Origin of the sequence: Acinetobacter baylyi DSM 14961 = CIP 107474 (genome assembly GCF_000368685.1) — a bacterium.
GTDB lineage: Bacteria > Pseudomonadota > Gammaproteobacteria > Pseudomonadales > Moraxellaceae > Acinetobacter > Acinetobacter baylyi.
Genome location: NZ_KB849628.1, coordinates 433,127 through 490,797, shown reverse-complemented (window position 1 = coordinate 490,797; position 57,671 = coordinate 433,127). Strand labels below are relative to the sequence as shown.

Genomic DNA, 57,671 nt, shown 5'->3' with positions numbered 1-57,671 from the left:
AAGCCGCTCACCATTCGTGGTTTAGGCCGTTCAAATGGTAAGGGCACTGCAGGTGCAGACCGCTCGATTATTTATCGCCGTGATCCTTCATGTATCCAGATGAAGTGTGACGATGTGTCTTTCCTTGCGGCACAGCCAGATGGGCTGGATGTGAAAGTACCTGGTCACTACAAGTATCAGGGTGTTTGGTTGAAGCGTGTCGATTCGCTTCGTTATCTGGATCATGTATAAGGCTTGAATCATCATGAAATATTCTTATCTCTATAGCGGCTCTAATGCCGCTTTTGTTTTTTCTGGCCTTGCCACTTTTTCCAACGGTGTTGCGGCACTGGTGGATGAAGATGTGCACAAGCAACTTCAAAAGAACAAGTTTGCCAAGCATCTGCTTGAAACCGGTGAGCTTGAAGTCGAGGAGATCGCCGATGATGAGCCTAAAGCAGCGCCTAAATCTGGCCGTGGTGGTAAAGGTGGTAAACAAAACGATGCTGCAACGGATGCAGCCAAAGCAGCCGGTGAAACAGCTCTGGCCGCCGTAAAGTCTGAATTGACTGGTTTAGGTATCACCTTTAGCTACGATGAAAGCCTGGAGCAATTACAGGCAAAACTATCTCAGGCAAAAGAATAGGTGATGTATGGACCCGCAAGCATTTAAACAAAAATTTAAATACGACACAGCACTGCTAAATTTGCCAGATGCAGAGATTGCAGATGCACTCGAAGAAGCAGATCTGGTGGTGAGTTCGGTTGAATTTGGTGAGCTGAAAGAGCGTGCTGCGGGTCTATATGCAGCACATATCCTAAAAGTTGCACTCAAAGCCAAGTCAGGTAACGGCTTTTCAGATGCTTCAATTATGACGATTGCAGGTCAGAGCGTGAGTTATTCGCGCTCTAACACTGAAACGTTTTATAACCAGAGCATTTATGGCCAGCGTTATCTGGCGCTAAAAAATTCAATTCCCACTGCAGATGGTACCAACCCTAATTCATTGAGTGTTGGTGCATTTGTGGTTTAGGAGAAACGTATGCTTTTTAAATATCAGGCACCGGCTGGCTACAAAGCCACCTCCATTGAAATCGGTGGGCAGACTTTCGAGATATCTAACGGTTTAATCACGACCGATACAGACATTATTCATATGCTTAAGCCACTGGGTTTCGAGCGTTTCATCGAGCAGTCAGAAACAAAGAAGTCCACGACCAAAGCAACAGCCGAATAGGTGAGCCATGAGCGATACCCGAGTTGATGTAAACGTCAATTTTAACGATATGAATGATCGTATCCGGTTTGAAATCAGACGCACGATTAATGCCTTGACGTTAAAGTTACAGCGCACTGTTCAGGAAGATATGCTGACTGGTCAGCGGCTCAACGTTCAATCAGGTCGGTTACGTGGCTCAATCTCATCCAGAGTTGAAGAGGGTAAGGACTGGATCGAGGGCACTGTTGGCGCGGGCGGTGCCTTGGTTCCGTATGCATTTGTGCATGAGTTTGGATTAACCGGTTCCGTGGAGATCAAGGCTCATCTGAGAATGATCAAGCAGGCCTTTGGCAAATCAATTACACCGACACAGGTCAATGTGAAGGCTCATTCACGTAAGGTCAATCTAAGAGAACGGCGCTACATGCGCGATTCGCTGGATCTGATTGCCAAAATTGTTCCAAGAAATATCGATGCAGCAATTGAGCGAGGTCTAAATGGACAGTGAAGCAATATATGCCGCTTTATTTGAGCATCTTAAGTCCAAGATGAATGGGGTGGTTACGATCAGCCGCCGTTTACGGCATTTTAACAACGTACCTGCAGAACAACGTCCAGCGCTCTTTATTACTCAGGGCAATCAGCAAGAAATGGCTGTGCACGGACTGAATGCAAAAGTTGAACTGGCTGCCGAGGTTTATCTTTACATCAGTGAATCTGATAGCACCGTACCGCCTTCAACTCAGCTCAATCTTTACATTGATAAATTGCGCTTAGCAATCAAGTCAGAGTTCCCTGAGATATGTGAATACCAGACGCTTGGTGGTCTGGTTGAGCATTGCTGGATCGATGGAACGATTGAAGTTTACGAGGCAGTTGAAAATATGCTGGATGACCAAGGCATTGCCATTATCCCAATCCGGATATTAACCACCCAATAGTTTCTAAAATACTTTATGGCCGCCTTTCATGGCGGTTTTCTCATTTTTAAGAGGTCGTTATGGCTCAATATTTATTTGGTGCAGGCAAAGTCTTTGCTACACCAATTCAGGATGTCTATGGGCAGCCGATCAGTAATGCCACCCCGGTTGAAGTCGGTGTAATGCAGTCTGTATCGGTTGATATCAGTTACGATTTAAAAGAGCTTTATGGCCGTGGCCAGTTTGCGGTTGATGCTGCACGCGGTAAAGGCTCTATCAAGTGCAAAGCCACCTTTGGCCGTATCAATGGTGCGTTACTTAACTCAATCTTCTTTGGTGGGATTATTGCCGAAGGTGGTCTGGATGTCGTTACGCAAACGATTAATGGTGAAGTCATTCCTTCTGGTGGATCTGTAACGCCTACTGTTCCTAACAGCGGCACATTTAAAAAAGATCTGGGCGTCACCGACGGTAAGGCAATCCCGCTCAAGCGTGTGGCCAGCGCACCGGTAGCAGGTCAGTACAGCGTCAATGAAATAACTGGCGTATATACGTTTGCCACTGCCGATGCCAACAAAACGGTATTTATCAGCTTTAAGTACTCAACTAGTGTGGCGGGTGCCAAGTCTGGAACTGTGACAAATCTGGATATGGGGTATACGCCAGAGTTTGCTGTCGATCTGATGCGCGATTACAAGGGCAAGTTCTTTGGGATGGAGTTCTTCCGCTGCGTGAGCAACAAGCTGGCATTTAGCTCGAAGCAGGATGACTACGATCTACCTGAATTTGAATTTCAGCCAATGGCCGATGACCTAAACCGAGTATTTAAATGGACCACTTCGGAGTAACACACATGCAATTTAAACAAGTAGAAAACCCGCGTGGTACAACCATTATCATTGACAGCCAGGCTTTTGTTTTCGCGCCGTTGTCGCTTGGTGCAGTCGAAAAACTCTTACCGGCATTACAGGGCTTTCAGCCAAATGATGTCGGTACAGTGATTGATGTGGCACATAAGTCTCTTAAGCGCAATTATTCTGACATTACTCGTGACGATGTAGCCGATATGATCTATATGGACCAGCTAGAAGAGGTGATGGGCGCAGTCATGTCTGTATCGGGCCTTACCGGTAAAGCTGATGCTGGTGAGTCATCGGGGGAATAAACTGGGAGGAGCTGTATACGCATTTAGTGCTTACACTCGGTAAAGACTATGACTATGTTCTTAACGAATTGGATTTTCCAAGAGTAAGCGCCTTGAATGCCTATCAAAAACAGTATCCTCCCGCCGAAGTCGGTATCCAGCGTCTATGCCGGATTCTTGAAGCATTTATGGGGATTGAAGATAGCCCGAGTTTTGATGATATTGAATCCGATGATGACAATATGATGGATGATCTTATGAATTTTCCTCAGGGTGGTTAAGGCTGCCCTGATTGATAAAAAATTGTAAGTTGGGTAAAGTCCAGCAGCAACTTAAAATAAATCGGATACAACTATGAAAAAATCATTGGGGACTTCATTTTTAGCATGTTTATTGACTGCTTGTGGAGGTGGGGGCGGAGGATCAGATCAAACAGGTGGTCAAGTAGCAACATCTGAAACAGGTATAAATAATTCAAGTTTTGATAGTTATACACAATTCAACTGGGCATCTGTGCAATTTGATACCGGTTTTGTTGAAGTAATCAAAAACATAAGAAATTCAGATATTTTGTATACAAATTATGCAAAATTGGAGCCTGATAATGTCGAATTGTATAAAAGACCAATATTGAGCAAAGATGGTTTATACGAATATGATCAGACCAACTATCCTCTGGGATATAGAACATATAAAGTGAACTACGTTTCTAAGGATGGAAACACATTTAATAAAACTCCTTATACTATAAAGGGACTTAACCAGTTCAAGATTCAGGAAAGTGGTAAGTGGATATCACTCGATAATGTTTTGATCAGCGAGAGAACTGCTGTCTACTGGAATTTATTAGCTACGCAATATCCAGATAGCGTCTGGTTTAAATCAGGAAAGCTCGGCCAGCAATTTAAAGACTTTTTATCATTAAGCAGAGCAACAAAATTTCCTTCAGGCTCAAAATGTTTTAAATCAGAAAAGATAACGTATTCTCAGCCTTTTTATGTGATTACGAACCAAGATGCCAAGGTATATGTTAATAATCAGTTAGTAAGTACATTTGACCAGTATTTAAGTGTAGCTGGTTCAAATAATATTTCAGGTAACTGGGGTGGCACACCATGGTCTTATCCTAAACAATACGATGATTCCAGATATTCAGCAGCTACCATATATACCAATATAAACAATAAACTCGCGGAAGGTTACTGGAGTAAAAATCCAGATATAACCATCGAAAAAAGGTTGAAAGTTTATGAGGATTTGCTTAGCGAATCGAATGTAGGTCAGGAAGATAAAGTATCTTTTAATGCTGCCATTCAAGAAATTAACACTGAGTGTACCTACTATAATGATATTGCAGCAAATTCAATTCAAAAGTTGATTAATCAAAGTACTCAGGATTAAGGCAAATTATTGATCTAAATAAACCCGCTCATGAGCGGGTTTTTTTAATAAAAAATTCACTCCGTCTTTGAAATAAATCGACCTTTCAATAGTCGATTTTTTTATGCCTAAGGAAAAGTTTAATGGCTAACCAAAATGAAGTTGAAGTAAAGATCACAGCCTCAACAGATTCACTTTCCGAAGGTATGAATCAGGCAACTAATAACGTTCAATCTGCTGCTAATGACATCAATCGCATTGCAGATAGCATTAAAACGGCATTTGATGGGGTACGTGATTCTCTTAAAAATATCGATGTTAGTCTAAATATCGACATGAGTGCCGTTCAACAGCGATTGAGCAGTGCTGCAAATACAATTAAAACCCAAATTAATAATATTGTAGATGATGCATCAATCAAGTTAAAAATCGACACGACGTCTTTGAGTTCTGAAATAGAGCATGCAGAGAATCTAATCAGATCTCGCTTGTCATCTTTACCTATTCAAAATGTAAAACTTGATATCGATATTCATGAGATTCAACGACGATTGAATTTGATTACAGGTCAGCAAGTTAAAATTAAGCTAGGTCTTGATACGTCAACACTGCAAGCTCAATTGCATCAAGCCAAGAACACCATTACAACAATGTTGCAATCCACGCTATCAAGTGCAATCAGAATTACAGTCAATTTACCATTGCTGGCAGCGCAGTTAAGTCAGGCAAAAGCCATGATCAATCGTGCCTTGAGTCAATTAAATGGTTCAAATATTAATCTGAATACAGTTATCAATATTGATGCAACCAGCACAATGTTGCGCAGCTCTTTGGACCGCTTAAAAACAAGTGTTGATCATTTGCGTAATCGACTGGGTTCAGGCGGTGGAGGTGGAGGAGGCAGTGGATCTGGTGGTGGCTCTGGCAGTGGAGTAGGCACAAGTTTTCTCGGCAATTTTCTTGCCAATATTGGTAGTGAACTGGTTTTACAGATCAGCTCCTTAACTGGAGAATTAATCAGAAACGCGCGTGAACTTGAAAATATGTCACGCCTAGCCAATTCAACAACACTTGAATTTCAAGAGTGGGCTTTTGCATCGAAATCTGTAGGTATCAGTCAAGAAAAGCTTGGCGATATCATGAAAGATGTCAACGACAAGTTCGGTGACTTCATGCAGACCGGTGGCGGAGAAATGAAAGATTTCTTCGAAAAGATTGCACCTAAGGTTGGTGTGACTGCAAAAGAATTTCAGGGCTTATCTGGTCCTCAGATTCTCGGTAAATATTATGAGACGCTGAAAAAAGCTAACGTATCGCAAGCTGAGATGACATTCTATATGGAATCTATTGCGAATGATGCAATGCTTCTTTCGCCACTACTTGAAAACAACGCCCAAAAGCTGAAGGAGTATTCAAAGCAGGCGCATGATCTGGGTGTGATTCTGGATGATAAAGCCATTCAAGCCACCAAGGATTTTGATTCGTCATTAGGGCTAATCAGCGCCACAATTAGAGGCTTGGTCGGTCGAATGATTGCCGAGCTCGCACCTGGTCTTAAGACCATGGCAGATAACTTTCTATCCTCTGCAGTAAAGTCTAAAGATGGTGTTGATGGATCATTTTCAGCAATTATCACGATTTTTGAGAGTTTTTTTGGAATTGCGAAAGATATTTTTTCCACGATTGGTGATATCTGGAGTGATTTAACTTCTGATATCGGTGACGGCAGTCTGAAACAGATTGGTTTTATGGATTTGGTATCAGGGGTACTTAAAGGTTTCGGTGCCACTGCAGTCGGCTTACAGGTTGGAATTAAAATAGCATTTGAAGGAATTCGTGCTGTGATATCGACTGTATGCCAGGCAATTGCAGTTGCAATCAATGCTGCTTTAAATACCTTCGGTGGTTTTAGAGATACCATTCAGTATGGTCTTGATATTTTAAGTATTAAGTTTCAGACATTTGGGAGTGTAGTTAAAAGTATCTTGAGCTTTGATTTCTCTGGTGCATCAGCCAATTGGAATAATGGTCTTGCAAAAATTGGATCGATCACAGACCAGTACACCAATAAAATGAAGAATCGTGCCAATGATGTTAAAACAACATGGAATGATGCTGCATCAAAAGCTGGAACATCCTGGAAGACTGCTTGGGAAAATATATCAGGTGCGTCTGAAAAGGGTGGGAAAAAGTTTCAGTTACTTTTTCTTAAAGATCCAAATGCAACAGATGAAAGCCCAAAACCTAGCCCTTTACCAACCTTCAATCCAAATCGTGGCATAGGCACTGGTAAAAAAGACGAAAAGGAGAAAAAACCGAAGAAAGGTAAATCAGATGCAGAACGTGAAGCCGAGCGGGAAGCCAAGGCAATTGCGGACATTCGTTATAAATACGCCACTGAAGAGGAAAAAATTCAGCTAGATCTAAAGAAGGCTTTGGAGGATATCGAGAAAGCCAAAATTTCTGATGCTGAAAAGGCTCAGTTAAAGGTTAAGGCTGAGAAAGTGGCCAGCGATAAAATCAAGGCTTTGCGTGCAGAACAGTTCGAAAAAATTAAAGAGATCCGTGAACAGGAAATTGCAAACGCAATTGAACAGGCTCAACGTATTTTTGATATCGAAAAAGCCAGTATTCAAGCGCAGTTCGATGCAAATAAAATCTCGAACGCTCAAAAAGTTCAAATGGAGAAGCAGCTTGAAGATCAGCTTCGGGCAATCAAGCGTAATGGTCTGGAAGAGCGTTTAAAACTTGAGGAGCAATACTCATCAATCTCTGGTAAAAGTGGTAATCAGAGCCGGATCACTAATGATATTGCCAATCTGGATACTGATCAGAAGGTTGCCAATACGCAATCGTTTAATCTTATGTCTGAAGCCCAGATGAAAGACTTCGAGAAAAAGTTTGGTGGACTTACTGACCGTATTTCAAGCCTATGGGATAAAGGCATACAGTCGATGATGAATGGCACCCTCACTTGGCAAAATGCAACCAATGCAGTCATGACTGATATGGCGGGCTATTTCATTCAGAAGATGGTGACTGAGCCTTTGCGTCAATATATGGTTGGTTTAGCTCGCCGTTTAGCTGTACGACTAGGTTTTATTAAAACCGAGACTGCAGCAGAAGTAACAGGCCAAGCAGCTCAAACAGGTGCAGTTGTCGCGGGGGAAACTACAAAAACCATGGCAACCAGTACAGGTGCTTTAGCTCGTTTGGCTATTAAAGCTAGTGAGACTATTAAAACAATCATGATGTATGCATGGGAGGCAATGGCTGGTGCCTTTAAAGCCATGGTCTCAATTCCTTATATCGGTCCAATACTTGCTGTAGGTGCGGGCGCTGCTGCATTAGCATTGGTGGGAGGAATAGCAGGAAAAGTAAAATCTGCCCGTGGTGGTTATGATATTCCTGCAGGTATGAATCCAGTGACTCAATTACACGAAGAAGAAATGGTATTGCCTAAACAGCATGCCAATACGATTCGCGCGTTGGGTAAATCTATGGCCAACGGTGGAGTAGGTGGCGATGCAGCAGCAAGTGGAGATGGTGGCATCACTCAAATCAATATTCAAGCTTGGGATTCTAAAGATGTAAAAAGGTTCCTAAAAAAACATGGTAGTGAATTGGCTGGCAGTCTTAAGGGTTATAACCGCAATTTTGGTAAATAAGGAGGAACCATGTCAGATGTATTGTTTCCTGAATTGCCAGGATTAGAGTGGGATCTTAGAAAAACTCCTGTATTTAATACTAAGATTATGCAATCAATAAACGGCCGAGAACTTCGTGCTAGTTTTCAAGCTATACCAAAATATGAAATCAGCATGTCCTTTGCTTTCTTAAGAGAGAGTAAAGGACGACAAGAGTTACAACGTCTGGAAAGTTTCTTTCTTGAGCGTCGTGGTTCATTTGATTCTTTTCTTTTTAAGATGCCTGAAGATCACAATTTTGAATGTACGTTTGTAGGTGATGGAGCTACAACAACATTCCAGCTTTATAAACAAGCCTATAATTTAAAGATCCCTATTTTGCATACAGAATCACTTGGCAAAGTGTTGATGTGGAATGCAAATGACCAAACACTGATGTGGAGCACCGATGATCAAAGATTGATGTGGTCAAACGACTTTTATCAAATCACGAATGATGGTCGTGTTGTTTTTAATAGGCTTTTAGCAATGGGTGAATCAATTACTATTTCAGGTACATTCTATTATCGATGTCGTTTTAAAGATGATGCTCAGGAGTATACGCACTTTATGGCTAAGCTTTGGAAAGCATCTAAAGTTGAAATGATTGGTTCGCTAGGAAATAAGATATGAGACAAGTATCAGACAAAATGGCTGCATTGCTTGAATCTAATCAGTTTGTCATTGCAGAACTTTATACAATAACCACGATACAGGGTAATGAATATCGCTATACCAATTATGATTATTCATTAATCGTTGATGGAAAAGCATATTTGTTCAACGGGCCTATTATTGAGCGAGACAGCTTAAGCTATAAAATTGGCATCGAGCTAGATAGCTTAAGCGTAACAGTGAGTATCAATGATGATGTGATGCTCGATTCTTTGCCGTTTCTTCAAGCTGTTCACAACGGTCAGTTGGATGGCGCAAGATTTAAACTCGAAAGAGTCTTTATGGATCCTGAACATCCGTTTGATACCAGTGCTGGTACGATTAAGTTGTTTGATGGATTGATTGTTGAGCCTGATTTTACTCGTACAGCGTTGCAGTTTTCAGTCAAGCCTGATCTTGATGTTTTGAGCGTACAAATGCCGCGCGACTTGTATCAACCTTCATGTAAAAACACTTTGTTTGATATACGCTGTAGTTTGAATCGTGAAGAACATGCTGTATTTGCAACTGTTGAAGATGATTCAACTTTGAGCCGTATTGTATGCACCATTGCCAAACCTCAAGGCTATTTTACACAAGGGGTGGTGGAATTTACTGCTGGCTTAAATGCAAGCCTCAAACGTACGATTCGACTTCATGAAAATGGATCATTGCTTTTGACCTTGCCATTGACACAAATGCCTGAAATAGGTGAAGCCATCAAGGTTTATCCTGGTTGTGATAAGACCATGGATACCTGCAGTATCCGCTTTAATAATCTTGAACGGTTTCGTGGGGAGCCTTTCGTGCCAGTGCCTGAAACCGCCGTTTAATTAATTATATTTTTGAATCCAAGCCTCGCATTTGCGAGGTTTTTTGTTTTGAGGATAAGATAAATGACTTTACCAGATGCAAGTCAGTTCAATTCACCAACTGTGACTGAAAATCAATACAAAGAAGCACAAGCTCAGTTAATTGACCATATCAAGACGCTTGCTGCAAAAACAGAAGTGGTTGAAGCCGTAGCGCCTAAAGCTGATCAGGTGTATGTCGAAAATGCACTTTCATCTTTTCAAAATGGTGCCATCAAAACTTATCCGACTTTAGCAACAGCAAATGCAGATATTGCCAATATTGCTTTAAATACCAAAGTTTCAGTTTTGAGTGAAACTGATGGTGGTGATTATTACAAGGCTACTGCAGATGCGACGAGCTTGACTAAGAGTCCTTATGACTCAGTAAAGCAATCAAAAGACTACACAGATCAGTTATTTAAAAAATACTTTAATGTCGTTACCAATGATCCAGAATTTTTATTAGTTGTTACTGATAATGCTGGCAATCGATTATTAGCAATTGATCGATCGGGCTATACGCATTTAAATTTAACACAAGAATATACTGATACTGTTAAACCATCCGACACCACTTATCATAGTTTAGTTTCTCTCTTGAGCTTGTTGGGTAACGTTACTACAGATCCTGAAAACCTATTTATCGTATCCGATGCTTCTAAAAATACGCTACTCAAAATCGGTCGTGATGGCATGATCAGTGGTAATTTTAATATAGGCTATAGTGATTTATTAAATACACCGCAAGCACCTTTACAGCTCGGTTTAGAAGATTCAAGCGGCATTTCAAATCCGTATCTGTTAAAAATTTCTGATTTATCAGGGAATATTTTATTTGCGATTTTTAAAGATGGGACTGTTGATATTCCATATTTATCAAGTTCAAATCTCCAAGTAGACACTATCAACTCGGTATTGAGTGTATTAGAGCAGAATGCCTCAGCTAAATTGACAACAAAGACTAAAGTAAACGTTACGCGTCAGGGATATATGCGTCTCAAAGTCGAAGCTTTGAATTTTCCAACAGATATCACTGGGCAAATAGGAACCAAAGGAACCGTATTATTTTGCAACCCCACTGAGACTGAGCAATATCTCAAATGTAACGTAGAGATGTTTGTGCAAGGGGCAAGCTCTGCAAATGACTTTAAAAAGGGTTATACATTTGATTTATATAATTCAAATGGCGAGGAATTAGGTGTCAAGTTTGGGGACATGATCTCTTCAAGTAGTTTTCATCTGAAAGCGTTTTATCGAGATCCGACACATACGCGAGATCAAGCGGGTTACCGATTTTGGAAAAGCTTAGCTGAAACACTGGATTATCCGTACTGCAAAATAAATAATTCTGTTTATGCGCAATCAACGACTCGTAGCGATAAAGCAGAATTTACTTTTGATGCGAAATATTATCCCCATGGCTTTCCCGTTGAAATTTATTTGAATGATACTTTTCACGGTCTATATACACTTCGTTTGAAAAAAACACGTGAAAACTATACTTTAAATAATGCCGATTTAAACCACATTTTTTTAGATAACGCTGAATATAGAGCGAGATTAAATACATCATTTAATTATGCGCAATGGGAAATCAAATCTCCGAAGATGAAAGGTTATAGTGACCAGGGTCCTATTCCAGCGACATTTCCCACGGTTCAAGCAGCGATAGATAATCTTTTTAATTTCACCAAAGGTTTATCCGCAAATTATGCCAATCATGCAACTGTTTTAAATCTGCCTCACTGGGTGCTTTTCTATATCCTCGCTGAACTCACAGGACACTGGGATATCGATGGTAATAACTACAATATCTTTACCTGGGATGGTGTGCATTGGTCAATCTTACCGTATGACATGGATCTGACGTTGAACTGGTATAGGAATTCTGGAGCCACGCAAACTGGTTTTTTAATTAATGTAGATATTTGGCAGACGTTTAGAACAGTTTACTCAAATGAAATCAAAGCCATGTGGACTAAATTCAGAAATGAGAAAAGTTTAACCACAGAAAAAGTGGTTAATACCTATAGAAATGTCGCAAAGGATATACCGCGAGAGGTTTATGTCGCAGATAAAGCGAAATGGGGCCTAGCTACAGATTTCACTGGGAATGATTACCCGAACATCGAGCAGATTTATCGATATATCACTGCACGTATAGCGTATCTAGATTCGCAATGGTTAGCATAGGAGTAAATTAAATGAGCCAAACCTTTATCATCACGACACCCGACAGTGTCGATACAACAAAACGAGTATTCCCGCAAGCTGGTGTCTCTAATCTGAAAGTTATCAAAAACGGTGATTATCGCAAAACTGGGTTCTGGATGCATGGAACTACTGTTATTGCTAGTCATCCTTTGAAAATAGTGGGGGGTAAATTCACAGGGTTATTAAGTGCTGGCGTAATCCAGAATACTGTACCGAATGTCATTCCAGTTATCGATTCAACAACAGTGACGTTACCAAATTCAACATGGATCTATCTAGAAGTCACAGTTGATGATAATAAGCCATTCGCATTTATTACGATGGAATACTTTGTAGGAGATATTTGTGTTGCAGGCGGTACCGAAGACACCGAAGCATTAATCGATTATTCAAGTCGGCCATATTTTGTGGGCAGTCTAAACGGGATGTTCTCAAATAATCGCAAGATTAGATATGATTTGACGAAATGGAATGTTAATCCCGTCACAAATATGCAAGCTACGTTCTTTAATAATATTAAGTTCAATCAAGAAATCGGTAGCTGGGATGTATCGAACACAAACGTGTTTAGACAATGTTTTTCAGGTGCAACTTCATTTAATAAACCACTATTGAATTGGAATGTTTCAAAATCTATTAGTTTTTATGGAATGTTTGCGGGTTCCACATCGTTTAATCAAGATATTGGGTCTTGGAATGTTGCAACAGCTACAGATTTTACTGCGATGTTTATGAATGCGACATCTTTCAATAAACCGCTGTCGAACTGGAATATGTCCAAGGCTTTTTTGACGACAAATATGTTTAGAGGCGCCACATCGTTCAATCAAGATATTGGGTCTTGGAATGTTTCTAACGTTTCGAATATGACAAATATGTTCGATAGTGCATTGGTATTTAATCAAGACTTAAACAATTGGAATGTTAGTAATGTGAATGATTTCACAGGCATGTTCAAAAATGCTAAATCATTTAATAAACCCGTTTCAAACTGGAATATGTCTAAAGCGACATCGATTAACGGAATATTCTACGGTGCAACACTATTTGATCAAGATGTGAATACCTGGAATCTATCAAGCTGTACATCGTTCGGGTCTGTGTTCAGAGAGACCTCATTCAATAAATCATTGTCGAATTGGGATGTTTCTAAGGGAACTGAGTTCGGTGGGGTGTTCTGGTTAAACTCCAAGTTTAACCAACCATTATCGATGTGGAATGTATCATCTGCTACTAATATGCCTTATATGTTTCAGCAGGCGACAGCGTTCAATCAAGACATTAGCAACTGGAACATATCTAAAGTCACGGATATGAGCAATATGTTCAATGGCGCGACTTCATATAATCAAGACTTATCTGTTTGGTGCGCGAAGTTTAATATCAACGTAAATTTAGCAAACTTCTTAGATAACAGTGGGATCTCAGCAGCGAACTACAGTGCATTTTTAAACGCATTATGGACTGATGTTGGTACAACTCGTCAAAGCGCATGGGCTGCACGTGCAACTGCAAAAATTTTAGGTGCAGCGAATTTAAAATACAATTCAACTGCGACAACGGCTCGTGCAAGTTTGATCGCGAATGGCTGGACAATTACTGATGGAGGGTTAGCGGCATGAGCGATTACACAATAGAAAACGGTCAATATCTTAAAGTCACTGACAAAGACACTGGTGATTTAATTGGTATTTTTGAAGTGTCAGACGGTAATGTGCTATCAACCATTCATACAGTCGAAACTGTAAGTGAAGAAGAATATTTAATCTATGTGACTTCAAAAGAAACTGAGCTTGATCAAATCGAATAGACATACATTTGTTTAATCATAAGCCGCAGTTTGGGCTTTTTTATTGCCAAAACAAGGTGATTCAATGCAAAAAAATCAACTTGCTGTTCAAGAAGCTCTGACATGGCTCGGTACACCATACCACCATCAAGGTCGTGTCAAAGGTGTCGGCACAGACTGCGGTATGATCATTCTCGAAGTGTTTCATAAGCTTGGAATGATGCCTTATGTCGATCCACGGCCTTATCCGCCTGATTGGCACCTTCACCAGATGGAGCAACGATATCTCTATTGGGTAGAGCAATTCTTCTACAAAGTTGATGAGCCGCAACCAGGCGATATCGTGCTCTATCATTTTGGAAAATGTATCAGTCATGCGGGCATTATCACCGAGTGGCCCATGATGGTGCATGCTTATTTAAAGCAAGGTGTCATTCTCTCGGATGGCACAAAAGGAAGTTTAGCCCAGCGAATCGTCGGGTTTTATCGTATTAAGGGGCTGTAAAAATGAGTGGATTATTTAAAAGTCCGACAATCAGCACTTCAGATACACGTATCAATTCGATGCGTGTTCAAACCTCGGCGTATGGCGTGCCGCAATACTTGGTATATGGAAAAAACCGTATCTCTGCAAATATGTTTTGGTATGCAGATTTCAAAGCAAATGCACATACAACGACAACCAAGTCAGGTGGTAAAGGCGGCAAAGTCAAAACCCAGAATACAACTTATACCTACTCTGCATCGCTCATGCTTGGTTTGTGTGCCAATAAAGTCAGAAAGATCGGTTTAATCTGGAAAGATAAAGAACAGATTATCGATAAAATTGAAAGCGGTATAACTTTCTCACCGATTGATCAACTCGGGTTTGAATTCTTTGACGGTGACAATAATCCCAAATGGGGATATTTACAGACCTATCATCCAGATCAAGCATTAAACTATCCATTTACCGCTTTTGTGGCTGCTTCAAATTATGATATGGGTGATAGCGCAAGCCTTGCCAATCATAGCTTTGAAGTTGTTTCAGATATCACGTTATCAGAAACGGTGCATGATGCGAATCCTGCGGATGTCATTCAGGACCTAATTACTAATCCATTATATGGTGCTGCACCTGACATAGAAATTGATAATCTAGCCGAGTTCAGAACTTACTGTGCAGCTGCCAATCTTTTAATTAGCCCTGCAATCACAGAGCAGCGTCCCGCACATGAAATCATTAATGAGATTGTGGAAGCGGTGAATTGTGCAATCGTTCCGAGCGTTGAAGGCCTTAAAATCAAAACCTATGGTGATGCTGCAATTACGGGTAATGGCGTGACTTTTATGCCAGATCTAACGCCCGTCGCGCATCTAACTGATGATGATTTTATGGATGATAATGAACCTGTTCGCGTACAACGAAGTCGTGATACTGATGCTTTTAATCATGTTCAGCTCGAGTATGTGAATCGTCATAATCAATACAATACAGAAACGGTTGAAGCAAAGGATCAAGCGAATATTGAGATGTTTGGCTTACGTACTGAAGACAGCGTAAAGCTCAATTTCTTTTGCGTACCAAAAATAGCGCGTCATGCTGCTCAGCTACGTTTACAACGCTTATTGTATGTTCGTAATACCTATCAATTTCGGCTTGGTTGGAATCATTGTCGCTTAGAGCCGATGGATATAGTGACTTTGACTGATCATTCATTGGGATTGAATCAGTTTCCTGTTCGTATCACTGCAATCGAGGAAGATGCGGACGGCTATCTGGATGTGTCTGCAGAAGAGTTGGCCGTAGGTACACGCTCAGCAATCGAATATGACTTACAGTCTGCCGATGGCTATCAAGGGGGGAGTGAAGAACCAGGCGATGTGTTTGCACCAGTTGTATTTGAGCCACCACTCGATTTGACCAATGGTGATAATCAGCTTTGGATTGCCGTAGCAGGCGGTTCGGATTGGGGTGGTTGTAATGTATGGGCTAGTTTTGATAATGCGACTTATGAAAGCATTGGCACAATCTATGGATCAGCACGATACGGCAATTTGGTAGATGGGATTAATGCTAATTCAACAGCACTCAAAGTACAGTTGAATACATCTAATAATCAGATGTTCTCAGGCACAGTGCTGGATGCACAGGCAGATGCAACACTTTTCAGGATCGGCGATGAATATGCCAACTATGTTGATGCAACATTGCTTGGCTCTGATTTGTATGAGTTATCTAATGTAATCCGTGGACGCTTTCAGGATCCGATAGCACATGCTGCAGGTGAAAACTTTGTGCGACTCGACAAAGCAATTTTTCGGTATACATTGAATAAAAACTTAATTGGTAAACCGATCTACTTAAAATTCACCAGCTTTAATGGACTACAAGCCAAAGAGCAGGGACTGGATGAAGTAGCAGCGTATACATACACGCTTAATGGTGGACTACCGGCGAGTGTATTAGGTTTATCACTTCAATCTCCATTTATTGGCACATCATTTAAGATACAGTGGCAGCAGGTACAGGGTGCTGCAAAATACATTGTTCAAGTCTGGTCCAACGGTGTGAAGCTTCGTGAAGTTGAAACCATGAACGTAGATTATTCATATTCAATTGAAGAGGCTAACATTGATGGCATTCAACGCGCTTATACCATTCGAGTGGCTTCTTATGCCAACGATAAGATGAGTAGCTTCACTGAATTAAATATTAGTAATCCCGTACCAGCACAACTTAGCAATGTCCATGCTTCTGCAGGAGCAAATTCAATCACAGTAAATTGGGATCCTTCGGATGCACCTGATCTGAAAGATTACGCAATCTGGCTGAGTAAGACTGCTGGCTTTAATCCTGAGACTATTCAGCCAAAATGGTCTGGAGCTGAAACAGCAACGACGATTACAGGACTGGATACAACGACCAACTACTATATTCGTGTGGCTGCACGTGACAAATGGAAACAGGCAACGTGGAACTATTCAAATCAGATTAACGTTACAACAAGCGATTAGCAGTACTTCAACAACGAAGCCGCCAATACTGGCGGTTTTTTATTGCCTTGAAAAAGGAGATAAACATGGGAACAAATTATATGAATGATCCGATTTCACTTAAAAGCCTACCATGGCTTTTAAAAATTCTTGCTGCAATCGTTGGGGCCATTTTTGCATTAACCCTTTCTGGCGATATTGATACACAAGGAAGAATCAAGATTACACCAGGTGTGATTATGAAGTTCGCCTTTAGCGTTTCAATCAGTCTGTACGGTGGATCTGCTTTCATCGAATACTACGAGCTGGGCATGTACTCCCATATGGCCCAAGGCTTTGTCATGCTGATCTTTGCGGTATTCGGCATGCTCTGTATCGGTATTGTTTATCAAGCCGTGCAGTTAATGAAGGGTAAATCACTTGCTGAAATTGTTCTCGAAGTCAGGGAAACATTCAGGTCGATCTTCAAATAATCACAAAATTATCTCGTGCTCACTTTCTGTGGGCTTTTTTTTATCTGGAGAAAAGTAAAATGAGTCAATTTCCTGAATTAGGCTGGATTGCGGAAGCTCGCAAGCATATTGGTCTGAGAGAAATCAAAGGCCCAAAACATAACTTAACGATCGTGGGTTGGCTGAAAGCATTGAAGGCATGGTGGACAGACGATGAAACGCCGTGGTGTGGCACATTTGTCGCGCATTGTTTACAGACCGCTGGTGTGAAATACCCAAAAAACTGGTTCCGAGCACTTGCTTATATCGATATCGCGTATGGTACCAAACTTAAAAAACCTGCCTATGGTTGTGTAGCAGTAAAAACCAGACAGGGCGGTGGTCATGTTTGTTTTGTGGTGGGGCGTGATCAAAGAACAGGTAAACTGGTATGTCTGGGAGGGAACCAGTCAGACATGGTTTGCTTTGCGCTCTATGCCGAGTCAGATTTTGAGGCATTTATGTGGTATGGCCAAACTTCTCAGCCTGCACAGCATCGTTATGATCTGCCTGTACTTTCTGGTGTGACTGCAGTTAAAGTGAGTGAAGCTTAAGGAAAAGCACCCTTTAAATTAGACTAAGTGTCCAACTTTCGGGGTGCAGTTCATAGTGAGGGCTTATAAATTTTAAAATGAAGTAAGAGCTGAATAGCTTAATGGCATCGAGAAACTAATGAGTACAATTGAAGCAGTACGTTTAAGGTTTTTCTGATTTAGCCAAGAAATACGATTAGAAACTAAAACCGAACCAATGAAAATCCAGAAAGTTGCAATAGGGAGAATTAGGCTTAGAAATGTACCCATGTGCATCAAATAACTATGTGATGATGTCCAACTTGCTGCAGGGAAGATAGCTGAAGCAAATAGCAATGCTTTAGGATTAAGTAAAGTTGCACAGAATAAAGCCTTAACAGTGATAGACGGCTGATTTAAGTCTGCATCAATGGTAGATGTCTTCCAAAGCTTGAGAGCTAAAAAAATAATGTAAGTTGCACTCAGTAATTTCATGATTGGCGGAATCACTGGGAACTTATCTGCAATCGAATCAATTAAAAATCCCCAAACTGAGATTGCAATAAGATAACCGAATGCTTCGGCTGGAATCAGTTTAAGAGATTTACGAATTCCAGATTCAATACCTGAAGAGGCTAGGAGCGTATTAGTAGGCCCTGGCGTTAACAAAATTGTGATCACTAAACTAACAAATAGCCATGAAATCATATAAATTCCTTCTTATTTAGAATTGGTAAGATGTTCATGTAAAAGTGTTGAGTTGTCGATCTTTTAGATGTAAGAAGAAGTGTGCAGAATAATATAAGATGATTTTATTCAAATATTTATGAATTATACGTTGATTGTAATGTGAACAAGTTGTGAAGGAAAACTTTATTCTAATGGGTTGGAATTAGATGTGATTGGCAATTTTGATAAAATTTTTCTTACATCTATACAATCAAGATTAGTAGGCTGAATTTAAATAATGAAGTGTTTTTAATCATTCATATTTTAAAAATGTATCAAACAATTCACACACTCACCTAGTCAGTTCATGAATACCTAATTTTAGTTTTTTTGGTTAAAATCTTAATAACTTTAAAAACTTGATTACCCAATTTGATCTTTTGATGAACACTTGCATTATCAAGCTGATCCCATAACTCGAACGGGAAAAACTCGGCACTATGGTCATATACCCATAACCATTGGTGGGTATTCGCGATTGTTACCTCATCAAAACGAACATCTTGAACCTTGACAATCTTAAACTGTTGGTGATGTTCATCTTGAAGAATAATTTCATGATTCTCCACTTTATCCCCCACGACTTAAATCCAAGGATTAAGTTTACTAGATTTGACATTGTTTACCCAATTATATAGAAATTGATAAATAATTGGCCCGAATATGAGGTTAGATAAATATAGATATTAGGTAAGATTTAATAAATAAAATCATAGCTATAGACAATATAAATATTTAAGCATAATTTATAAGTTATGCCTTTTACCCTTCTTTAATATATGAATATTTTAGATATTAGAAGCAAGGCTACTATTAAATAACATTTATAATCGGGGGAGAAATATGAAAATTATTTTACTATTCACATTATTTTTATTGTTGGGTGCTTGTTCGTCTATCCCGATTGATAAAAATAAATACTCTAAAGTTGATAAGGATAAGCTTAAAAGCCACTTGATATATATTAATAAAAATGGAGATTTAATTGATCCATATTCAAAAAAAGTGATCAAAGATGTCAATTTATATGTTAACAATATATTTGAAGATTATCAAAAATCAGGTAAACCTAAAATCACGATGTTCATTCATGGAGGATTAAATACTTTTCAAAATGCTACTGGAAAAGCGAACCAAATTTTGAGTAATTATGATGATGAAGAAAATTACATCGTCTTAGTCGGGTGGCAGGCAGGTCCTTATACTAATTATCTTGATCACTTATTTTTTATAAGAGGTGGAGAAAGAAGACCTGTATTAGGGCCTTTAACATCTCCATTTATTTTTATAGAGGATACAGCTCGTAGCGTAGCACATGCGCCAAGAGCAACGACAGAAGCTCTTTTAGCTCAATCCTCAGTACCTATTCGCATTGAGAGTAAAGAAGAAAAAGCGTATTACACTAATAGGGCAAATCTTGAGATGATGCCCGAAAGTGAAAAACTACATATTCATACAACGGGTGAAACAAGAGGATTGAATTTTAAAAATATATCATCCCTTGCGAACCCGATTAAGTTTGTAACGGCACCTTTGGTTGATGGCTTTGGTCATGGCACATGGGATTCACTCTCTCGTAGAACTGAATTATTAATTACTAAAGACTCTGCTTTTATCAGAAAGCGAGATGCAAAAACTGCTTTAGAAAAATTTTTGGATAAAGTCGATAGAGATTCATCTAAACCTGAAGTTACCCTTATTGGGCATAGTATGGGTACTATGGTAGCGAATAATATTCTGATGAGGAAACCAAACTTAAACTATAAAAATATTGTTTACATGGGGGCTGCAGCATCACTTAAAGATGTTGAGAGTAATGTAGTACCTATTTTAAGAAAAAATCAAAGCGTACAATTTTATAACTTGTCTTTAGATCCATATAGAGAACTTTCTGAATCAACTGCATTCGATTCAGTACCAAGAGGTAGCCTGCTTATTTGGATTGACACGTATTTAACTACGATTAAATCTTTTACAGATCGAACGTCTGGTGGATGGTTTAATATGGTAAGAGCAGCTGATACCATATTCCCTGATTCGGTGAAAAATCAGGTTCATTTAACAAAGTTTGGTTTTGGCGCTGGTCCTCAAAAGCATGGTGAATTTGATGAATATCATTTTTGGAAACATGCTTACTGGGTTGGTAACGAAAAATGCGGTCTTGTTCCTTTAGATCAGTTAATTGATACTAAATGCGAGAATCAAGAGATGAATTAAAAATTTTGGATCTATAGATATCTCATGAAATTCAAGCTGGTATCAGGGTTTTGAGAGATATTATTATGACAATTTTTACATGGTAGATGGTCGCTGTTATACGTTTGTTCATTAAGTCTTAGTATTTTGGTTAGACCCACTTCGGTGGGTTTTCTTTTACCTAGAAAATCCCCCAAACAATACAACACCTTACCCTTAAATTCTACCCCACAAGTCGGGCAAGTTGGGGTATAGTTTTACGAGTCATATTGTCGAGTTCAATCACTTTGAGAAAGCTAATAAAAAATACGGATGATTTACCAAAAGTTTTCGATATCAATAAGTACAATGATATGGACAAGCTATCTGCTTTTGAGTGGTTTTTCTTGATACAGTCTAGATTCTTATTACATGATATTTTAGAAAATGGTCTTTCTAATTGGATCGGGACGAATAAATTAACAGATACAGAAGAACAAGAAGCAATGACCTTAATAGTTGCATCTCATTTAGAAAAGCCTTTGAGTTTGGATTTGTTTGTAAAATATAAAAAAGATAATAATGAAATAATAGATTTAGAGATTTCAAGTTCTGATCATTATAATTTTATGTACAAGCATTTACCTGTGAATGAATTGTATGAAGATGAGTTTGAAAGTATCCAACTAATGATTAAAAATAGTGGAATAAAATTAAAATATACAGGAGAAGATAAGCCATTTTCCCCAGTTATGGATATTTTGAAGTCTCACTTTAAATTTCATGTGAAACAATATGATTATCCAATTACTATAAATCCTTATTATCCAGATCACGTTATATTTGGAGAGTTTAAAAAAATATTGGCTCAAATTAGAGAAAAACTCGGATTTAATGAAAAAAACAAATCTTTATCTAAAAAAGATTTATTAAATTGGGCATCATATAAGCTATTGCCATATATGGATTTAAAAATTCTTGAGTTAGCTGAAAATATAAAAATAACAAATGCCATAATCTGCTCAGTTTTATATAAGAAAGGTGAGTATGGTGAGGATACATTAAGAAAAAGCGTAGAACCCATCAGAAGAAAGATATTAGATCAAATGGTGTTTGATGGTGCGGATGATGTTACCGAGCTTAGTATTATAGATGCTCTAAGCTATTTAGCTTATGAAGATGTAAAAAATATGGAAAAAAGTTAAGTAAAATATTTCCGGAAAATTTTGGTTATTAATTACTTCGGAATTTAAGAAATAGTTCAATTTCCTTTTAAGCTTTGAAAAACAAACCCATACTAGCCTCATCACCCACGATGAGGCTTTTTCTATGAATGTAACTTATTCTTCTAGATTTTTAGGATTATTTAATAATTCTAAAATCGCATCTTTATTATCTGCACTATCAAAAGGCAACAATTTTTCTTCAAGGCTTTTTATTAATTTATTGATCTCATTGAATAGAATTTTATATCTAGTCTGTTCATGCAGTAGATCTGGGAATGGTTCTTTTTGAAATGCGTTGCCTAAGTCCATAATTGCAGCGTGATAAATAGCGGCTTGAGCACGTAGAAAAGCAATTAGATATCCATGTGCAAAATCAATTTTATTTGATGTAAAACTTTGAAATGATTCTTCGAGTCTAGCAACCACATCAGCGTTAATGGATCTACCTAAATTCGAAGCAGATTCAGTAATTTTGTCTTTTAGCTCTTGGGGAAGGCGTACTTTTAACTGTGGATCTTCTCTGCTCATAGGGATAAACCATAAAAAATTAATCTTATTTTATAGATCACGGTGGTATTGACAATAGAACCACGGTGGTTTAAATTTAATTCATATGAACCACGGTGGTTCTAAATTGGAGCAATAATGAAAAAAGTAAAGACAGTAGACGTAAAAGTTCGCCTCAACATTGAGCTACATCAAAAGTTAAAAGCGAAAGGGCAACAAGAAGAACGCTCAATGAATTATTTAATAAATAAAGCAGTTGAGTTACTGGTTAATCAAAGTAAGGAAGTAAGAACATGAATGCAATTGCACCTTTGCAAACACAATCTATCAATAGTTTAGAAATTTCCGAATTGGTTCAATCACGTCCTGATAAAGTAAAACAATCTATTGAACGTCTTGCAGAAAAAGGGGTTATAACGCTTCCCCCAATGGTGGAAACGTCATTTTTAAACTCAATCGGGCGTAAGCAGAACACTACTGTATACAAATTCACTGGCGAACAAGGCAAACGAGACAGCATTATCGTAGTTGCTCAACTTTGCCCTGAATTCACGGCTCGTTTGGTAGACCGTTGGCAAGAGCTTGAAGCCCAAGTTGCAAAACCTGTTGATCCTATGCAGGCACTGTCTGACCCAAATATTTTACGTGGGTTATTACTTGGGTACTCCGAAAAAATGGTTGAACTGGAGCATAAAGTTGAAGTCATGCAGCCGACTATTGATGCTTTTGATCGAATTGCAACTGCAAATGGAAGTCTATGTTTAACTGATGCAGCTAAAGCCTTACAAATGCGTCCTAAAGATTTTATTTCTTTTCTGTCTCAAAAGCAGTGGATCTATAAGCGTACTGGTTCAGCTCACTATGTCGGTTATCAAGACAAAGTACAGGCGGGCTTTTTAGAACATAAAGTGACAGAAGTAACGCGTGGTGATGGTTCAAACAAAATCACAGAGCAGGTGAGAGTCACCCCAAAAGGCTTAACCCGACTTTCCAAACTATTAGGTAACAACCATGTTTAATTCAGGCAATAAAAAAGCCCTTGAGTCGTCGAAAACAAAGGGCTTTGGATTGTCAACATTAAGGAATATCAACGATGAATAGTATGACTCAACTACAGAACAATATCAACTTCACTGCATTATTAAGCTTTGAAGAAATCCAGGCATATGAAACCGATGAGGTCGGCATAATGCGCCGTATGACATTGGCGACACTCACAAGATCATTTGATGAACTCTTGGAATCTACATTACAAAGTGAGCAAGAGGCCGAGGTATTTTTAAACTTACTCGATTGCTCAGCCAATTGTGTTGAGTATCTCAAAGAAATGCTGCAACTGGCAGAACAGGCAAAAGAACGGTTAGGAGTTGTTGGACATGCGTACCTTGAGCAACAACAAGGAGCATCCAAATGAATATCGTCATGAAAGAACCTATCGCCGTGCTAGAAGCTGATCTCAAGCACATGATTGAGATAATGTCCTACGCCAGTGACGTTGCCGAGCAGTTGAATGTGATGTGCAAAATCATAGAGGAAAAGGCGGATAAACATGGAGATATTAAGAAACTGGCTCATGTAGCGCGTTGCCATGCAGAAAACTGGGCAAATGTTTTTGATGTGGACCGTGAGGAATATCAGAACAAATATTTTCCTAAAAAGTGATATTTACCACCTTCGGGTGGTTTTTATCATTAAGCGACAATATTTAACGCAGTTGAGAATTACAAGTCTTGACATTTTTTAAAATTAAAAAATATTTGAGATATTGCACATAAGTATACTAAGCGATATTATAACAATACACCCAGATACATACCTACTGGGTGTTATTGTATGTATTGATTTAAATTTCGAGTCTTGTTGGTTATGAATTTGACTATATTCAGCGCAAATGTTATTGAATTGTAAGGAAATTACTGTTGAATCCATTAATTGAAGCCATCTTTGAAGTTAGGTTTTTACCTAAACTCAATTTTGCAACAGAATTATTGATAGCTATTAATCAAGTATTTTCCGATCACTTAAGTATCATTCATGCTGATGGATTGCAGATTCCTAACGATTTAAAATTACAGCAAAATGATTTTTATTACACACCTTCTTACAAAATTAACTATTCTTCATTTTCATTGTTAGTTGCAGATGGATCTATTGTAATATTGAAGAATGCTCTGGATGGTCAATATGAAGGATGGAATATCTTTAAAGAACTACCTTTACAAATTTTAAATATTTTAAAGTCTAAAAATCCTTTGGATCAAATACAGAGGTATTCTTTAAAATACACTAATTTGATTAGAAATGATTTGTCGTTGAATGATTTAAATTTTACTCTGAAAATTGGTGAAACTGCGTTGCAAGACGATGCAAAACTAGCATTAAAAACAGAATTGCACGAAGATAATTTTATAATCATGACAGATATTGCTTCTCATGTAGAACTTAGGAATATCAGTGATGTTACTGGAAAAATAACAGACTTAAATGGAACTTTGCTTATTATTGATGTAATTAATAATAGCGGAATACAGAATCCAAATGATGCAGAGCATGAATTTATTCGTGTTCTTGATATTATTCACGATAAAGTAGATTCAATATATAGAACTATTTATAATAAAAGGGGATGCTAATGACTAATTTGAATATACAAAAATCTATTCCACCTACTCTAACTGGAGTTATGTTGGTGACCGCTTTTCTAAGCAGCTCATCTGTAATTAGTCAGTCTAACCACTTGAGTTTTAAGGATTCATCTGAGATATTTCCAAAAACACATTACGTGGATTTGAGTAAAACGCCAGAAACTTTTTCTGCGGTATCTTATGCCACAAACCACGGGGAAGCTTTATTGGATGACTTAATGATGGATTTTTTTGAAAAACTGTCCTATGAGTCAAAGCCACTTGATCCCGAGTTTGCTAAGATTTTATCTGACAATATTTTAGAGTTATTTTAAATTTACAGGAAAAAAATGTGGATGCTACTGATGATTTTTCTCAACTACTGCCAGGTTATTTAACTGATGAAACTCGAAAAAAATTAGAAGTAGCATTAAAAAATTTTATTAAAAATGGAAAAATAACTCAAGATCCATTTAGTTCATTTAAAAATGATTTTTTTTTACAAGGGGATATTGTTAGTGATATTCCCTTTCCATACTTTAGTGATAATAAATACACCACTCACGTTGTTCCAAGATGCATAATTTTAAGTAATACTTGTGATATTGATGTTAATAATCCCAGAGATTTACCAATGGACTGTTTATTAGCTCCTCTATTTGATATGCAAAAAATTGAGAATATACTACTATCCAGTGGTGCATCTGAAGAAAAAATAAAAAATCTTACTGAGGACATTAAAAAATACAGAGTTACTAATCTTTTCTATCTACCTATAGATTCAAAAGGCAGTTATGCTCCCGACGAAAAAGGTTATGTTGTTTCATTAGATAAAACTTTTTCAATACCAAGAAAACTTATTAGTATTGAACGACATATTAAGTCGTTAAATCAATTTTTTTCTTACTTATTCACATTTAAACTTTCTCTTCATTTTTGTCGTTTCCATGACAAAGTTGATCGAGATGAAAATATATGCTATTGATTAAAATGCAGTAATTTATTCTTTGTATGTAATACTCAAACCACAAACCACAAACCACCTTCGGGTGGTTTTTTATTTAATCTATTAAAAAATCATCAACTTTAAATTAAGCTTTTAATTATTTTTTAAAACAGGTATAAATATAGCTCAATAACAATTAGATCATTATTCTCTCTACCTTTTAGATATGAAACTTCTCCTTACATAAATTTATCGACACCAATTTGACACCCATACTTCTTAAATAGCTGAATTATAAGCTTAAACACTACGTTGACATCGTAGAGGTTTCCAGTTCGAGTCTGGATATGCCTACCAAGATAATGTTAAATCAGTAACTTAAACCTCCCCTCATCAGGTGGGTTTTTTGTTTTAGTAGGTACTTTGAGGAACTCAGTCTTGTCTTAAAGTGGATAAGTCTAAAAAAACATCAGTTGTAAGACGCTGTTATTACCTAAAACTCACCCTAGTTGGCTTCGGTTCTTCATAGACAGAAATATAATGATCTGTCATTTTACGGTTACATGGCCAGCCAATGCCTGCGCATATGCCTTGCCATATTTTTGGGTAATGTTGTAAACACTCTGTGCTCGCAAATCATGAAATGATGGTCGCTGTCTTGGTTCAAGATGCTCATACACTTCAGACAAATCCCGATACTTTTGGAATTGCTGGGTTAAGTGATTTTCGGTGACTGCAAAAGGATGTAACTTGGCAATTCGGTTATGCTCTGTGATTAGCTCCGAACGGGTGGCGATGAGGTGAGAGCAGCGCGGGCGAAATCAGCTTTCAATACAGCTTTATTGTATAGAAGTTTAGGGAATAAATGTTTCATTTGAAGTCCATCAATACTTTTTTTATGATGGCTGAATAAGGACTTACGTACAACTTTACGCAATAAAATCATTCCAGATTAAATTAAAAATATGGTTTACAGCAAAGAGCCCTTTTTAAAGAAGGTTTTTACAGTTCAAATTCAATGATTAGAAATGAATGTAAAACGGACAGATATGTACTCACTCAAATAGAGAAAATATGTATCAATTTGCAATAGAAATGTTGGTTGGCTTTCACCTTGTATTTTTTAAATGATAATCAATAACTTATAAAAACAGTTAATAAACATAAAAATAAATTATCAAGTATTTGATTTTATTTAAAATATTATTAAACTTGCTACGGGAAACCCTAAATCAATATTTGTTAAATTTATTAAAAAAAAGAAAATTTTCCATTTAAGTCATTACCTATAAAAGATGTTTAGAGTATTCTTTAATGGATTAAAATTGCAAATCCCTTCAGCAAGTATTTGTATTGTTTTAATTTTTTTAAATTATTATATATCGAGACAAGTATGAGCGATGCAAGAATGCTGTATGTGAGTAAGTTAAAAGAATGCGATAATCCAATGAATGAATTATTTAATATTTTAACTGAAGCATTAAACTTTAATACCCCAAATTCTATTTGTGGTGCACTCTATTATGGAAATGGCTATTTCGTTCAGTGTCTTGAAGGTAACAAAATCAAAATTAATGATCTTTTTCATAACAAAATCTTAAGTGATCCTCGTCATGAAAATTGTGAATTAATGTACTGTGAAGACATCACAGATAAATTATTTTCTAAATGGCATATGAAATATGCTATTTTCCACAAGGATATAGTTAATTTTTTCTCTGAATATAATATTGATGAATTTAATCCATATACGTTGTCAATTGATAATATTCCTGAATTTATTAATTTACTTTCTAAACAAAAGGATAGCTTTTATACGCTTAAACCAAATAATGTTTAAACTTAAGTACTAAAATATAGGTTAAATATAATCCTTTATATTTAATTTGAAAGTGGAAAATTAGTTTTCCACTTTTATTTTTTAATACCTTTTTGACATCATGAAAGTCCGCAGCTTGAGTCTGGAAATTTCTACCAGTACATAATCTTAAATCAGCAGCGAAGAGCTAGCTTGATACCCTAGTTTTTTTAGTACTATTTTGAAAAGACTTAGTCCTATTTTTATGTGAATAGGTCTAAAAAACGATCATCATTACAACGCTGTTTTTACCTAAAACTGACTCTGGTTGGTTATGATTCTTCATGATCTACAATGAAGGCAGTGCAACCGAAATAAGTTTTCAATACATGCGATTATCGTTTCTGCTAATTCTGGACGCTTAGCAACGTGTAGTAATATCAATTTTATGACTGTATTAAACTTTTAAGAAGTCCAGCAATATGAAACTCAGGATATCGAAACAATATACCGTTTGGTATTGACGATACTCATGAAAACATTTGATGAGTTATGGGAATTATACTTCAAAGTGAACAAGATGCAGAAGAAGTGTTTCTTAACTTGTTCGTTTGTTTAGCTAATGGTGTTGAGTGTCTCAAACATATATTGAAACTCGCAGAATAGACAAAAGTGCAGTTAAGGTCTATCTGGCGCGACTTAACTAAAAGGAGCAGCTAAATCAATATTATCATGAAATAACCTATCTCAATCGCTGTATTAGAAATATATCTTTAGCAGTTTATAGACTTAATAAGATTAAATACTAAGCTAATATATAGTGTGAGTATACGAGAATCTTTGCTCAAAGATATTAATGCTGTAACTAATAAGAAGCACTTGAGCCGATCTACTTTTCTATTTTTACAGATATCATGAATCATATGAATATTGTTAAAAACATTCATAAAGAAAAACAAGTATTGAAGTTTTTATAGTTATGCTCCAAGAGCAACCCGCGAACACAGATATCACTCAACCCAATGAGCAATTGTTTAATTAGTGAGGCACTTAGGTGATTGAAAGAGAACCATGCCACAGGTATATAAAAAAATAATGATTTTTAGGAATATAACAGTCTTAATAATTCCTTAATAGTGATGAGCATAATTTTAGTTTAACATTTGTAAATCATTCGCAAAATACAATGATCTCGTTATCTTGTTTTAGCTTCAAACAGAGCGTAATTTATGAGCCTGATTCTAAAAGTGTTTTTTGGGGGGAACATGGATGAGACTCTAGGCGTGTTTATATTTTACTTGTTGATATTGTTTGCATTATCTTCATTTTCTTTGTTATTTTACCGATTTGATCTAATTTTTATTGTAGTTGGACTTATCCTAGTTATTATTGCATTTTTATTTAAGTCTGAATTCAAACTTAGAGTATGCTTTTGGAAAAAAACATGACTACATTCTAATTTTTGATGTGAAACAAAGGCCGTCTAAATGACGGTTTTTTAAGTTTAGATTAATAATAGAAATTTCTTTTTGTTAAACTATAGTAAAAGAAGCATCATTAAAGTCTCAACCAAAAACTAGGTTGTGCACGAAACTCTTGTTCTCGATAGACTAAATTTTGTACTCCTCAGAATGGTGAAAATGAACCAAATTGATTTTTCGCCATCCTCAGCATCTATTGTTTAAATTTCGACATATTATTGAGGTACATTTATTCTCTTCAAATTATTGTAATGTGTGTCATGGTCATATTTAAAAAGTCTGTTTACCAATGGTCACAGTAAACACTGAGCAAAGTGATGCTTAGGTTTATTTCTTTGTTTTACCTTAATATGTTAAATCTGAGTTTGAAGTGTTTATAGGGTATGACCAAATTGCTCTGGCTGTCGCTTATCATTATGATTTGCCAGTTGTCTTTGATATGACATTCATTAAATGAGGTGAAGCCTAAGCATACCTTCAGTCGAGGATTCTTTACTTGATACGCAACAAATTACTCTGGCCATTTAATTAAGAATATCTAACTTTTGTTTTCTTCTTCAGAATTTTAACAATTTCAAAAACTTGATTATCTAATTTTATGTTTTGATGAATAATTGCATGATCAAGTTGATCCCATAACTCAAATGGAAAAAACTCGGCACTAAGATCATAGACCCATAACCATTGGTGGGTGTTTGTAATTGTAGTTTCATCAAAGCGAACATCTAGAACTTTGATAATCTTAAACTCTTTACTATGTTCGTCTCGAAGAGTAATTTCATGGTTCTGCATTAAACAGTCATACTTTAACGACAAGCTATAATTTTACAAAATTAAATATTTTTTGGCTACTTGCCTGGATCACAGAAAGTAAAAATTTAGTCATTCTAACAAAACACACAGTTTTTCATAAAAGTGTGGTTGTAACAATTGTACTCGGATGTCAAAATATACAATCAAAATCGATTTTCGAGTTACTGCTATGAGCTTAATAGGCTTGATGTATGCAAGTAAGACAAATAGTGAACATAGTCAAATTAAACAAGATTTAATGGATATTCTCACAGAGGCCATTAACTTTAATTCCCTTAATGACATTACAGGGGTGCTTTACTATGGCAATGGCTACTTCTTACAATATCTTGAAGGTGAGAAACATCAAGTCGAGTCATTATTTCATCATATGATTTTGAAAGATCAAAGACATCATAACTGTGAAATTATTTTCTCGAAACCATCGGAAAATCGATCCTTTGAACGTTGGAGCATGAAGTTTGCACCAATCAACATGAAGATCAAAGATTTTTTTAAGCAGCATCATGTGGATGAATTTAATCCATATCTGCTTACTACAGACTCTATTCCTGCGTTCATTAAATTACTTGCCGATCAACCCAATCTTAAAGTAAATGAATATCAAAATTCTAATCAGCAAGCTGATATGCATTAGAATTGATGTACCTGTTTAATATATAGCTCTTTGTTAAGGGCTTTATATTTAAGGAAAAATTTTTATTCATTACTCACTTCAAGTACCATCCATTCAAGCCACACTTTATTTTATGTATCTTTCATATGTGTAAAGAATTTTTTAACTTTCTGTTTTTATTTAGAATAATCACATTTGGTTGTAATCGTTAAAATTAGTTTCATAGATAATTTAGATTTAATTTTCTGCTAGTTATATAGCTCAGCTTGATATAAGGTTACAGTAAAGTCAAATGATATTGCCTGAATTTTGTGATTTCGATTCAATTAATAGTAAATTGCATCAATAATCAATAGTTTAAGCCAATAAAGCTGGACAACAATGAGGCTAATAAAATAATCAGACATGGTGATGTTGAGTATCTTCAATTTTTAATACACTATTAAATGACTTTCCCGTACCCAACATAATACGATTCAAGAATGTGAACGGTATCGATAGAACAAAGATGTGGGTAGTTTTTAGAGAAATTTACAAATAACTGCGTAAATCTGGAATTTAGGTTACAAAAAAGATAATTTTTTAAAGTTTTTTTTGAAGAGCATCAAATTTTTAATGAAAAATGTAAAGTAGAGTACGTAGAATTATTTTTTATTGTTAATGATAATTAATATCATTTGCATTTGTATTTTGCCGTGATTATTCTTTTCGCACTTTCTCTTAAAGAGTAATGTTGATGAAATTAATCACAGATAAGATTGCCTTACAGCATTTATTAAATGCCTATCTCCAAGAAACAGGTGAAGGCTTATATATTCCTTCTGCGAAACAAACACCTTCACAGCAGTATAAAAGCAAGAATGCTCCACTTATATGTATTTACTTAAAAGCACTAGAAGCACATATTTATGCGCCTCTTTCTTACTGGAGCCAAGTCGGGCGACATCGACTTGCTGATCTACCTTGGGTTGAACGTGATGGCAAAGAAATAAGTATAAGTGCCACGAGTTTAGCCGCAAATTTGCTGGAAAATCTCGTTCATCAACCGTCAAAACCTTCGTTGGATGCGTCCTCTCTTTTGGAATGTTGGATACAAAGCCGTCGTGCTTTATTTCAATTTCTGGATTTTAGACAATCTGATCTGGATCGGATCACTGCATTAAAGCAAAATTTTATTGATAGCGAACAGGCGCTGGTGCTTGGGCATAGCATGCATCCTTCTCCAAAAAGCCGTCAAGGATTCGTACAGCAGGACTGGAAGGTTTTTTCACCAGAAACTCAAAGTACGTTTAAAATGCATTTTTTATATGTGCATCCTGATTATATCGCTCATGATAATGCACACAATATTCCAGTTCCTGTGCAATTCCATCATGATCTGCAACCTTATTTTAATGACTATCATCGCGCAAAAATTAAAGAGTTTCCTGAGTACGCGTTACTTCCTTTGCATCCTTGGCAAGCACGTTATCTAAAAGATAAAACCTGGTATCAACAGCTTTTACATCAACATAAATTGATTGATTTTGGCGCTTTAGGATGGGAAGTTAAAGCAACGACATCGGTTCGTACCCTCTACAGTGAAAAGGCACCCTGGATGTTTAAGACATCTATGAGTGTTGCTGTGACCAATTCTGTTCGTGTCAATCTTCATAAAGAATGTCATCGTGGGTTGCTCAGTTATCAATTATGGAATGATGACTATCTTGCCGACTTTAGAAAACGTCATTCAAGATTACAAACCCTGAGTGATCCTGCATGGATTGCGATCAGTATCAACGGGGACGTTATTGATGAGAGTATCTGTATTTTAAGGGAAAATCCTTTTAGAACACAAGACGATGTCACCTGTATTGCCTCATTATGTCAAGATCATCCTATGCAGGAGAAGAATCGTTTTAACGAGATTTTTGCCTCGATTTCTGCTCGAACAGGCCAATCTGAAACAGACATTGCATTAAACTGGTTTGATCAATTTTTAGAAATAACTTTTTTACCACTGATGGAGTTGTATCATGAGTTTGGTATGGCATTTGAAGCGCATCAGCAAAATACATTAATTGAACTTGAAGAGGATTGGCCCAAAACAGTTTGGTTTAGAGACAACCAAGGTTTTTATTATATTCGCGAGCGTGCAGATTCGATTTTACAACGCTTCCCAAAATTAGAATCGGACGGGCAGGCTGTATGTCCTCAGGTTCTGGTCGATGAGCGTTTCCGTTATTACTTTATAGGTAATACCTTATTTGGCCTGATCAATGCCATTGGAGCATCTGGAGCGGTTTCAGAGCATCAATTAATCGAAATATTGCAATCCTATTTATTGCAGGCATTCCAAAAATATCCAGACAGTCCACTGTTATACACGCTGTTATATGAGGAAACTTTCCCATATAAAGGTAACTTAATGACTCGACTGTATGAGCTGGATGAATTACAAGCACATATCTCACAACAGTCAATCTATGTTGATTTAAAGAATCCATTATTCGTTAAACAAAGCGAACTGGAGGCAGAACATGCTTGACTTTATTGGTGTGGGATTAGGGCCATTTAACTTGAGTCTTGCAGCACTTCTTCATCAACATGAGAAGCTCAATTATCGGTTTTTTGATAAACGTGCAGGATTTGACTGGCATTCGGGTTTGCAATTGCCAAATGCCATGTTGCAGGTTCCATTTATGGCCGATTTGGTGAGCTTGGTTGAACCCACTAATCCATTTAGTTTTTTAAATTATCTGAAAGATCAGCAGCGTCTTTATAAGTTTTACTTTCGTGAGAATCTTTATATTCCACGTAAGGAATACAATCATTATTGCCAATGGGTAATCAAACAGCTTCGGAATATCGAATTTGGTAATTGTGTGATGGACATTGCACCCATTTCAAAAGGTTTTCAGTTGATTACAGAGCATCATGGACGCCTTTCTGTTCATCAATGCCGAAAATTAGTGCTTGGTGTCGGTACTATTCCAAGACTACCGCAACCCTTACAACTCATTGCTGAACAAAGTGAAAATTGTCTACATTCATCTCAATATTTGAATAAATCTGAAAAAAATCTAACAGGAAATGTGGTGTTGATTGGCTCTGGTCAATCTGCCGCAGAAATATTTATCGATCTATTTGATCAACAGCTATCGACTGAAACAGGATTACCTAAATTTCATATTTATTGGTTAACACGATCTCCTGGATTTTTCCCGATGGAAAATACACCGCTCGGTCTAGAAAACTTTAGCCCCGATTACATGGCGTATTTTCACCAGCTTCCCAAAGGGTTAAAAGATAAATTGCCAAATGAACAGGCACATTTATATAAAGGGATCAGTAGCAAAACCATCCGTGATATTTATGAGCGACTATATCATCGTAGTATTGGTCAAACCGAAACACATGTCACACTGGCAGGTCATCATCAGCTTGAAAATGCCGAATTAGTAGATAAAAATCAGATTAAGTTAAAGTTTTTTCAGACACAAAAGCAGTACGCATTAAACCTCAATGCAAATACAGTGATCGCGGCTACAGGTTATCGTTATCCAACCTGTAACTTCTTGAATAAGTTGCAGCATTTAATTCCTTTAGATGCACAAGGTCATTGGCAGATAGACCAGTCTCACAGATTAAACTATGAGGCACATGGACAAATATATATTCAAAATACGCACTTGCATCATCATGGTGTAGGAACACCAGATCTGGGGTTAGGTGCTTTTCGTTCTGCCCATATCGCCAACCAGATTTTAGAGGAAAATTATTTTCAATTAGAAGCGCGACAAACTTTTCAGGAATTTCAGCTTAACCAACATCAATCTACGCAAACTCATGTACGTCATACAAAAAGCTCTCAGTCTGAGGACATGTTCTTGCACTTTTCTGGGAAACAGTCTTTAGCTGCTTCTAAATGCACGACCAGTCGTGAAGGATAAATCATGACTGATATATCCAGAGTACACGCTACTCAACATTCATGTGATGAAAAATCAATGATATCTCGGTGGGTGATGCTATGCGTGATGTTGGGAACTGGGACAGTAAGTCTTAACAATAGTAGTTTTAATCCTGCACTTGTACAACTGATGCATGATTTTAATATTGGTGAAGCGGCTGTGAGCTGGTTCATGGTCAGTTTTTTACTGGCCATGAGTTTAAGTCTGCTGCTTACTGGTTTCTTGAGTCAGCGATTTGGTAAACGTGAAGTTTATCTTGGCGCACTTGCATTATTTGTATTGGCATCAGCGATTGGCGGTTGTGCAAAACATTATGAAACGGTACTGGCCGTGCGGGCAGTGCAAGGTTTTGCAAGTGGACTCATGATCCCACTATCACTGGGTATTATTTTTTCAGTCACCTCACAACAAAAACGCGGAGCAGCAACTGGATTATGGGGAGCCATGATCATGTTGACGCTGGCCTGCGGTCCTATGTTGGGTGCAGTGCTTTTAATCTGGTGGGATTGGCCTGCTTTGTTTCTAGTGAATATTCCCTTTGGTGTGCTTGCTTTGGTGCTGGGCTGGATACATTTGCCAAAGCAGACTAAAAATCGCTCTGAGAGGTTCGACTGGTTTGCTTATTCACTATTGTCTGCATCGATCATCAGTTTGCTACTGGCGCTGAGTCAGGTCAAAACCTTGTCTGATCTGGAAAGCTTCAAGTTCTTTCTCCTAATACTCATAAGCATACTTTCAGGTCTATGGTTTTGGATAATAACCCGTAAACAGCAGTCTTCTCTGATCAAGTGGCAAATATTTAACAGTCAAGGCTTTAATTATAGTTTGTTCATTTCGGTCATGCATACAACTGGATTATTTATTAGCTTATTGGTCATTCCGTTATTTATACAAAACACCTTGAAACTCAGTCCTATCTGGACGGGTATTTTACTGATGACAAGTGCCCTTACCACCAGTTTATGTAGTAAGTGGGCGGGAGAGTTTCTCGACCAACATGGTGCAAAATTTCTGATTTCATTTGGCATCATTCTTACTGCTTTGGCATTTATAGGACTGGCTTTGGGTGGTCATTTACCTCTGACCTATCTGATCGTATGTATGGCTCTACATGGTTTGGGTTTTGGTCTGTCGTATATGCCTGCAACTACAGCAGGGCTTAATAGCTTATCCGATCAGGAATTGGTGACACAGGGTGCAGCCATCAACAATCTGCTTAGACGCACTTGTTCTGCTGTCGCGGTTGTAATCGCAGCACTTTACTTACAAATCCGGACACATTCACTTTTAGCATCCTACGATTTGGATAGAGCACAACTGACCTCAATTCGCGAATTATTTTTGATATGTGCAGCGCTACTCCTGCTGGCATTGCCTTACGCGTGGAAATTTCCGTATTCCAAACCATTGGATGCTCATCGTTCATCAAAGATTTAAAAAATTAAGGAAAAGATATGGGAAACTTACAAACTTTATTAGGCAAAGATGATTTTACACTTTCTCCATACGTTGCATGGCAACAACCCGATGCCAAAACGGTACATCGAGTCGAACAACGTGTGATCAAACAGCTTTTACAGGCTTTAATTTTTGAAAATATTGTTTCAAGTGATCATAAAGATGGCGTATTCACGATCTATGCTTATGATCATGAACAACGTCCAGTTGAATATCATGCCTTTGGACAATACTATTTAAGTTTTGGTTTAGTTCGCTTAGATCAACAGGATGTCATACGTCAAAATGATGCAGGACAGCAAAGCCGTGCCAGTTTGAATCTGGTTCTGGATGAACTGGTGCATGGCATAGAACACGCAGAAAAACGTGATGATTTTATTTATGAGATGAAGCGTACATTTATCCATGATCTTCAGTCTCAAATTTGTCAGAGAGCCTATTCACTTCCCGCAAGTCAGTATAGTTATGAGGAGTTAGAAACATATTTGATGGAGGGGCACCCTTACCATCCGTGTTACAAATCACGCGTCGGCTTTAGTTTGCAGGATAATCTTAGATATGGTGTTGAGTTTGCACAGCCTATACATCTGGTGTGGTTGGCGGTACATCGTTCAATTTCAACGGTCAATTCCTCTATAGACATTCAGGCAGATGACTATTTAAACCATCAACTTTCTCAACAGGATCATCTTAGATTTAGTCACGTTCTGAATGAGCACAAAGTGAATCAGCATGATTATGTCTGGATACCTGTACATCCCTGGCAATGGGAAAATACTCTTGTTCGAGTATTCTTTGAGGAAATTTCGTCCCAGCAGATTATTTATTTGGGAAGGGATGATCAGTCTTATGTTGCACAGCAGTCATTAAGAACTCTAACCAATTTAAAGCATCCTGAAAAACCGTACATTAAACTGTCCATGAGTATGATCAATACGTCTAGCTCGCGTATTCTCGCGACTCATACCGCCATGAATGGTCCTTTAATAACGGACTGGTTACAGCGTTTGATCAATACCAGTGAGATTGCTCAGGTACTAGATTTCGCAATTTTACGTGAGGTACATGCTTCGGCTGTAGATTTTACCAAATTACCTTCTTCCCATGCGAAACAGGCTTATGGAACGATTGGTAGTTTATGGCGTGAAAGCGTTCATCAGTATCTTAAACCACAGGAGCAGGCTATTCCGCTGAATGGTATTGGCCATGTGCAGTCGGATAACAGCTTGCTGATTCAGCCTTGGCTTAATGAATATGGTGCAGAGGCATGGGTCGAACAATTACTTAAAGTGGTGATTCAACCTATTTTATTTCTATTATATGGCGAAGGGATTGGATCGGAATCGCATGGACAAAATATTATCTTGGTGCACCGCAATGGTTGGCCGACGCGCATTATCTTAAAAGATTTTCATGATGGCGTGCGCTTTAGTCCCGAACATTTAACTCATCCAGAGCAGTTACCCCAATTACATCAACTTCCTGCTGAACATGCCAAAGCAAACCGCATGTCATTTATTCTGACGAATGACCTAAATGCAGTTCGTGATATGAGTTGTGTATGTTTGTTCTTTGTGGCGCTGAGTGATATTGCGATTGGTTTGCAACAAAACATTGATTTTGATGAAGCATTATTTTGGAAAAAAACGGCTGGGGTTATTTACGATTTTCAGGACACTTATCCAGAGTACAGTCAGCGTTTTGCCAAATTTAATGTCTTTGCAGCCGAGTATTGCGTCGAATCACTTACCAAACGCCGTTTGTTCGGAGATTCGCAAGCGCAGTTCAAACAGATAGCAAATCCACTTTACCCATTTCGTCGTGTTGAATCTTGGGAGAATGTCTGATGAACACCATGTTACGACCGCAAACTCAAATTCAGCAGGTGATACTGATTGATTTCATCAACAGCCTGCTAGCGGAAGGTTATATTTCGGATGCTACGATTCTGACCCATGAGCACATGCTATGTGAGTATGTACAAAAATATCCAGACGTACTTAATCCGTTCATGGTGAATTATCAGCAGCATAACAGTTTTGTGATTTTGCTGGATCAATCTCTAAATGAAGGGCTGATTATTCCTGTTAAAAAGGCTATTAAGCAGCCATGGCAAATGCAGGATTATGTTTTTCATTTTAAAAAGGATTCGCAAAATATTGTACTCACTAGTATTTCACCTTTGAAAACTTTTGATGTGCTGCAAGCGCTAGGTATATTTGAGAAATGTGACAAGCAGAAATTACAACAGTTTGCTCAAGATCTTGCACAAAGTATCGAACAGTTTAAATTAAGCCAAAATTGCTCTATTTCGTATCAACTTTGCCCAGAGCAATGTCCATCTGATTTATTTTTACAGTTTGAGCAATACGCTGCACTACGTGATAGACCTTATCATCCATTAGCAAAACTGAAAGATGGTTTTTCAGACTCTGAATATCAGAATTTTAGTCCTGAGTTCCAGCAAAAAATAGAAGTTCGCTGGGTGGCAATCAAAAAAGATAAACTGGTGTATGGGAAAGATATTCTAGACCGTGACACACAACAGCCCGCTCATATTTTTTTAAATGGCGCTCAGTTTGATGCACTTCAAATGGAACTAGAGCATAAAAATCTTGACTCAAGCTATATGGCATTGCCTATACATGCCTGGCAATTTGAGCATGTATTACACAAATATTTTAAAGACGAAATTAGAGCTCATACGATTATGCCATTGCAGTTTCTTAGTGATGATTTTTATGCCAGTTCTTCACTGAGAAGTTTGGTGTATCAAAAGCACTCACCAGATCATCTGAAATTGCCTTTAGCGGTTAAATCCTTAGGTTCATTACGTTATTTGCCCATTGTAAAAATGATTAATGGACAAAAAAACCAGCAGTTATTAGAGCAAGCCAAGATACATGACGCCGTTTTGGCACAGCGCTTATGGTTATGTAATGAAAATCAATGGTGGGGGTATTTACCTGATCAACCAGATCTTTTACATCCAGATAATCTAACATTGTTTGATGAACGTCCGATGCATTTAGCTGCTCAACGTCGTCAGGTTCCTGCCGAATTGATGGATTCGCCTTACCAAGTGATCCCGATGGCAAGTCTGGGTCAATTGACCCATAATAATTTATCTGTTTTTGATTTGATCATGAAATGGCAATATGCAGATACAACGCCAGAACGTATTCGAGAAGTGTTTTTCAATTTATGTCATGATTTTTTTGAGGTGAACTTAAGACTTTTCCGAATGGGGCTCATGGGGGAAATTCATGGCCAGAATATTTGTGTTGTACTTAAAGCTGGGCATTTTAGTGGCTTCTTACTTCGTGATCATGACTCTGTTCGAATTCATTTACCGTGGATGCAGCAGGCAGGGCTCTCAGATCCGAAGTATTTAAGTCCACATGACTTTAGAATTACTTTGTATTATGACACTGTTGATGAGCTGATGACCTATCTACAAACGCTAGGCATTCAGGTCAATCTATCCAGTATTCTAGAGAGTATTGCAAGCTATTATGACTTGAGCGAATCCGAATTGTGGACTGTTTTGGCACAGGCCTTAAAACAGGCGCTGGATCATGTTCCATTTTCAGATCAAGCTCGAACGCAACTGCATGATCTACTTTTCGAGCAAGAAGAATGGCCTTATAAAAAATTGATTCATCCGCTTCTAGAGCAGAATAATCGAATAGGAAGCATGCCGTCGAGTTTTGGACGCACCTGTAATCCACTTAAACGTGCTCTGCAAATACAATAAAGGGCGCTGGATATGCTTGTCTCTATTCCAGTCAAACATTTTGATAACGACGACAATGATTCTGATTTCTTGGTGTTTCAAAATACGTTGAAATCAGATATCCAGATCCAGATCCAGCAGGTAAATGCAGGTCGCTATCATGCCTCAGATTTGCTTGATCCACTAAGCTGTCGTGAGATTATTCAGGACTTTGCATCAAGAATAGAGGCAAGAAATCTGACTTGTGCAGGTTCAATGTTTATAAAGTACTGGGCAGTACCCTTACTTTATCCGTATTGGTACGGTGCGTTGATAAATCAAGTGTCTTTATCATGGTCACTTGATCAGGTTGTGCTAGACCTTCCTCAAGATTGGTTATGGGATAGAACGCTATTGCTCGATATGCATAGGAAAGAAAATCATAGATTGATCCAGAGACATGAAAGATTTACTTCACTTTTCAATCAGATTGTTAATGACTTAACCTGCATTTTTAAAGTCATTAGCCGTGTAACTAAAGTCACAATGTCATTAATTTGGGAAAATACCGCGTTAAGGATATTACAATTCTACGACATGCTTCAGCGTAGAGGTGTAGCCTTTGCGGTGGAACAAAATATTCAAGAACAACGACATTACTTAGCTCATTTACATGCCGATGTATTTGGATTAAAGACGAATCCTTTTTCAAATCTTATTGATCATTGGTCTAGTGATATCAATACGTATGCTCGGGAAAAATGCTGTTTTTATTTTCAGCTTCCAGAAGCAGAACATGAGTATTGCAAAGGTTGTCCTTTGCGTAAGCGCGATAAAACAAGAGACAAATATGTATGCAAAAATATCTAAATAGCGGGCTGTGTGATTATACAGACATTGCCACCTCAACCATTGGTCATGTTATAGATGATGGTCATTTGCCTCAAATTCATGCGATGAATCGAGTACATCATGTGGTGGGAAAAGTAAGAACAGTGGTACTCCATTCAATTAACGCAACAAATTTGCGTCAAGCACTCATTGAAAGTACACCAGGTGAAGTGTTGGTCATTGATGCACGTAAACTTAAACATCGTGCTTGCTGGGGAGAGCAGCGTCATCGGGCAGCAATTTTTCATCAATTAGCAGCCGTTGTCGTGCTAGGTGCAATAACTGATATAACGGCGATTAGAAATATGAAAGTTCCAGTGTTTGCTCAATCTGTGAGTTGTTTGACTACACGTAAGGAAGGGGAAAGTATCGTAGATTTTGATCAAACCATTCAGTTTGAACATAGTTGTATTGATTCAGGAGATATCATGATTGGAGATGCAGATGGCGTATTTATTCTGAAAGAAGATCAGGCAAAGCAATTATTGCCCAAATTTCAGGCTTTACAACAGGATGAACAACAAAAACATAGCCAATTCTTTAGTCAAAATTTAATTGATGATTACTATCATTTTCCAGAGAGAATTTAGAATGAAAGCTAATCGTGTACTGTCTACGCCGTCTACTCAATTACCAGATATGTTTGAGTATGTTGAAAAAGGCCATGTATATCAATTACGTGCTGTCAATCTAAAGCAGGATTTTGATTTGCTATATAAGTGGATGCATGAACCACATGTAATTCCACAGTGGCAGCTCAATAAATCAAAAATAGAGCTGATGATACATTTTGAGAAAATGTTAATGGATGATCATCAACGGCTCTATATTATCCAAATTGATGAGCAGGATGCGGGCTATTTGGAAATATACGAAGCGGCAAGAGACCGATTAGCATTTTATTATGATGCAAAACCATCTGATATGGGTTGGCATATTTTATTAGGTGAAAAAAATGTCGTTGGAAAAGGACATTTTCGTGCTGTTATGAAAATGATGTGTTTTTTTATTTTTGAGAATTCAGATGCCAGCAAAATTGTAGGAGAACCAGATGTTGCAGTAAAATCCTATAGTTATATTGCAGATCAAATTGCTTTTGAGGCACAGACCATAATAGATATGCCAGAAAAAAAAGCTGTGCTATATCACTGTTATCGAGAAAATTTTTTAAATATTTGTGAAGTCTCTCACACATTAATAGAAGCAAATGAATAATATTTTTTACATTACTTTTGTTAATGATTATCATTGCTAAACTTATTATTATCTTGATTTAGAGAAAGACATGGGTAAAACTCAATTTAGCTTGTGTATATTGGCTGTTGCTATTTCCAGTTGTTTATATGCTGAAGATCAAACAGTTATTGAAATACCGTCGCAGAACGACGCTCAAAAAGAAGCAGCAAAACTTGATAAAATCGTGATGACTGCAACACGAACGCCTAAAAGTATTGCAGAAATTGCGGGGACAGTACAAAACATTAAAGGTGAGGAGATTTCTCAGCAAGCGGGTGCTGGACGAAAGGTCGCTGACATTTTGGCACAGTTAGTTCCATCGCTTGCACCGAGTAGTGGAACCAGCAGTAATTATGGTCAAACGATGCGTGGTCGTAATGTCCTCATTATGATTGATGGAGTTTCACAAACTGGTTCACGTGATGTTGCACGTCAGCTTAATAGTATCAGCCCAGAAATGATTGATCATATAGAGGTTATTTCTGGCGCTACAAGTATCTATGGTTCAGGTGCGACGGGTGGGATTATCAATATTATTACCAAACGTGCAAATCCAGATAAGCCTGTCAGTTTTTCTACAAAATTAGGAATAACTTCTGCTGATAATTTTCGTGCAGATGGATTGGCCTATGAGATTGGCCAGACAGCATCGTTTAGTACAGACAAAGTAAATGGTTTTTTAGGTGCAAATTTTACCAGCCGTGGTTCGCAATTTGATGGTAATGGTGATCGCATTTCTTTGAGCCCGTGGCAGGGCAGTACGATGGATACGGATACTCTAGATATAAATGGACGTTTGGGTTTTAACTTAACAGATACCCAGACTTTAAGCTTGGGTGCGCAGTATTATAAAGATAAGCAAGACACTGATTACGGAGTAGATTATGCCAATACGACATCTGACTACTATAAGCCACTTAAGGGCCAAAATTTAGATAATCAGCCCTTTACAGAACGTTATGCAGTGAATACACAATATCAGAATTCAGATTTTCTCGCACAGACATTAAATATTGAAGCTTATTATCGTAATGAAAAATCCAGATTTTATCCTGCCCGTAGATCGCAAACCTTAAACTTTTCTCAATCTCAGTCAGATATTGAGTATGCTGGTATTCGTTCAACTGTCCAATCAGATTTTAAAATTGCTGAACGAGATTTAAAACTTAGCTATGGGCTTGATTATGATGTTGAATGGGATCATCAATATGTCGATTGGTTACAATCAGATAGTCAGTTCCTTACATATACTTTGAGTAATCCAGATAACCTCACGTCTGATTATGGCCCAGATGCAAAGATTCAGAATCTTGGTGTGTTTTTACAAGGTGATTATAATTTGAATGATCGCTTGAGTTTTCAATCAGGCATAAGATATCAGTATATAAAAGCAGATAATGATAGTTATTACCGAGCTGGAAGAGTTGAAAGTACTGCAAATTTTCGCCCATCAGGGTCAACAAATAGCGATAAATTTTTATTTAATTTAGGGTCAGTATATAAATTGACCGATACTCAACAAATATTTGCTAATTTCTCCCAAGGCTTTAGTTATCCAGATGTACAACGAATTCTAAGAGGAAATAGTTTAAAGGCAGCCATAGATACCTCAGGAGTTGCACCTATATCTGTGAATAGTTATGAACTCGGTTGGCGATTAAATAATGATAATGGTTTGAGTAGTACTTTAACAAGTTTTTATAATACGTCTGATAAATTTGTAAGTTTTGCTAACAGTGATGTTTTGGTAGTTAATACTGATCAGCGTATTTATGGACTTGAAGCATCTGTTAGTTATCCTTTTATGGAAAATTACAAAGTCGGCGGAACGTTGGGTTACACCAGAGGGCAATATAAAGATGCCGCAAATAATTGGCATGAACTAAATGCATTCATTGTATCACCAATGAAAGGTACTTTATTTGCTGAATGGAATCAAAATGGTTATGGCTTGAGAGTACAAGCATTAGCTATTAATGGTACTAGCAAAGCTTATAAGGATGATCAAAAATTAAATGCTATGGGGTATAATAACGACTATAACTCTGCTGCTGATATTAAAGGTTATACCACCATGGATGTCTTGGCGCACTTCCCAGCTTACAAAGGTCGAATCGATTTTGGTGTATATAATATATGGAACCGCCAGTACAAAACTGTATTTGCTCAGCAAGCAGCAGTGACCAATAGTAACTCGTATCTGGATATTCCAGCGCAGGGACGTACCTTTGCTTTAGCCTATACCATCAATTACTAAAAGATTGTTTGAGTTTAATTTAGAAAAACCGAAAATTTGATCCATCGGGTTTTCGGTTTTTTATGGATAGATCATCATCATGTATGAAAATATTAAATAGCTAAACCAATTTTCATACATGGTCTATTTATTTTTGAATGACAAATTTGCTTTTTCATATTGAAGTTAGGGTTTAGTATGCTTTGGTTTGTTTCAAAAAATAGATAAAATGAGTTCTAAAAAAGCGACTTTGATGGGATTAACAGCAATTTGTCTGAGGAGCATGATTGTTGCCTTAATTAAAGAAGTGAGTCGTGACTTTGGGCCCCATGTATGGTGAGCCTGGGAAGCACTATTGTGCTGGATATCTACGCGTAAAAAATCCGAAGAATCAGTGGCATGATCTATCGTTAAAATATTCTCATTGATATATGTTTTTTCGGATCTTGTTTTTGTGATCTGTATGACTCATCTTATTATCAACATTGTTAATTAAATACTTCATCATGAAACATGCACTCATAGCACTTTCAATATTCACACTTACATTAGTCGGATGTGATAAGCACTCTCAAGATGCGAAAGATCGTCAACAACCATCTCAAGATCAAAAGGTTGAGCAGATTGTCGCGCAGCCTGCACCCGCATCGTCTGTTCAGTTTAAACCTTCAAACCCAGAAATAGATTATAAAGCTCAATTTGAAAAATCCGATCAAAAAATTAGCCGTTTCATGGATCAACTGGATGACCCTAAAACAGTTCAACAAGATCGTATTCGAATTTTATGTAAAGACTGGCCAGAGGTTTATAAATCTGAATATATGCCAGCATTATTGCACTTAAAACCACAAGAATTTACTCAACCAAAATTATTGGAAGAGCTAAAAACAGCAACAGATTACTATAAAAATAGTGCAGGAATCACTTGTACTTAATTGAGGTGATTCAGTAATATTTTAAATATTCGTGCATTTTAGTATTACTGAGTTCAAGTTTTGACAATGTCATAGGCTTTTAAGAAGATAAGTATTTTTGCTTAAAGCTTTCTTTTTGCTTTAAATAGTCAGGATTCTGTTTGGCTTGATTCCACTTTTCTTTAAAAATCTGGGCGGCCTTGGCTTTTATGGGGTCTTCTTGCTGTCGGGGGAGCTCTTCCCGACCATGTGCACCGCTCAATCCCTTTTTATCTTGAGGAACAGGCCCTTTATATTTTTTACCGCCTTTATGATTGGCATAGCGCCGTGCTCGTGTATATCCCATTTGTAGAAATTTTCGAGCCATATCTGCACCTATAAAATCGTTATTTTCGAGATAATCTAAAAATAATGCATAAATTTTGGTGCTGCTTTCTAGTGCCTTTTCTTCATCTGCAAACCGCCAAAAAGGTAAAATTTCAGACTTATAAGGTTCCACGAGCAGTACACCTTGCTCACCTTTACCAATGCGATAGAGTTCAGGTTTTTTTCGAAAGTCAATTTCTTTAAAATCTAATGAATAATCAAAGCTGTTTGAGTGCACCCGAGATAAACGTTTAGGCACTTTTTTATCATTTTCTACGATTTTACTGGTCATGCTTTTTCTCAAAAAAATTTATATACTCTGTACATATCTCATTAAAATTAACGGTATAAAACTTTGATCTCTATAATATATTTGTAGTTCTTCTGGGGAATATTGAGAGCATTGAATTATATCAAGTTCTCTGTTTTTCATTCGATGAAATATTTTCATGAATTGATTTTAAATATCTTAGAAAAGATTACCATGACTATCATTATATTCCATAATCAAAATAATCTTCCTTAAGACCTTGTAAATTATTTTTTAATCTTAAGCTACATATCATAATCCTTTTATAGTATTGATATGATATTGAAAATATTGTGCTAAAGTTAGGTATAAGATATTGAATTTAAATTATTTTTATTGAATTGGTTTTTAAGTTTGTAGGAATATAGTGGTGAAACTTGATATAAACTGATTCAACAGAATACTTACACTCTACGACTATATTCTCTCATAAGAAAGATTTACCATCAGTAATGTTGAAATTATAGTAGTTTAGATTGTTAACATAAGGAAACTTTATCATGTACAATCATGAAATAGTTTTGCAAGATAAAATTTTCCGCAGATGTAGTGTTGTTAGAGTGAAAGACACTATTTATGATCCATCTAAAAATACATTTAGCGAACAATGGTTTTGGATCTATGCAGAAAACTCTGAGTTTTTCCCATTTGATTTATGGGAAAAACTTGACCATGCCGAAATTAATCAAATCATTCAAGATGAACGGCACTTTTATAAAGTGATAAAAGTTATAACCAAAAAACGTCGTAGATTGATTTAATTCCTATAAGAATGGATTAATTCCTCTGTTATTTAGTCCGATTCTTTTACGAATTTTGGTTTGATCCGTTTTTATCAGTTTTTCAATAAAAAGAGGCAAAGTTGTTTTATCAAGCGCCTGCGGTGAAAAACTTCCATAACCTAATGCTTTAAAAAAAAGGTCGATATCTGTTTTTTTTTGAACATATTTCATAGACCATTTTTTAAAGCTAATTTCATGAATAGGATCGAATCCAAAATCAATAATATTTGAATGTCGTATATCGGTTTTAATTTTTTCAAAAAGATAAATCACAGATAGTTTCTCACCTTCAAGACATTGAAAAAAAGATCCGTCTGCATAATACAGGACACCATTGATTTGATTATTTGAGTTAAATTCTCTAGAACAACTCAAAATATGATTCAAGTCTTCCAGAAGGTCCCGTTGCTCACCTTTCCAACTACTTGTATAACACAAACGTATGTGCACAACTAAAACCTCGAATCATGTAATTTAAGCAATTTATATAGTTTCTTAAACCACTTATATCATTTCATAAATGATAAAAGAGCTTTAGTTCTGTATATGATACATCTAGACGCTTCCAAAAGTGAATTTTTCCAATTTTCTTTGTGTTTTATGAATGCTATTTTTTTAATCATATATAAAACAAAACCTTATGTTTAATTGTTAATAAACCTATACACTGTTATGAGGTTTTGTAAAAATGAGAAAAATTTTTTTAAATATATTAAAAATAAATAATTGTTTTTTATATAAAAAATTATTAAATATTATTACAGTAATAGGTTAATAAATAATCAAATGTAAGCAATTTCTCACAATCATGTAAGCCAAAGATTATATCGATAGTTTTGAGGTTCTTTATACTGGCTCTTGTACATCAGAAGGTAATTAATTATTTCCCAGAAATCTGAACATTAACTGAAGATGCCCAACAATTATAAAGATCTCTTGATTAATAGAAATACTCTCAAGAAAAGGGCTCTTTAAATTATAAGGTGATGTATAAGAATCTTTCCCCCTAGAGCGGGTTCTAGGGGAAAGGTTAATTAAATTGCTCACAGAGGAGAAAGTATGATGTTTATAGTGAAAAATATTTTTGTTTTTCTCGCTTCAATCATTGCACTTTGTCTGATTGTTGTTATTTTAAAAAATATAGGAATGAATGATATTTTAAATATTTCCATATCTTCTTTTGTATTTGGAATATTTATTACTTTATATTTTAAAGAAATAAAAATATGTGTACCTGCTTTTTTTCTGTTTTATACATCTTTGTTTTTTTTGAGCATGAGTGTGGAAGTTATTCTTATGCTTCTAATTAGTTTGTTAACTTTCTTTATAATAAAAATGATGATGCCAAAATTAAAAAAAGTAAATATTCAAAATATAGAGATAATAAAAAAAGTAAATAATTAAAAAATAATTTTAGCGTATATGGCATGAGGTTTTGTACTCATGCCGTATTTTTTTGAATTAAATTCTAAGTAGATTCAACAATCACAAAATATTTTTTTACAGTTTCTACTACTTCAAATCGGCCTTTAAAATCAGGAGGGATAACGCCAGCTTCACCAGCGAGCACTTCAATATATGTATTGGTATTGGCATCATGAATACGTACTTTGCCTTCAATAATTTGAAAAAACTCTTGTTTATTTGGTGCAAAATGAATTTCCCACATTCCAATCTCACATTCCCAAATTCCACAATTCATATGCGGGTGTTGATATAGATCGTGTGTTGTACGTTTAGGATTACCATTGACCAGACGATCTGGGCGAGGGTAGTCGATCGTTGCTTCAGCTTGAGTAATACCATGACCAGCTAGCCAGAGTGAAGACATTGCTATTTTATCCTAAGTAAATTTGTATCTGATTATACTTAAATATGCTGCAAAGCTGTCATTCATATAGAATCTGATTTTTTAAATAAAACACGCTTTACAGTTATTATTTTATTAAAAGAGAATAATATGCACATAGATAATATTTAATGTTTAGGAATAATTATCATTCCTTATGTTATATGCTTTTGACTTCAAATGCATTAACATAACTTGAATATTTATTATTTTATTAACTTTCTGAAAAATATAAATTTAGTTTATTTTTGTGATTATTTTTGTTACATACTGATAATAACTACAAAATAATATCTTTAATTTTTCCTAAGTAATTCTTCATTTTTAATTTTAATACTAAGCTTATCGGATATGTGGAATATTCAAATGAGTCTAGTGTTCAAAGAAAGTTTTCCAATACAGATCTCACATAAAGGAACTCCGTTTAGTTTTCATTATGTAGATCAAAATCATCCTTTAAGAGTACATTGTGAGGATTTTGTTCAACAACGCTTCAAAGCCATTTATGCTGCTGAAATTTATCAGTTTATGCCAATATTTCTTGCAGCTTTCGACTCAGAAATGCAGTGCCAGGCTGTGGTTGGATTACGTCTAGCGTCTACTCACGATTTGTTTTTGGAACAGTATTTAGATAAATCCATCGAACTCATTATCAATGAAAAGACGGGTCGGATTTTTATACGTGATCAAGTGGTTGAGGTTGGAAATTTATCTGGTCTACATCACGGAAGTGCACGTTTGATTATTATTTTTCTGACTTGGCTGCTTGCCGAGAATCATTATAAATGGGTGAGTTTTACTGGACATCACCAATTGGTAAATAGCTTTAAAAAGTTAGGGCTTTCTTTACTGGATTTACAGGATGCTAATCCAGAACGTTTGAATGATGGATATGAACATTGGGGTAGCTATTATAGTCATGAGCCGCATGTATTTGCAGCAGATGTAAAATTATGCGCATTCAATTTGAATCAGTTACAGGTATTTGAGTCTTTGGGATTAAAACCTCTTACCGAGGATATCGATCATGTTGCATAAACTTTCAGATTTTAAATCTAAATTAGAAAATTATCAGTTTCAGCAACCTTATAATATTGCTTTATCTGATAAATATCAGACAATCAACTATGCTGATTTACTTAGTGAGGTCAATAAACGACAGGAAATATTAAAACAACTGGATGTAAAAGTTGTCGCTTTATATTTAGAAAATTCAGTTGATTTAATGCTTTGGGATTTGACATTATTATTTTCTGAAATTCCAACTATTATTTTACCGCCATTTTTTTCTTCATCACAACTCAATTATTGTCTTGAGATTTCTCAGGCAGATTTAGTGATTTCAAATGATAATCTAAATTTGGATCATCTTGATCTTTATTTTAAGGATGCTTGTTTTTGGCGGTTAAAGTCAGCAAAAGCTGTCGAATTTCCTCAATCAACACAAAAACTGACATTTACGTCTGGTACCACTGGACATCCCAAAGCGGTATGTCTGGGTAGTGAGCAAATTCTGACTGTGGCGAAATCCTTAAGTGAAGCGATTGATGAAACAAAACCACAAAAACACCTGGCTCTGATGCCTTTAGCTGTTCTACTTGAAAATATTGGATGTTATGCAATGTTGTATAGAGGAGCACAGATCGAGCTGGTAAGTGCTTCCGATCTAGGATTGAGAGGGGCCAGTGGTGTCGATGTTCATCAGTTTTCACATTATTTAAATCAAAGTAAGCCGCATAGTCTGATTTTAGTACCTCAGTTTTTAAGCGTTTTGGTTGAGGCTGTTTCATCCAAACTTTTACGGGCCGAAGATTATCGCTTTATTGCGGTAGGTGGCGGTCATGTGAATCCAGATTTGCTTAAACGTGCGCAAACCTTAAATCTGCCAGTCTATGAAGGTTACGGTTTATCTGAATGTGCTTCTGTGGTTGCCTTAAATACACCAGCGCAGCAACGAGCTGGCAGTGTCGGAAAACCTTTAGCTCATGTAGAGGTCAGTATTGCCAATGATGGCGAAATTCTGGTCGCAAATAATCAATGTCTTGGTTATCTAGGGAGCAACCATGCACCCGTAAAATACTGGCCGACTGGTGATTTAGGCATGCTTGATGAAGATGGCTATCTTTACGTACATGGCCGTAAGAAACATCAGTTTATTACCAGTTTTGGTCGTAATGTTAACCCTGAATGGGTAGAGGCATTGCTGAGTCAAACTGGCGTAGTGGGTCAGGCATTTGTCTATGGTGAGGCTTTACCTGAAAACTATGCGCTGCTTTGGCCTGTACATAGTGCGATTAGCAATGATCAGATTGAGCAGGTCGTGGAACAGGCCAATATTAAATTGCCTGATTATGCCCGTGTCAAACACTGGGTACGTTTAACAGAACCGTTTAGTACAACCAATCAACTCGCAACAGCGAATGGTCGATTACGACGTGATGAGATCGTCAGTCGTTACCACAATGTATTTTCAGCTTAAAGGAAGAAATTTATGTCATTTTTTCAACAGCTTCAACAAGCAACCGCTCAAGAAAGACAAAAATTGTTTGCGACTTCACTGATTGATGATGCCTTGAATAGCCGTCTTTCACTGGAACAATATTGTGCTTTTCTAAGTCAGGCATATCATCATGTTCGTTTTACCGTGCCATTAATGATGGCTGCAGGTGCGCAGTTGCCAGAACGATTATCTTGGTTACAACCCGCTATATGCGAATACATTGAAGAAGAAGCGGGTCATGAACAATGGATTTTGAATGATTTAAAAGCATGTGGCGTTGATCCAGAACAGGTTAAAAATAGTCGCCCATGCTTACCTATTGAACTAATGGTTGCATTTCTGTTTGATCAGGTCAAACGTGTCAATCCGATTGCACTGTTTGGTATGGTCAATGTGCTTGAAGGAACAAGCGTATCTGTTGCCACTGAAGCCGCTGAAAAAATCCAGCAACATCTTAACTTACCAAATCAGGCATTTAGCTACCTAAAATCACACGGTAGTCTTGATATTTCACACATGCAAAACTTTGAAAAATTGATGAATATGGTCAAGGATGAAAAAGATCAGCAAGATATTATTCATTGTTCTAAGGTTGTATTTAAGCTTTATACACAAATGTATGAGCAGGTACCTGATATTCATTTGAAGTTTGCAGCGTAATCTAAAGGGAATAGAGTCTATGCAATTATCTAATGCAAATGTTTTACTCACGGGTGCGAGTGGCGGGATAGGATTGGCACTGTGTGAAGCGCTGTGTCGTGAAGGCGCAAAAGTACTGGCAGTGGCCCGTAATATTCAATCTTTAGAAGGTTTGCAGCAGAAATATATCGGACAAATCAAAATTATCCGTGCTGATCTGCTCGATTTTCAGGATTTGAATAAAGTCATTCAGGTCGCTTCACAAGTTGAGGGATTGAATTTATTGATTAATGCAGCAGGTGTGAATTGTTTTGCAACGCTTGATCATCAGTCACCTGAACAGATTCATCAACTGGTACAACTGAATGTCACGGCACCAATGAGTTTGACTGCGGGTTTAATTGCAAAATTAAATGCTGTATCTGAAGCGAAAATTGTCAATGTGGGTTCGATTTATGGATCACTTGGTTTTGCTGGCTACACTACATATTGTGCAACCAAATTCGCATTACGAGGTTTTTCGGAAGCCCTGCGACGTGAATTGGCCGATAGCAATATTCAAGTGTTGTATGTTGCACCTAGAGCAACGCAAACAACAATGAATAGTCAGGCTGCACAAGATTTGATGCAAGCAATGGGAAGTAAAGCAGATAGTCCAGAACTTGTAGCCAAGATTATTATACAGTCGATTAAACAAGGTAAACAGAATACTTATATTGGTTGGCCCGAGCGCGGATTTGTCATGATGAATTCGATTATGCCGCATTTAGTCGATCAAGGTGTAAGAAAGCATTTAAGCTTAATTCATCAGTTGGGCCACTAATCATTGATGTCTAAGAAAACGACAAGGTTTATTTTAAATCAGGGCTTTGAAATATATTCAAAGCCCGATTATTTTTGCTCTAGATTGTTAATAAATATTCTAAAATGTAATTATATTGTAAGTTTTATTTAGTGCATTGATTTTTATATTATTTATTTTATTGTTTTAAGTTGAAAATAACCTCCTTATTAATTGACTATCTATTATCTGAATGATAATCTAATTCCAAGGTCAACATATTCTTTCTGACTTCAAGGATAACTTAGTTAGGCGAACCAAGATATGTAACCTGTATTTAAATTGCTCAAACATAGTATATTGGTGCTACTTTGGATCAATATTAGATGTTGCAGAAAAGCCCGTATAACGGGCTTTTTTAATGGATAATATAAAAATTTGGTATTAACTTAAAATAAATTTTTATGCATTTTTATGATTTATTATAAGTTAGATGAATAAAGTAAGTTCTGATCAATTGAATAAATTACAAATAAAAAATAGCCACCTATAAGGTGACTATTTTTATAGATAACATCTAAAAAATTAGATTTTACCCACTAAGTCGATAGATGGAGCAAGCGTCGCTTCACCTTCTTTCCATTTAGCAGGGCATACTTCACCTGGATGAGAGTGAACGTATTGAGCTGCTTTCACTTTACGAAGAAGTTCTTGAGCATCACGGCCAATACCGCCAGCGTTGATTTCAACGATCTGGATTTTACCTTCAGGATCGATTACGAAAGTACCACGGTCAGCTAAGCCAGCAGCTTCGATTAACACTTCAAAGTTTTTAGAAAGTGTCCAAGTTGGATCGCCAACAAGTGGATACTGGATTTTTTTGATTGCTTCTGAAGTGTCATGCCATGCTTTGTGCGTGAAATGTGTATCAGTCGAAACACCGTAAATTTCAACACCTAGCTTTTGAAATTCAGCATAGTTGTCAGCTAAGTCCTCAAGTTCAGTTGGGCAAACAAAAGTGAAGTCAGCTGGATAGAAGAATACAACAGACCATTTGCCTTTAAGGTCAGCTTCAGTCACTTCAACAAATTGACCGTTGTGGTAAGCAGTTGCTTTAAATGGTTTAACTTCAGTATTAATTAAGCTCATCATTTTCTCCATGATTCATGAATTGGACATTATCGTTAACTTTAAAACTTGATTTAGAATAAAGAACTTTTATTTATTGGGGAAATAGTATTTTTGCATAAACAAAATCGGAAAAATGAATTGCCACACAAAAATGTCTAATATTTCACCCGAACTGTCTGATCTATCATCTTAACAAGGCAATATGATCATCCAATGACAGACCCTAATTCTGCTTGCATAACAACATGCGGGTAAGAACTCTAAATTTCAAGGGTATATCTTAAAAAAACAAGAAATAAAACGAATCACTTTCGTTCAGCTATATTCCCGCGTAAAATAGAACGCTTGTTTAAAATATTAGGAAAGGTTATCTGTGCATAGTGGTTTAGATGTAGATCAATTGGTTATGGTGCGTGACCGACATCGTTTAAATCGACTAGGCAAAGGAAAAGATAAAAATCCAGAGCAATATCAAGCCTTGTTCGAAAAATCCAATGCTCAAGTTAAAAATCGTTTGGCTCGTTTTCCCAAGATTAAACTCAATCAGGATTTGCCTGTTACACAGTATGCAGATCGTTTAATTGAAGCGATTCAAAAGCATCAAGTGATTATCGTTGCAGGCGAAACAGGTTCGGGCAAGACCACTCAGCTTCCTCAAATTGCGATGCTGGCAGGGCGTGGTTTAACTGGGATGATTGGGCATACGCAACCACGTCGTTTGGCTGCAAGAAGTGTTTCGCAACGTATTGCAGAAGAAGTAGGTGAAAAGTTAGGTGAGTCGATCAGTTTTAAAGTCCGATTTAATGAGCAAGGTTCAAGTGACTCAATTGTTCGATTAATGACGGACGGGATTCTGCTTGCAGAACTAGGACATGATCGATATCTAAATAAATATGACACTATTATTATTGATGAAGCACATGAGCGCTCACTCAATATCGATTTTATCATGGGCTATCTGAAACAGATTTTAATTAAGCGCCCAGATCTTAAAGTGATTGTGACGTCTGCCACATTAGACGTAAATCGTTTTAGTGCTTACTTTAATGATGCACCTATTTTTGAAGTTGAAGGCCGAAGTTTCCCAGTTGAAGTACGTTATCGTCCAATCTCTGAAATGACGATTGGCGGCAGCGATGACGACGAATTTGATGATTTTGAAGAAAACCTGCCACGTGCTGTGGTACAGGCTGTCGAAGAATGCTTTCTAGACGCAGAAGAAAAGGGCCACCCAGAACATGCGGATATTCTAATTTTCTCAAGTACAGAGCAGGAGATTCGTGAGCTTCAGGAAACTTTGCAGAAATATGGTCCAAAGCATACCGAAATTTTGCCTTTATATGCCAGATTAGGTTTGGGTGAGCAACAAAGAATTTTTAGTCCGAGTGGTAAAGGCCGAAGAATCATTATCTCGACCAACGTTGCAGAAACTGCATTGACCGTTCCCAATATTCGCTATGTCATTGACAGCGGTTTTGCCCGAATTTCACGCTATAACTATCGTTCCCGGGTGCAGCGTTTACCCATCGAGGCAATTTCACAAGCTGCTGCGAATCAGCGTAAAGGACGTTGTGGTCGTATTGCACCAGGTGTTTGTATCCGACTATACAGTGAGGAAGATTTTTTAAGTCGTCCTGAGTTTACCGAACCAGAAATTAAACGCACTAATCTGGCTTCTGTAATCTTGCAAATGCAAAGCTTAGGCTTGGGGAGTGTCGAGCAATTTGATTTCATTGAGCCGCCAGATCATCGCCTAGTCAATGACGGACGCAAGTTACTAATAGAGCTTGGAGCTCTAAGTGAGCAAAAAGCAGATCTTACTAAAGTCGGTCAGATGATGTCTCGAATGCCAATTGATCCACGTTTAGCACGTATGATTGTTGGTGGCTCACATTTTGGGGTTTTGAATGAAATTTTGATCGTGGTGAGTGCACTTGCAATTCAGGATCCTCGTGAACGTCCTGCCGATAAGCAAATGCAGGCAGATCAAAAGCATGCATTATTTAAAGAAGCAGATTCAGATTTTCTGTTTTATCTCAAATTGTGGGACACCTTACAGCATAATCCTGATGTCGCGACTGAAAATAAGCGTCGTCAATTTGCCCGTCAGCATTTTTTGAGCTGGTTGCGTTTACGCGAGTGGAAGCAGACCCACAGTCAACTTCTTGATCTGGCAAAATCATTGAATCTTTCTTTTAATGAAAAGAAAGCCAGTTATGAAAATTTGCATCGTGCCTTGTTAACAGGATTACTTTCATTCATTGCCAATAAAACCGATGAACGCAATATTTATATGGCGGTGCGTCAGCAAAAGGCGAAGGTTTTTCCAGCGAGCACTTTGCATAAATCCAATACGCCTTGGGTCATGGCATTTGAGATGGTCGAAACCTCTCAAGTCTATTTACGTACTTTGGCTAAAATTGATCCTGAATGGATTTTATTGGCTGCGCGAGATTTACTTAAATATCATTATTATGAGCCGCACTGGTCTAAAAAATCTGGAATAGTAAATGCATATGCTCAAATTTCATTATTTGGCCTGATTATTGAACCCAAGCGGCTGATTAACTTTGAAAAAGTAGACCACCCAGCAGCCCGTGAGATTTTCTTGCGTGATGCACTTACGACGGGTCATTTAGGTACAATGCCGCCATTTTTAAAGCATAATTTACTTAAGCTTGAAGAAGTTGAGCGAGTTGAAGACAAATTACGCCGTCGTGATTTGGTGGTCGATGAAGAAACCATTTATCAGTTTTATGCACAGCGTGTGCCTACTGAAATTGCAAGTCGTTCCAGTTTCGAAGACTGGCGGGCAACGATTGAGCCGAAACATCCCCGTTATCTGTTCGTCGAAGATGATGCACTTTGGCAAAGTGATCGACCAACCACACAACAATTTCCCGATTATTTACAAAATGGTCAGTTACGCCTTGCAACAACTTATCGTTTTGATCCGAGTCATGATCAGGATGGCGCAACAGTCAAGATCCCAGTTCAGGCACTTGCTCAGGTAGATGAAAACTTGTGGTCATGGGGTATTCCTGGATGGCGTCTGGATTTGATTGAGGCATTATTAAAGTCTTTACCAAAGGATAAACGTCGTAACTTGGTTCCCATTCCAGACACCGCAAGAAAATTGATGCAAAGCGTTGATGCCAGTCATTTACGTGAACATATTTTTAAATTTCTAGCTTTTGCTTTACGTGGTGAACAAATTAGTGAGAAAGATTTTGCCTTTAATCGCATTGATGCTTATTTGGTTCCGTTCATATGGGTGACCAATGAAAAAGGCCAAGTGATTGAAAAAGGGCGTGATCTTGATGAGTTAAAAGCGCGTTGTCGAACGGAAACGCATCGACCTGTAAAACAGATGAAGGGAGAGTTTAAAACCTTCCCAGATCATTTTGTTTTTGAGGCCTCACAAAAAGTGACGGGTGTGGTTGTCAAGCAGTATCAGGCTTTGGTGCCATCCAAGAACTTTGCAGATCTTGAGCAAAAAGATGAATCTGGTGTTGTGATACAGACCTTTAACGATCAAGATGAAGCAATTCGTCAACATCGTGAAGGTGTGATCCGTTTGATACATTTACAGTTAGGTGATTTATCTAGGCAGTTAAAAAAGCAGATTTCTAAACCATTGTTTCTGGCTTATTCTCCATTAGGAGATAAATCTAAACTTGAGCAAATGCTGATTTATGCAACTTTACAGCTCAGTGTGAACACATTGCCTGTCAATGAGCAAGAATTTAAACAGTTATTGCAGCACGTAAAACAAGAATTTTTAACGCACGGACAACAAGCATTACAGATTATTTCGGATATTTTTATTCAATGGCAGGATATTCGTCGTCAATTACTGATGCTAGATGCTGATATCTTTGCAAGAAGCATTGATGATATTGAAGATCAGCTCGACTTGATGAATCTAAGCGATTTTGTTTATACGCGAGGGTCAGAGGTTTGGCTTGAATTTCCACGTTATTTAAAAGCATTATTAATGCGTCTGGAGCGTTTACCCAATAATTTGCCGCGAGATGAAGCAGCGATTCTTGAAGTAGATCCGTGGATGGATAAGTTGTTTAAGTTTAAAAATAAAACTGAACTTAAATCGCTGTATTTTATGGTAGAGGAATTACGTATTTCGTTATTTTCTCAACCCATGAAAACCAAGATGCC

The 57,671-nt window shown here is 37.2% G+C and carries 55 protein-coding genes and 1 pseudogene (2 of these 56 running past the window's edge); 48 read left to right on the top strand and 8 right to left on the bottom strand.

The genetic code is table 11. The features are described 5' to 3' along the window. The 20 genes and pseudogenes from F952_RS11670 to F952_RS11575 form a co-directional block, all read left to right on the top strand. A protein-coding gene (locus F952_RS11670) for a DUF2184 domain-containing protein (RefSeq protein WP_004927709.1) crosses the window boundary here: on the top strand, nucleotides 1–231 show its 3' end. Its footprint begins 744 nt before the window's first position; the window shows 231 of its 975 coding nt (coding positions 745–975); the start codon falls outside the window, past its left edge; it ends in the stop codon at nucleotides 229–231. Nucleotides 232–244: 13 nt separating this feature from the next. Further along, nucleotides 245–625, top strand: a complete 381-nt coding sequence (locus tag F952_RS11665; RefSeq protein WP_004927708.1) for a hypothetical protein — start codon at nucleotides 245–247, stop codon at nucleotides 623–625. A gap of 7 nt (nucleotides 626–632) precedes the next feature. After that, nucleotides 633–1,013: a DUF4054 domain-containing protein gene (locus F952_RS11660; protein WP_004927706.1), complete on the top strand. Its 381-nt coding sequence runs from the start codon at nucleotides 633–635 to the stop codon at nucleotides 1,011–1,013. 9 nt (nucleotides 1,014–1,022) lie between these two features. Next, a complete protein-coding gene (locus tag F952_RS11655; RefSeq protein WP_004927704.1) occupies nucleotides 1,023–1,217 on the top strand; it encodes a hypothetical protein in 195 nt (64 codons plus the stop codon). A 7-nt stretch (nucleotides 1,218–1,224) separates the two neighbouring features. After that, the gene (locus tag F952_RS11650; RefSeq protein WP_004927702.1) at nucleotides 1,225–1,707 is read left to right on the top strand and encodes a phage virion morphogenesis protein; all 483 of its coding nucleotides are present in this window, start codon (nucleotides 1,225–1,227) and stop codon (nucleotides 1,705–1,707) included. Then, entirely contained in the window at nucleotides 1,697–2,140 is a 444-nt protein-coding gene (locus F952_RS11645) for a hypothetical protein (RefSeq protein ID WP_004927700.1), read from the top strand. The genes F952_RS11650 and F952_RS11645 overlap by 11 nt, the downstream gene beginning before the upstream one ends. A gap of 59 nt (nucleotides 2,141–2,199) precedes the next feature. Continuing rightward, on the top strand, nucleotides 2,200–2,967 hold the full coding sequence (locus F952_RS11640) for a hypothetical protein (RefSeq protein ID WP_004927696.1): 768 nt from the start codon (nucleotides 2,200–2,202) through the stop codon (nucleotides 2,965–2,967). A 5-nt stretch (nucleotides 2,968–2,972) separates the two neighbouring features. Then, nucleotides 2,973–3,284 (top strand): hypothetical protein, encoded by a 312-nt coding sequence (locus tag F952_RS11635; RefSeq protein ID WP_004927693.1) that lies wholly within the window; start codon nucleotides 2,973–2,975, stop codon nucleotides 3,282–3,284. Nucleotides 3,285–3,310: 26 nt separating this feature from the next. Next, entirely contained in the window at nucleotides 3,311–3,544 is a 234-nt protein-coding gene (locus tag F952_RS11630) for a hypothetical protein (RefSeq protein WP_004927689.1), read from the top strand. Between the two features lie 73 nt (nucleotides 3,545–3,617). Beyond that, on the top strand, nucleotides 3,618–4,664 hold the full coding sequence (locus tag F952_RS11625; protein WP_004927686.1) for a hypothetical protein: 1,047 nt from the start codon (nucleotides 3,618–3,620) through the stop codon (nucleotides 4,662–4,664). 122 nt (nucleotides 4,665–4,786) lie between these two features. Further along, a complete protein-coding gene (locus F952_RS11620) occupies nucleotides 4,787–8,311 on the top strand; it encodes a hypothetical protein (protein WP_004927684.1) in 3,525 nt (1,174 codons plus the stop codon). A gap of 9 nt (nucleotides 8,312–8,320) precedes the next feature. Further along, complete coding sequence (locus tag F952_RS11615; RefSeq protein ID WP_004927683.1) at nucleotides 8,321–8,962, top strand: DUF2460 domain-containing protein; 642 nt, start codon at nucleotides 8,321–8,323, stop codon at nucleotides 8,960–8,962. Beyond that, nucleotides 8,959–9,816 (top strand): DUF2163 domain-containing protein, encoded by an 858-nt coding sequence (locus F952_RS11610; protein WP_004927679.1) that lies wholly within the window; start codon nucleotides 8,959–8,961, stop codon nucleotides 9,814–9,816. Before F952_RS11615 ends, F952_RS11610 begins: the two co-directional genes overlap by 4 nt. 63 nt (nucleotides 9,817–9,879) lie before the next feature. Beyond that, on the top strand, nucleotides 9,880–12,030 hold the full coding sequence (locus tag F952_RS11605; protein ID WP_004927674.1) for a CotH kinase family protein: 2,151 nt from the start codon (nucleotides 9,880–9,882) through the stop codon (nucleotides 12,028–12,030). A gap of 11 nt (nucleotides 12,031–12,041) precedes the next feature. Beyond that, nucleotides 12,042–13,673 carry a BspA family leucine-rich repeat surface protein gene (locus F952_RS11600; protein ID WP_004927671.1) on the top strand — a complete coding sequence of 544 codons (1,632 nt, stop codon included), beginning with the start codon at nucleotides 12,042–12,044 and terminating at the stop codon, nucleotides 13,671–13,673. Further along, nucleotides 13,670–13,861 carry a hypothetical protein gene (locus tag F952_RS11595; protein ID WP_004927669.1) on the top strand — a complete coding sequence of 64 codons (192 nt, stop codon included), beginning with the start codon at nucleotides 13,670–13,672 and terminating at the stop codon, nucleotides 13,859–13,861. The genes F952_RS11600 and F952_RS11595 overlap by 4 nt, the downstream gene beginning before the upstream one ends. Nucleotides 13,862–13,925: 64 nt before the next feature. Next, the gene (locus F952_RS11590; RefSeq protein ID WP_004927667.1) at nucleotides 13,926–14,345 is read left to right on the top strand and encodes an NlpC/P60 family protein; all 420 of its coding nucleotides are present in this window, start codon (nucleotides 13,926–13,928) and stop codon (nucleotides 14,343–14,345) included. Nucleotides 14,346–14,347: 2 nt separating this feature from the next. Next, nucleotides 14,348–16,837 carry a phage tail protein gene (locus F952_RS11585; protein WP_004927665.1) on the top strand — a complete coding sequence of 830 codons (2,490 nt, stop codon included), beginning with the start codon at nucleotides 14,348–14,350 and terminating at the stop codon, nucleotides 16,835–16,837. Nucleotides 16,838–16,917: 80 nt separating this feature from the next. Continuing rightward, nucleotides 16,918–17,289: a hypothetical protein gene (locus tag F952_RS11580; protein WP_026056851.1), complete on the top strand. Its 372-nt coding sequence runs from the start codon at nucleotides 16,918–16,920 to the stop codon at nucleotides 17,287–17,289. A 74-nt stretch (nucleotides 17,290–17,363) separates the two neighbouring features. After that, nucleotides 17,364–17,861 (top strand): annotated as a pseudogene (locus F952_RS11575) (NlpC/P60 family protein); the annotation flags it as partial. A 72-nt stretch (nucleotides 17,862–17,933) separates the two neighbouring features. Here the strand turns inward: F952_RS11575 and F952_RS11570 are convergent. Both F952_RS11570 and F952_RS11565 read right to left on the bottom strand, forming a co-directional pair. After that, nucleotides 17,934–18,527, bottom strand: coding sequence for a LysE family translocator (locus F952_RS11570; protein ID WP_004927658.1), 594 nt, complete (start codon nucleotides 18,525–18,527; stop codon nucleotides 17,934–17,936). Nucleotides 18,528–18,853: 326 nt separating this feature from the next. Next, nucleotides 18,854–19,117: a hypothetical protein gene (locus F952_RS11565; RefSeq protein WP_026056850.1), complete on the bottom strand. Its 264-nt coding sequence runs from the start codon at nucleotides 19,115–19,117 to the stop codon at nucleotides 18,854–18,856. A gap of 274 nt (nucleotides 19,118–19,391) precedes the next feature. Between F952_RS11565 and F952_RS11560 the strand changes: the two genes are divergently transcribed. Both F952_RS11560 and F952_RS11555 read left to right on the top strand, forming a co-directional pair. Beyond that, a complete protein-coding gene (locus F952_RS11560; RefSeq protein ID WP_004927654.1) occupies nucleotides 19,392–20,765 on the top strand; it encodes an alpha/beta hydrolase in 1,374 nt (457 codons plus the stop codon). Nucleotides 20,766–21,013: 248 nt separating this feature from the next. Further along, nucleotides 21,014–21,928, top strand: a complete 915-nt coding sequence (locus F952_RS11555; RefSeq protein WP_011182437.1) for a DUF6387 family protein — start codon at nucleotides 21,014–21,016, stop codon at nucleotides 21,926–21,928. Between the two features lie 135 nt (nucleotides 21,929–22,063). Here the strand turns inward: F952_RS11555 and F952_RS11550 are convergent, their stop codons facing one another. Next, complete coding sequence (locus F952_RS11550; RefSeq protein WP_004927650.1) at nucleotides 22,064–22,477, bottom strand: Arc family DNA-binding protein; 414 nt, start codon at nucleotides 22,475–22,477, stop codon at nucleotides 22,064–22,066. Between the two features lie 117 nt (nucleotides 22,478–22,594). On the opposite strand from F952_RS11550, the gene F952_RS16885 reads away from it, so the two are divergent. From F952_RS16885 to F952_RS11515, 8 genes are all read left to right on the top strand, one after another. Continuing rightward, nucleotides 22,595–22,753, top strand: coding sequence for a toxin-antitoxin system HicB family antitoxin (locus F952_RS16885; protein WP_004927647.1), 159 nt, complete (start codon nucleotides 22,595–22,597; stop codon nucleotides 22,751–22,753). Continuing rightward, complete coding sequence (locus F952_RS11545) at nucleotides 22,750–23,475, top strand: phage antirepressor KilAC domain-containing protein (protein ID WP_004927643.1); 726 nt, start codon at nucleotides 22,750–22,752, stop codon at nucleotides 23,473–23,475. The genes F952_RS16885 and F952_RS11545 overlap by 4 nt, the downstream gene beginning before the upstream one ends. Before the next feature lie 74 nt (nucleotides 23,476–23,549). Next, entirely contained in the window at nucleotides 23,550–23,870 is a 321-nt protein-coding gene (locus tag F952_RS11540) for a hypothetical protein (RefSeq protein ID WP_004927641.1), read from the top strand. After that, nucleotides 23,867–24,118 carry a hypothetical protein gene (locus F952_RS11535; RefSeq protein ID WP_004927639.1) on the top strand — a complete coding sequence of 84 codons (252 nt, stop codon included), beginning with the start codon at nucleotides 23,867–23,869 and terminating at the stop codon, nucleotides 24,116–24,118. Before F952_RS11540 ends, F952_RS11535 begins: the two co-directional genes overlap by 4 nt. 257 nt (nucleotides 24,119–24,375) lie before the next feature. After that, complete coding sequence (locus tag F952_RS11530) at nucleotides 24,376–25,089, top strand: TIGR04255 family protein (RefSeq protein WP_004927637.1); 714 nt, start codon at nucleotides 24,376–24,378, stop codon at nucleotides 25,087–25,089. After that, nucleotides 25,089–25,415, top strand: a complete 327-nt coding sequence (locus F952_RS11525; protein ID WP_004927635.1) for a hypothetical protein — start codon at nucleotides 25,089–25,091, stop codon at nucleotides 25,413–25,415. Before F952_RS11530 ends, F952_RS11525 begins: the two co-directional genes overlap by 1 nt. Nucleotides 25,416–25,432: 17 nt before the next feature. Beyond that, nucleotides 25,433–26,065: a hypothetical protein gene (locus F952_RS11520; protein ID WP_004927633.1), complete on the top strand. Its 633-nt coding sequence runs from the start codon at nucleotides 25,433–25,435 to the stop codon at nucleotides 26,063–26,065. Between the two features lie 1,354 nt (nucleotides 26,066–27,419). Beyond that, nucleotides 27,420–27,866, top strand: coding sequence for a BLUF domain-containing protein (locus tag F952_RS11515; RefSeq protein WP_004927632.1), 447 nt, complete (start codon nucleotides 27,420–27,422; stop codon nucleotides 27,864–27,866). A 1,967-nt stretch (nucleotides 27,867–29,833) separates the two neighbouring features. On the opposite strand, the gene F952_RS11510 is transcribed toward F952_RS11515, so the two are convergent. Beyond that, nucleotides 29,834–30,097 carry a hypothetical protein gene (locus F952_RS11510; RefSeq protein WP_004927626.1) on the bottom strand — a complete coding sequence of 88 codons (264 nt, stop codon included), beginning with the start codon at nucleotides 30,095–30,097 and terminating at the stop codon, nucleotides 29,834–29,836. Between the two features lie 190 nt (nucleotides 30,098–30,287). Between F952_RS11510 and F952_RS11505 the strand changes: the two genes are divergently transcribed. The 11 genes from F952_RS11505 (at nucleotide 30,288) to F952_RS11455 (ending at nucleotide 45,158) form a co-directional block, all read left to right on the top strand. Further along, complete coding sequence (locus F952_RS11505; protein WP_004927624.1) at nucleotides 30,288–30,755, top strand: BLUF domain-containing protein; 468 nt, start codon at nucleotides 30,288–30,290, stop codon at nucleotides 30,753–30,755. A 715-nt stretch (nucleotides 30,756–31,470) separates the two neighbouring features. Then, entirely contained in the window at nucleotides 31,471–33,261 is a 1,791-nt protein-coding gene (locus F952_RS11500) for an IucA/IucC family protein (RefSeq protein WP_004927622.1), read from the top strand. Further along, complete coding sequence (locus F952_RS11495) at nucleotides 33,254–34,666, top strand: lysine N(6)-hydroxylase/L-ornithine N(5)-oxygenase family protein (protein ID WP_004927620.1); 1,413 nt, start codon at nucleotides 33,254–33,256, stop codon at nucleotides 34,664–34,666. The genes F952_RS11500 and F952_RS11495 overlap by 8 nt, the downstream gene beginning before the upstream one ends. A 3-nt stretch (nucleotides 34,667–34,669) precedes the next feature. Further along, nucleotides 34,670–36,124, top strand: coding sequence for an MFS transporter (locus F952_RS11490; RefSeq protein ID WP_004927616.1), 1,455 nt, complete (start codon nucleotides 34,670–34,672; stop codon nucleotides 36,122–36,124). 17 nt (nucleotides 36,125–36,141) lie between these two features. Then, complete coding sequence (locus F952_RS11485) at nucleotides 36,142–37,992, top strand: IucA/IucC family protein (RefSeq protein ID WP_004927613.1); 1,851 nt, start codon at nucleotides 36,142–36,144, stop codon at nucleotides 37,990–37,992. Continuing rightward, a complete protein-coding gene (locus tag F952_RS11480; RefSeq protein WP_004927611.1) occupies nucleotides 37,992–39,902 on the top strand; it encodes an IucA/IucC family protein in 1,911 nt (636 codons plus the stop codon). The genes F952_RS11485 and F952_RS11480 overlap by 1 nt, the downstream gene beginning before the upstream one ends. Before the next feature lie 12 nt (nucleotides 39,903–39,914). Beyond that, the gene (locus tag F952_RS11475) at nucleotides 39,915–40,730 is read left to right on the top strand and encodes a (2Fe-2S)-binding protein (protein WP_004927608.1); all 816 of its coding nucleotides are present in this window, start codon (nucleotides 39,915–39,917) and stop codon (nucleotides 40,728–40,730) included. Then, nucleotides 40,715–41,341, top strand: coding sequence for an RraA family protein (locus F952_RS11470; RefSeq protein ID WP_004927606.1), 627 nt, complete (start codon nucleotides 40,715–40,717; stop codon nucleotides 41,339–41,341). The genes F952_RS11475 and F952_RS11470 overlap by 16 nt, the downstream gene beginning before the upstream one ends. 1 nt (nucleotide 41,342) lies before the next feature. After that, nucleotides 41,343–41,966: a GNAT family N-acetyltransferase gene (locus F952_RS11465; RefSeq protein WP_004927603.1), complete on the top strand. Its 624-nt coding sequence runs from the start codon at nucleotides 41,343–41,345 to the stop codon at nucleotides 41,964–41,966. Between the two features lie 70 nt (nucleotides 41,967–42,036). Beyond that, the gene (locus tag F952_RS11460; RefSeq protein WP_004927600.1) at nucleotides 42,037–44,244 is read left to right on the top strand and encodes a TonB-dependent receptor; all 2,208 of its coding nucleotides are present in this window, start codon (nucleotides 42,037–42,039) and stop codon (nucleotides 44,242–44,244) included. 485 nt (nucleotides 44,245–44,729) lie between these two features. Next, complete coding sequence (locus F952_RS11455) at nucleotides 44,730–45,158, top strand: hypothetical protein (protein ID WP_004927599.1); 429 nt, start codon at nucleotides 44,730–44,732, stop codon at nucleotides 45,156–45,158. Between the two features lie 79 nt (nucleotides 45,159–45,237). Here F952_RS11455 and F952_RS11450 read toward each other — a convergent pair whose 3' ends face one another. After that, on the bottom strand, nucleotides 45,238–45,795 hold the full coding sequence (locus F952_RS11450; protein ID WP_004927595.1) for a DUF4385 domain-containing protein: 558 nt from the start codon (nucleotides 45,793–45,795) through the stop codon (nucleotides 45,238–45,240). A 518-nt stretch (nucleotides 45,796–46,313) separates the two neighbouring features. On the opposite strand from F952_RS11450, the gene F952_RS11445 reads away from it, so the two are divergent. After that, complete coding sequence (locus tag F952_RS11445) at nucleotides 46,314–46,574, top strand: hypothetical protein (protein WP_004927592.1); 261 nt, start codon at nucleotides 46,314–46,316, stop codon at nucleotides 46,572–46,574. Between the two features lie 3 nt (nucleotides 46,575–46,577). Here F952_RS11445 and F952_RS11440 read toward each other — a convergent pair whose 3' ends face one another. Beyond that, nucleotides 46,578–47,045, bottom strand: a complete 468-nt coding sequence (locus F952_RS11440; protein ID WP_004927590.1) for a BLUF domain-containing protein — start codon at nucleotides 47,043–47,045, stop codon at nucleotides 46,578–46,580. A 609-nt stretch (nucleotides 47,046–47,654) separates the two neighbouring features. On the opposite strand from F952_RS11440, the gene F952_RS11435 reads away from it, so the two are divergent. Next, nucleotides 47,655–47,999 (top strand): hypothetical protein, encoded by a 345-nt coding sequence (locus tag F952_RS11435; protein WP_004927588.1) that lies wholly within the window; start codon nucleotides 47,655–47,657, stop codon nucleotides 47,997–47,999. Between the two features lie 64 nt (nucleotides 48,000–48,063). Here F952_RS11435 and F952_RS11430 read toward each other — a convergent pair whose 3' ends face one another. Then, the gene (locus F952_RS11430; protein ID WP_004927586.1) at nucleotides 48,064–48,426 is read right to left on the bottom strand and encodes a cupin domain-containing protein; all 363 of its coding nucleotides are present in this window, start codon (nucleotides 48,424–48,426) and stop codon (nucleotides 48,064–48,066) included. Between the two features lie 384 nt (nucleotides 48,427–48,810). Between F952_RS11430 and F952_RS11425 the strand changes: the two genes are divergently transcribed. The 4 genes from F952_RS11425 to F952_RS11410 are packed head-to-tail and all read left to right on the top strand — an operon-like array spanning nucleotide 48,811 to nucleotide 52,406. Then, nucleotides 48,811–49,482 carry a thermostable hemolysin gene (locus F952_RS11425; protein ID WP_004927583.1) on the top strand — a complete coding sequence of 224 codons (672 nt, stop codon included), beginning with the start codon at nucleotides 48,811–48,813 and terminating at the stop codon, nucleotides 49,480–49,482. Then, the gene (locus F952_RS11420) at nucleotides 49,472–50,923 is read left to right on the top strand and encodes an AMP-binding protein (RefSeq protein ID WP_004927579.1); all 1,452 of its coding nucleotides are present in this window, start codon (nucleotides 49,472–49,474) and stop codon (nucleotides 50,921–50,923) included. Before F952_RS11425 ends, F952_RS11420 begins: the two co-directional genes overlap by 11 nt. Nucleotides 50,924–50,935: 12 nt before the next feature. Further along, nucleotides 50,936–51,604, top strand: coding sequence for an iron-containing redox enzyme family protein (locus F952_RS11415; RefSeq protein WP_004927578.1), 669 nt, complete (start codon nucleotides 50,936–50,938; stop codon nucleotides 51,602–51,604). Between the two features lie 19 nt (nucleotides 51,605–51,623). After that, nucleotides 51,624–52,406, top strand: a complete 783-nt coding sequence (locus F952_RS11410; protein ID WP_004927573.1) for an SDR family oxidoreductase — start codon at nucleotides 51,624–51,626, stop codon at nucleotides 52,404–52,406. A 543-nt stretch (nucleotides 52,407–52,949) separates the two neighbouring features. On the opposite strand, the gene ahpC is transcribed toward F952_RS11410, so the two are convergent. After that, entirely contained in the window at nucleotides 52,950–53,513 is a 564-nt protein-coding gene (ahpC, locus tag F952_RS11405; protein ID WP_004927570.1) for an alkyl hydroperoxide reductase subunit C, read from the bottom strand. A 388-nt stretch (nucleotides 53,514–53,901) separates the two neighbouring features. Between ahpC and hrpA the strand changes: the two genes are divergently transcribed. Beyond that, nucleotides 53,902–57,671, top strand: the 5' portion of a protein-coding gene (gene hrpA / locus F952_RS11400) for an ATP-dependent RNA helicase HrpA (protein WP_370458634.1). 52 nt of this gene lie beyond the right edge of the window; only the first 3,770 of its 3,822 coding nucleotides appear in the window; the start codon lies at nucleotides 53,902–53,904; its stop codon lies beyond the right edge, outside the window.

Excerpts from the sequence above, each read along its gene's own strand:
- F952_RS11665 (WP_004927708.1), top strand. The coding sequence starts at position 245 with ATGAAATATTCTTATCTCTATAGCGGCTCTAATGCCGCTTTTGTTTTT.
- F952_RS11660 (WP_004927706.1), top strand. The coding sequence starts at position 633 with ATGGACCCGCAAGCATTTAAACAAAAATTTAAATACGACACAGCACTG.
- F952_RS11655 (WP_004927704.1), top strand. The coding sequence starts at position 1,023 with ATGCTTTTTAAATATCAGGCACCGGCTGGCTACAAAGCCACCTCCATT.
- F952_RS11650 (WP_004927702.1), top strand. The coding sequence starts at position 1,225 with ATGAGCGATACCCGAGTTGATGTAAACGTCAATTTTAACGATATGAAT.
- F952_RS11645 (WP_004927700.1), top strand. The coding sequence starts at position 1,697 with ATGGACAGTGAAGCAATATATGCCGCTTTATTTGAGCATCTTAAGTCC.
- F952_RS11640 (WP_004927696.1), top strand. The coding sequence starts at position 2,200 with ATGGCTCAATATTTATTTGGTGCAGGCAAAGTCTTTGCTACACCAATT.
- F952_RS11635 (WP_004927693.1), top strand. The coding sequence starts at position 2,973 with ATGCAATTTAAACAAGTAGAAAACCCGCGTGGTACAACCATTATCATT.
- F952_RS11625 (WP_004927686.1), top strand. The coding sequence starts at position 3,618 with ATGAAAAAATCATTGGGGACTTCATTTTTAGCATGTTTATTGACTGCT.
- F952_RS11620 (WP_004927684.1), top strand. The coding sequence starts at position 4,787 with ATGGCTAACCAAAATGAAGTTGAAGTAAAGATCACAGCCTCAACAGAT.
- F952_RS11615 (WP_004927683.1), top strand. The coding sequence starts at position 8,321 with ATGTCAGATGTATTGTTTCCTGAATTGCCAGGATTAGAGTGGGATCTT.
- F952_RS11610 (WP_004927679.1), top strand. The coding sequence starts at position 8,959 with ATGAGACAAGTATCAGACAAAATGGCTGCATTGCTTGAATCTAATCAG.
- F952_RS11605 (WP_004927674.1), top strand. The coding sequence starts at position 9,880 with ATGACTTTACCAGATGCAAGTCAGTTCAATTCACCAACTGTGACTGAA.
- F952_RS11600 (WP_004927671.1), top strand. The coding sequence starts at position 12,042 with ATGAGCCAAACCTTTATCATCACGACACCCGACAGTGTCGATACAACA.
- F952_RS11595 (WP_004927669.1), top strand. The coding sequence starts at position 13,670 with ATGAGCGATTACACAATAGAAAACGGTCAATATCTTAAAGTCACTGAC.
- F952_RS11590 (WP_004927667.1), top strand. The coding sequence starts at position 13,926 with ATGCAAAAAAATCAACTTGCTGTTCAAGAAGCTCTGACATGGCTCGGT.
- F952_RS11585 (WP_004927665.1), top strand. The coding sequence starts at position 14,348 with ATGAGTGGATTATTTAAAAGTCCGACAATCAGCACTTCAGATACACGT.
- F952_RS11580 (WP_026056851.1), top strand. The coding sequence starts at position 16,918 with ATGAATGATCCGATTTCACTTAAAAGCCTACCATGGCTTTTAAAAATT.
- F952_RS11570 (WP_004927658.1), bottom strand. The coding sequence starts at position 18,527 with ATGATTTCATGGCTATTTGTTAGTTTAGTGATCACAATTTTGTTAACG.
- F952_RS11560 (WP_004927654.1), top strand. The coding sequence starts at position 19,392 with ATGAAAATTATTTTACTATTCACATTATTTTTATTGTTGGGTGCTTGT.
- F952_RS11550 (WP_004927650.1), bottom strand. The coding sequence starts at position 22,477 with ATGAGCAGAGAAGATCCACAGTTAAAAGTACGCCTTCCCCAAGAGCTA.
- F952_RS16885 (WP_004927647.1), top strand. The coding sequence starts at position 22,595 with ATGAAAAAAGTAAAGACAGTAGACGTAAAAGTTCGCCTCAACATTGAG.
- F952_RS11545 (WP_004927643.1), top strand. The coding sequence starts at position 22,750 with ATGAATGCAATTGCACCTTTGCAAACACAATCTATCAATAGTTTAGAA.
- F952_RS11540 (WP_004927641.1), top strand. The coding sequence starts at position 23,550 with ATGAATAGTATGACTCAACTACAGAACAATATCAACTTCACTGCATTA.
- F952_RS11535 (WP_004927639.1), top strand. The coding sequence starts at position 23,867 with ATGAATATCGTCATGAAAGAACCTATCGCCGTGCTAGAAGCTGATCTC.
- F952_RS11525 (WP_004927635.1), top strand. The coding sequence starts at position 25,089 with ATGACTAATTTGAATATACAAAAATCTATTCCACCTACTCTAACTGGA.
- F952_RS11515 (WP_004927632.1), top strand. The coding sequence starts at position 27,420 with ATGAGCGATGCAAGAATGCTGTATGTGAGTAAGTTAAAAGAATGCGAT.
- F952_RS11510 (WP_004927626.1), bottom strand. The coding sequence starts at position 30,097 with ATGCAGAACCATGAAATTACTCTTCGAGACGAACATAGTAAAGAGTTT.
- F952_RS11505 (WP_004927624.1), top strand. The coding sequence starts at position 30,288 with ATGAGCTTAATAGGCTTGATGTATGCAAGTAAGACAAATAGTGAACAT.
- F952_RS11500 (WP_004927622.1), top strand. The coding sequence starts at position 31,471 with ATGAAATTAATCACAGATAAGATTGCCTTACAGCATTTATTAAATGCC.
- F952_RS11495 (WP_004927620.1), top strand. The coding sequence starts at position 33,254 with ATGCTTGACTTTATTGGTGTGGGATTAGGGCCATTTAACTTGAGTCTT.
- F952_RS11490 (WP_004927616.1), top strand. The coding sequence starts at position 34,670 with ATGACTGATATATCCAGAGTACACGCTACTCAACATTCATGTGATGAA.
- F952_RS11485 (WP_004927613.1), top strand. The coding sequence starts at position 36,142 with ATGGGAAACTTACAAACTTTATTAGGCAAAGATGATTTTACACTTTCT.
- F952_RS11480 (WP_004927611.1), top strand. The coding sequence starts at position 37,992 with ATGAACACCATGTTACGACCGCAAACTCAAATTCAGCAGGTGATACTG.
- F952_RS11475 (WP_004927608.1), top strand. The coding sequence starts at position 39,915 with ATGCTTGTCTCTATTCCAGTCAAACATTTTGATAACGACGACAATGAT.
- F952_RS11470 (WP_004927606.1), top strand. The coding sequence starts at position 40,715 with ATGCAAAAATATCTAAATAGCGGGCTGTGTGATTATACAGACATTGCC.
- F952_RS11465 (WP_004927603.1), top strand. The coding sequence starts at position 41,343 with ATGAAAGCTAATCGTGTACTGTCTACGCCGTCTACTCAATTACCAGAT.
- F952_RS11460 (WP_004927600.1), top strand. The coding sequence starts at position 42,037 with ATGGGTAAAACTCAATTTAGCTTGTGTATATTGGCTGTTGCTATTTCC.
- F952_RS11455 (WP_004927599.1), top strand. The coding sequence starts at position 44,730 with ATGAAACATGCACTCATAGCACTTTCAATATTCACACTTACATTAGTC.
- F952_RS11450 (WP_004927595.1), bottom strand. The coding sequence starts at position 45,795 with ATGACCAGTAAAATCGTAGAAAATGATAAAAAAGTGCCTAAACGTTTA.
- F952_RS11445 (WP_004927592.1), top strand. The coding sequence starts at position 46,314 with ATGTACAATCATGAAATAGTTTTGCAAGATAAAATTTTCCGCAGATGT.
- F952_RS11435 (WP_004927588.1), top strand. The coding sequence starts at position 47,655 with ATGATGTTTATAGTGAAAAATATTTTTGTTTTTCTCGCTTCAATCATT.
- F952_RS11430 (WP_004927586.1), bottom strand. The coding sequence starts at position 48,426 with ATGTCTTCACTCTGGCTAGCTGGTCATGGTATTACTCAAGCTGAAGCA.
- F952_RS11425 (WP_004927583.1), top strand. The coding sequence starts at position 48,811 with ATGAGTCTAGTGTTCAAAGAAAGTTTTCCAATACAGATCTCACATAAA.
- F952_RS11420 (WP_004927579.1), top strand. The coding sequence starts at position 49,472 with ATGTTGCATAAACTTTCAGATTTTAAATCTAAATTAGAAAATTATCAG.
- F952_RS11415 (WP_004927578.1), top strand. The coding sequence starts at position 50,936 with ATGTCATTTTTTCAACAGCTTCAACAAGCAACCGCTCAAGAAAGACAA.
- F952_RS11410 (WP_004927573.1), top strand. The coding sequence starts at position 51,624 with ATGCAATTATCTAATGCAAATGTTTTACTCACGGGTGCGAGTGGCGGG.
- ahpC (WP_004927570.1), bottom strand. The coding sequence starts at position 53,513 with ATGAGCTTAATTAATACTGAAGTTAAACCATTTAAAGCAACTGCTTAC.